Below are 56419 nucleotides of genomic sequence, written 5' to 3'. Positions count from 1 at the left end.
TTGCCCGGCTTGCCCGGCTCACTGGGCTTGCCGGGCTTGCTGGGCGTGGGGTCCGGCGACGGAGCGGGGCCCGCGTTGCGCACCGTCAGTGTGGCCGGATCGAGCGCCTGGCCCTTCTGGTACATGCCGTTGAACGCCTTCGCACCCTTCGCCGTGAGCGTCGCCGGGATGTCCTTGAACGTCATCGTGCCACCGGGGCCCTGCCCCGGCGTGACCCCGGAGAGGTCGAGCGCGGCCAGGTCGATGTCGTTCTGCTCGGCACCGTTGAGCGTGACGTCGGCCTGGATGGCACCCGTCCTGCCCTCGGTGTGCACCCTGACGTCGGCGATCTTGATGTCGAACTTGTGCAGCGCCGAGGTGAAGCGGACGTCACCCTTGAAGGCCGCCTTCATGACGTGGCCGGTCATCTCGTACGTGCCCTTGCCACCGGTGAACGTGAACACCCCGTTGCCCGGGGCCTGTTCGGCGCCGCCACCGGCCTTGATCTTCCCGTGCGCCATGCCCGTGACGTACTTGCGGAAGGACTCCTTGAGCCCCCAGTCCAGGGTGCCGTCCTTGAGCGTGAACGCCTTGGGGGCCCGGGGTGCCCCGGCCGCACCCTCGGCAGGGGTGTCCGCCGGGGTGTCGGCGACGGCGGGCAGGGCGAGCGCGGCGGCACCGAGTACCGCGGCGGTCGCGACGGCCGCTGCGCGGGCTATGGGGCGGCGGGTTGCTGCCATGGTCAGTGTGCTCCTCGAAGGGGGACGGGAGAGGGGAATGGGAGGGGGACATGAGAAGGGGGTGGAGAGGTGGGAGGGGGAGAGTGGACTCGGGGGCCGCTCAAGGCGTCTCCGGAGCCGCTCAAGGCTTTTCGCCGGACCCGGTGGACGGAGTCGACCCGGCAGCCGGGTCCGAGCCGGTGGCCGGAGCCGACCCCGTGGACGGAGCCGACCCGGTGGCCGTCCGCCGCCTCCGTGCGAACAGCACCGCCCCCACCGCCGCGACCAGCAGCGCCCCGGCCGCCGCAAGGGTGAGGGGCAGGGCTTTCGACGAGCCGGAGGAGGCGGTGCCCTCGGCGCCGTCCGAAGCCGCCGCCCGGCGGGGCCCGGCCCCGGCGAGGGTCTCCTTCGCGCCGGGTGCGGCGGCGGAGCCCAGGTCGGGCAGCGCGGGCAGGTCGGCGTCACCGTCGAGGGCGACGGCCAGGGACACCGGGTCCATCGCGGTGCCCGGTGCGTAGAGCGAGCCGAACGCCTTGGAGCCGTCGGCGGTGAGTCTCGCCGGGGCCTCGGTGACGGCGATCAGGCCGCGCCGCGGCTCGAGGCCCGCCAGCTCCGCGGCGGTGAAGGTGACGAGCGGCGCCTTCTTCTTCGTGAAGTCCTTGCTGCGGACGTCGGCGTAGAGCGTGCCCTTGCCGTCCCGTACGTCGACGGCGACCCGGCGAAGGCCGATGTCCAGGCCGTGCTCGCCGGTGAAGCGGACGGCGCCGGCGAAGTCGGCGGACAGCGTGCGCCGCTTCTCGTCGTACGTGCCCTCGCCCCGCGGGAAGCGGAACAGCGCGCCGCCGTCCTCCGCGCCGGACGTGAGCGTCCACCTGCCCCGCGCGATGGACCCGGAGACGTACTCGCGGAACGTACGGCGCACACCCCAGTCGACGGCGGCGTCCTCGATGCGCCCCGCCGCCTTCCCCGCCTCCGCCTTCCCGCCCTTGCCGCCGTCCTTGCCCTTGCCGCCGTCCTTGCCCTGGTCGCTCCTGCCCCCGCCGCTCCTGCTGTCCTTCGTGGCGGCGGACGGTGCCGCCAGGTCGGTGGACAGGCTCAGCGGGTCGAGCTGCGTGCCCGCGGGGTAGTACCCGGCGAAGGCCTTGGCGCCCTGGGCGGTGAGTGTCGCGGGGACGGTGGTGAGGGCGATCGGCCCGGTGCCGCCCTTCATGTCGATGCCGGAGACGTTCAGCGAGGCGAGCGGGACCCGGGCGGTCGAGGTGACCTTCCCGGTGCCCTTGTCCTTGCTGACCATGTCGGCGAAGAGCGTGCCGGAGCCGCCGGTGACCTTCACGGTGGGACGGCTGATCGTCAGGTCGAGGGCGTACGCACCGCCCTTCCTGTGCCCGGTGAAGTGCACGCCCCCGCTGAACGCGGCGGTGAAGGAGCCGGTGTCCGGGTCGTAGGAGCCCTTGGCCGAGTGGAAGCGGAACTGGCTGCCGCCGACCGTCGCCGCGCCGCCCCGCAGATCCCAACTGCCCTTGGCGATGGGCCCGGTGACATAGCTCTGGAAGGACGACTTGATGCCCCAGTCGAGCCTGCCGCCGCGCACCGTGCGTTCCTCCGCGTGCGCCGCGGCGGCCGGAAGGAGGGCTCCGGCGAGCCCGGCGACGACGACGGCCGCGCCGGTGCGGACGCGGGCACGACGGCGCGCCGCCGACCGTCTCGGCGACAGCTGTCCCGACGACGACATGGAACCCCTCCGGGTCTAGATTCCTAAGGTAAGGCTAACCTAATCTACGATCATTCCTACGGGGAACCCCACGACAGGACGGTGACTCAGGTGCGCAAGCCGCGCTCACTCCGGACGGTTGGCGCGGTGGCGGCCGCGCTCGCGCTCACCCTCGCCGGTTGCGGAACGTCCGACGACGGCGGACCGGCGCGGGGCGGGCCGCGGGCGAAGGCCGCCGCCGACCGCGTGGAGCCCCTCGCGGCCGTGCCCGAGCCGACGTTGCCCGTGACCGTGCGGTCCGCCGACGGCGAGCGGGTCACCGTCGACGACACCAGCAGGATCGTGCCGCTGACCGGCAGCCTGAACGAGATCGTCTTCACCCTCGGGCTCGGTGAGCGCGTCGTCGCACGTGACATCACCGCGACCTTCCAACAGGCCGAGAAGCTCCCGGTGGTGACGCGGGCCCACGACGTGTCCGCGGAGAGCGTGCTGTCCCTGAAGCCGACGGTCGTCCTCGCGGACACCACGACGGGCCCCGCGGAGGCGATCGACCAGATCCGTGCGGCGGGCGTCCCCCTGATCGTCCTCGAACCGGCCAAGAGCCTCGCCGACGTGGGTCCGCGCATCGGGGCGGTGGCGGCGGCGCTCGGCGTGCCGAAGGCGGGCGCCGAGCTCACCTCCCGTACGCGGCAACGGATCTCGAAGGTACGGGAGTCCGTGCCCGCACGGTCGGGGAAGCCGCGCGTCGCGTTCCTCTACCTGCGCGGGTCGGCCTCCGTGTATCTGCTCGGCGGGCGCGAGTCCGGCGCGGGTTCGCTGCTCGAAGCGGCGGGCGCGGTCGACGCGGGCAAGGCGTCGGGCCTGCGGAAGGACTTCACGGCCATCACGAGCGAGGCCCTGGCCAAGGCCGCGCCGGACGCGGTCCTCGTGATGTCGAAGGGCCTGGACTCGGTGGGCGGCGTCGACGGCTTGGTGAAGATCCCCGGCGTGGCCGAGACACCGGCGGGCCTCGACCGCCGCGTCGTGTCCATCGAGGACGGCGTCCTGCTCAACTACGGCCCCCGCACCGACCGGGTGCTCAAGTCCCTGGTGGACCAGCTCTACAAGGACGCCGAGTGAGCGCGACCACCGAACGGGCGGAGCAGCCGGGCACGGCCGGGGAAGCGGGCGTGACCGGAGAAGCAGGTACGGCCGGGGAAGCGGGCGCGGCGGGAGAAGCAGGCGTGGCCGGAGAGGCGCGCGGGGTGCGGCGGGGTGCGCCGTACCTCCTCGCCGTCGCCCTGGCCGCCGTCCTTCTCGTCCTGGCCCTGCTCTCCGCGGGGATCGGTGCGTACGACATCCCTCTCGGGGACGTGCTCGCCTCCGTGCGGCACCGGGCCGGGCTCGGTGGTCACGCGCTCGACCGCGTCGGTGAGAGCGTGCTGTGGAACGTGCGGCTGCCGCGCGTGACGCTCGCGCTGCTCGTGGGCGCGTCGCTCGGCTGCGCGGGCGCGCTGATGCAGGGCGTGTTCGGCAACCCGCTGGCCGAGCCCGGCGTCATCGGGATCTCCGCGGGCGCGGCGGTCGGCGCGGTCGCCTCGATCGCCTTCGGCCTCGGCTTCCTCGGCAACTGGACGGTGACCGTCTGCGCCTTCGTCGCCGGGCTCGCGACGGTGCTCCTCGTGTACGTCCTGTCGCGCGAGGGCGGTCGCACGGAGGTGGTCACGCTGATCCTCACGGGCATCGCGGTGAACGCCTTCGCGGGCGCGCTGATCGGCCTTTTCCTGTTCTTCGCGGACAACGCGCAGGTCACCCAGATCACGTTCTGGCAGCTCGGTTCGCTCGCGCAGGCGACCTGGCCGAAGGTGCTCGCGGTCCTGCCGTGCGCGGTCGCGGGCCTGCTCGTCGCGCCGCTGTACGCGCGCGATCTCGACCTGCTCGCCCTCGGGGAGCGGCCCGCACGCCATCTGGGCGTGGACGTGGAGCGGCTGCGGACGGTGCTCGTCCTCGTGGTGGCGCTGCTCACGGCGGCGGCGGTGGCCGTGGCCGGGATCATCACGTTCGTGGGGCTCCTGGTGCCGCATCTGCTGCGGATGGCCGCAGGCCCCGGGCACCGGTTCCTGGTGCCGGGCAGCGCGCTCGCCGGGGCCGTCGTCCTCGTCGGCGCGGACCTGGCCGCGCGTACCGTCGCCGTGCCCGCGGAGCTGCCGCTCGGCGTGCTCACCGCGCTCTTCGGGAGCCCGTTCTTCTTCTGGCTGCTGCGCAGGACCCGCCGCAAGCAAGGGGGTTGGGCATGAGCACCGCGTGGGGCCGACGGATCTTCGCGAGCCGCGACCGGGCGCTGCCGGGGCCAGCGGCGCCCGGAGAGGTGCTGGCGGAGTCGGCGGACCTGCGGGTGCGGCTCGGTGGGCGTGAGGTGCTCAAGGGGGTGGCCGTGCGGGCCCGCGCGGGCGAGGTCCTCGCCCTGGTCGGGCCCAACGGGGCGGGGAAGTCCACCCTGTTGGCCGCCCTGGCCGGTGACCTGCCCGCCGACTCCGGCACGGTCCGTGTCCGCGGCCGTCCCGCCGCCGACTGGCCCGCGCGCGATCTCGCCCTGCGCCGCGCGGTGCTGCCGCAGTCGGCCACGCTGTCGTTCCCGTTCCCGGTCGAGGACGTCGTCAGGATGGGCCGCGCGCCCTGGGCCGGCACGCACCGCGCCGACGACGACGACCGGATCGTGTCCGCGGCCATGCGGGCCACCGAGGTCGAGGCGTTCGCGGCGCGGCCGTTCTCGGCGCTCAGCGGCGGCGAGCGGGCCCGTGTCGCGCTGGCCCGGGTGCTCGCACAGCGCGCCGCGGTGCTGCTCCTCGACGAGCCGACGGCGGCGCTCGACCTGCGCCACCAGGAGCTGGTCCTGCGCGTGTGCCGGGAGCGGGCCGCCGCCGGTGACGCGGTGGTGGTCGTCCTGCACGACCTGGGTCTCGCGGCGGCGTACGCGGACCGTGCCGTGGTCCTGGACGGCGGCACGGTGGCGGCCGACGGCGCCCCCGGCGACGTGTTCGACGAGCGGCTCCTCTCGGACGTCTACCGCCAGCCCATCGAGGTCCTCGCGCACCCGCGGACCGGGACGCTCCTGGTGACGCCCCGGCGGGCGGGGCCCGACGGCCCGACGAAAGGGGACACGGCGGGCGGTTGAGGACGTTGGGCGCACTGCCGCATCCCGGCGTCGGGGCGCCCGCGACCCCCGGTAGGGTTCGGGCCCGGGAAGGGGTAGGTGAAGGTATCCGATGAGCAGGGTTCGCAGGCCCGGCAGGACGGTCTCGTACGCGGCGGCGGTGGCGGTCCTCTCGCTGACGGCGAGCGGGTGCGTGACGGTGCACGGCGAGCGGGAGGTCGTGCGCACCGCGACAGGGCCGGAGGCCGCCCGCGCGCTGAAGGACTTCCTCACCGCCTACAACAAGGCGGACAAGGCGTACGACCCGGCTCTCGACGCCGCCCGCGTCACCGGTCCGCTCGGCGCCATCAACCAGGCGGGCCTCGAGGCACGGCACGCGCAGAACCCGGACGGCAACTCCCGGCACGTACCGCTGGAGCTGACGGACGTGTCGTACGCCGTCCCGAAGAAGGCGGGCTGGCCGCGCTGGTTCGTCGTCGACGCGCTCGCCAACCGCAGGCCCGACGACTACCGCTGGCTGATCGTCTTCACCCGCGCCGACGCGGACGCGCGGTGGGAGGCGACCTATCTGAACCTGGTGCACCCCGACCGGCTGCCCGAGCTGAAGAGGGACGCGGACGGCCACGTGGAGCCCGTCGCGGTGGACAGCGGCGGCTTCGCGGTGGCCCCGCGGCGGCTCAGTGGCACGTACGCGGACTATCTGCGGTCCGGTGGCGACACCTTCGCGCCGGGGCCGCACACCTCGCACTGGAAGGCGGCCCGCGACCGCAGCAAGAAGCGTCCGGGCCTCGCCGTGCAGTACCTGGACCAGCCGCGCAACGAGGGCTCGTTTGCCCCCGTGGGCCTGCGTACGAAGGACGGCGGCGCGCTGGTGTTCTTCACCACGCACCACTACGAGAAGCAGACCGCGTCCAAGGGCCTGAACGTCACCGTGCAGCCCGACGTCAAGCCACTCATGCGCGGCGAGGCCAAACAGTCCATCACCCTGGAACGCGTCTCGAACCAGGTAGCCCTCACTCCCCAGGGCTCCGGCAAGGTGTCGGTCCTGAGCCGCATGCAGGGCTTGGTGGGGGCGAAGGGCGAGTAGGCGCTGGGGCGCCGGTTTGCAGCCCGTCCGAGGCTGACGAGGAGCTCACGGGATCCCGGCCCACCCGACGGCTGACGACGAGGCGCGATATTTCAGCCCGTCCGGCGTTTGAGGACGAGGCGCGGAGCGCCGACAAGGGGGAAAGGGGCGAAGCCCCAGAAGAAAAGCCCCCTGGAAGCCGACCCCCGGCGGGGGTCAGCCACGCTGAGGCCAAGCGGTGCTGACCGCAGCATCATCGCGGGGCTCCCCCGCATACCGCGCGCACTCATCGGTGAGGGTCTCCAGCAGAGTGAGCGGATCGGGCAACGGGAACTCGGGCCCACGGACCCAGTGGACCCCGAGGTCACCGGGCAGCCGGGCGGGCGGCACGAGAACGTACGACCCCCGGCAGTGCCACCGCAGACCGGGATGCTCGTCCATCGTCTCGGGATGGCAGTCGAGCTCGCACGGCCACCACTCGTCCTCGTCCTCGGGGGTACCGCGCGTAGCCGTGAAGAACAGCATCCGGCCCTGGTCGTGGGCGCCCTCGGACTCCGCGACGGGCCCCACGTCCACACCGGCGTCGAGCAGCCGCCGCAGCGCGGCGCGCCCGGCGTCCAGGGGCACGTCGAGGACGTCGTGGACCATGCCGGTCGCGGTGATGAAGTTGGCCTGCGGCTGATGGCGCGCCCAGCGCTCGATCTGCCCGCGGTCGGTGGTGGACTGCGTCTGCCAGGCGAAGGACACGGGGTGCCGGGCGGGCGTGGGACAGCCGATGCGGTCGCACGAACACCGGTATCCGGCGGGATGCGCGGCGGGGGCGATCGGCAGCCCGGCGGCGGCGACGGCGAGCAGCAGACCCTCGCGGCCCTCGGCGGCAGCCGCGCCGCCGCTCTCCGCGGTGCGCCCGCGGCGACGAAGCCACTGGGAGATCCTGCTCTGCGCGCCGGAAGACCGGCCGAACTCCTCGCCCATCTATCCCCTCACCTCGCCATTGTGCGGAACAGCATGACCCATGGTCGCACCATCCTGCTCCTCGGGTGGCCGTAGTCCCCATCCGGGGTGGCCGGGACGATGCGAGGCGGCGGGGGACATAGCGCGTCATGTCACGCTCCGCGGTGTATCTCCCACCTACGGTGTCGGTCATGGTGACGACCGCACCACCTACACGACGGGCCCGGTGCGCGGCCTGACCCGCAAGGAGTGGCAGGGGGTGGAGTCCGCCGGCAGTGGCGCTCTCGGAGCCGGCTGCGCACCGACCGCCCGGAGCACTGGGCGTCCTCCCTCGACGTCCTCGACGTGGACCACAAGGCACGTGACGCGGATCTCCCGCGGGCGGTCGACTCCGGCGTCCCGCGGGTAGGGGCGCGCACCGTGACCACGCCGCGCCAGCGGGACCGGGTGCTGCGGCTCGGCTGCAACGGCGTGATCACGGACGCGCCGGGACTGCTGTCGCGTACGCCGGTGCGGCCGGTGCAGAGCCGGTGAGCGGGCCCGTCAGCGGGGCGTGATGCCGTACAGGGAGTACTCGACGAGGGTGTCGGCGTACGCGTGGCTGAGCGGGCCCGTGCGCTGCATCCAGCGCTGGGCGAGCGGGCCCGTCCACAGTTCGAGGGCGATGCGCGGGTCGATGTGGGCGGCCACCTCACCGCGCTCCTGGCTCGCGCGCAGCCGCTGCACATAGAGCTGGAGCTGCGGTTCGAGCAGCTTCTCGAGGAATTCGGCGCCGAGCTCGGCGTTGACGACGCCCTCGGCGGCGAGGGCGCGGGCCGGGGCGTCGAACTTGGGGTCGGTCATCTCGTCGACGGTGGCGCGCAGCACGTACTTGAGGTCGGCTTCGAGGTCGCCGGTGTCCGGGATCCCGGTGGCGGGCTCGTCGAGTCCCGCCTGCTCGCTGAGCTCGGCGTTGGCCTGCTCGGCGAGGTCGAGGAAGGCGTCGAGCAGGACGGCGCTCTTGGAGGGCCACCAGCGGTAGATGGTCTGCTTGCCGACTCCGGCGCGGGCGGCGATCGCCTCGATGGTCATCTTGCCGTAGCCGACCTCGCCGACCAGGGCCAGTGCGGCGTCGTAGATGGCGCGGCGCGAACGCTCGCTGCGGCGCGTGGAGTCAGGGGCGGTTTTCTGAGCCATGCGGTCGAATGTAGCAGCGAAACGAGACGCAGCGTCTCACCAATCGCCGTTCCCGGCCCGGGGAGCCGCAAATCGCTGGACAAGACGCTCCGTCTCGCCTACTGTCGAGAATGATTCGAGACGAGACGTCTCGCCTAGAACTTCTCCAGGAGGTACGACATGTCCCGAGGTGGATCAGGAATGCTCGGCGTCGGCGGTACGCGCAGCAATCTCTCCCGCAAGGCCCTGCGCGGCGGGCGCGGCTCGGACCGCTTCGGCGGCGGCCTCAGCCCGCAGGAGCAGAAGCGGGAGCTGCTGCGCAAACTCCAGGAAAGCCGGGAGGGCCGGGAAGGCCGGGAGAACCGGGAGGGCAGGGAGAACCGGGAGGGCAGGGGAAGCGGGGAAGACCAAGAAAGTGGGGAGGCTCGGGCGTCCGACAGCGCCTCGTGACGCCGGAACGTCCGTTTCATGGGTAAATATTGCCCCACGGCTCAGTCGGGACGGTTCAGATCACTGCGCGAAGGCTCCTCAGACCGCACCATGGGCAGCAAAGCCCCTGCGGTCCGTGAGGAGCCTTCGTTGCATCGAGTCGCCCGGCGCGCCACACCCCGGCGCTACCTGATGTGCCCACCGGCACACTTCAAGGTCACGTACTCCATCAATCCGTGGATGGACCCCGCCAAACCCGTCGACGTCCCGCTCGCCGTCGCCCAGTGGGAGGAACTGCGCGACCGGTACCGCTCGCTCGGCCACACCGTCGAGGTGCTCCGGCCGCACCCGGACCTGCCGGACATGGTCTACGCGGCCAACGGCGCCACCGTCGTCGACGGCCGGGTCCTCGGCGCGAGCTTCGTCCACCCCGAGCGCAAACCGGAAGCCGCGGCGCACCTGGAGTGGTTCCGCGCCAACGGTTTCACCGAGGTCCACGAACCCACCCACATCAACGAGGGCGAGGGCGACTTCGCCGTCACCTCCGGCTACGTCCTCGCGGGCCGCGGCTTTCGCGCGAGCCCGCTCTCCCACGGCGAGGCCCAGGAGGTCTTCGGCCGCCCGGTGATCGGCCTCGACCTCGTCGACCCCCGCTACTACCACCTGGACACGGCGCTCGCGGTGCTCGACGACACGACCGACGACGTCATGTACTACCCGGCCGCGTTCTCGCCGGGCAGCCAGGCGGTGCTGCGACGCCTGTTCCCCGACGCGCTGATCGCCGAGGAGCCGGACGCCGTCGCCCTCGGTCTGAACGCGGTCTCCGACGGGCTGCACGTACTGCTGCCGCAGGAGGCCGTCGGTCTCTTCGCACCGCTGCGCGAGCGGGGCTACGAGCCGATCGGCATGGACCTGGGCGAGCTGCTCAAGGGTGGCGGCAGTGTGAAGTGCTGTACGCAGGAGCTGCGCCCCGCGTAGCGCGGCGGCCCCGGCGGTGCGGGTGGCCGACGACCACTCGCACCCCAGTCCAGACCTGCCGGTCGGCGGTGAGATACCGGAAGGACGTGAGCCGCTCGGTGCCCGCGGCCCAACGTTCGGCGCTCACCGTGGAGCCGTGCAGAGCTGTCCCGTACAACGGGACGCGGTAGCGCGGGTCCACGCGCCGCCGGGCCGAAGCCCGCCCGCAGGGGGCGGTTCGGCCCGCGTCCAGTGTCGCGGTCAGCGCCAGCGGTTGTTACTTGTGTGGTCCCCGGCGAGCCAGCGGGCGAGGTCGGCGTGTGCTGTGGCGCGCTGCTCGGCGTCGATCCTGTCCACATCGGGGTGGTCGACGGCGAACTCCAAGATCAGCCCGTTGGGGTCCGTGACGTACAGCGAGACACAGAAGCCGTGGTCGATCACGTGGGCGTTCGCCTCCGCGTGGTCGGCCGTATCGACGCGCTTGAGTATGGCCTCCTGCACCTCGGCCCCGACCTTGAAGGCGATGTGGCGCAGGGGGGTCGCATGGACGCTGGTCCTGAACTCCTCCTGGTCCTTGGCGTCGGCGAACTGGAAGAAGGCGAGGGCGCTGCCGTCGGCCAGGCCGTAGAGGGTGTGACTGTAGGCGCGCTCGGCCCCGGACATCACCTCGCGCTCGGTCCACGTGGCCACCAGGGGCAGACCGATCACCTCCTCGTAGAAGCGCCGGTTGGCTTCCTGGTCGTCGGTGGTCCAGGCGTGGTGGTGGAGGCGGAGGGGCAGGGTGTGGGGCATGTCGGGTCATCTCCCTCATGCGGGGGTGGGGTGTCGGTCCGGGCGCCCGGAGGGTCGCCGAGGGCCATGACCAGCATGCCGCCGAAGTAGGTTGAAGGTTAAATCACTTTGGGCCATGTTCGCGGCCCGAAGGCGCCGACCGCTCCGCCCCCTGGTCGGCGCGGGCGACGAATGGCGGCGGCTGCCAGGTCGAGTGGCCACGGGGGCCGCGCGTACACCCGGCCGACCGTCCGCCCGACGCGGGCGGAATCTCGGCGCGCGGGGGCTCCGACCTGGCTTCATGCGGCGCTCGCAACCCCCTTCGCCCGGTCCGGGTACGAGGCGACTACCCCCGGCCCGGGGTGCGGAGGATGGCGAAAAAAGGTTGAACGATAAACCTATGCGGAGTGGGCCGTCCTGCCCGGTGGCCTCCGAGGCGGTTGATCCCGCACTCGACCGCGTGGCGTTCGCGGCAGTCGGTCAGCGGGTGTGCACCGCGCTGACGGCACGAGCCGACACGGACGGAAATCGTCAGGCAGGCCCTAGCTCTCCGCCGGAGGCCACGCGTCGCCCCACGCAGTGCCCCGTGCCTCCCGGTACAACCCCCCGTGCCGCTTGGTCACCGTCTCCCGGCGCAGCCCCCCCTCGGCCTCGCACAGGTCGAGCAGGACCTGCCCCTTGCGGATCTGGGGCCTGCGGACGACGCGTCGGGCCGCGGGGAGGGCCGGGACGGCGGTGTCGCGGACGGCGGCGACGTAGGAGAACTTCTCGTCCTCGTAGGCGAGGGAGCCGCCCTTGACCTGGCGGTGCAGGGAGGAACGGGCGACGCGGACGGAGAAGTGGCACCAGTCCTCGCCGGTGACGATCGGGCAGGCGGAGCTGTGGGGGCAGGGCGCGGCGACCCGGTACCCGGCGTCGACGAGGCGGTCGCGCGCGGCGATGACGCGGGCGTACCCGTCGGGCGTGCCGGGCTCGATGACGACGACGGCGTCGGTGGCGGCGCGGGCGGCGGCGTCGACGACCGCGGCCCGGTCGTCGGCGGTCAGCTCGCCGAGTACGTACGACACGGTGACGAGGGCGGTGGCGGGCACGTCGAGGGCGGCGCTGATGCGGGCGCGCTGCCATCGGGCGCCGGCGAGGTCGGGGTGGGCGGCGGCGATCTCCCGGCCGAGGGCGAGGGCGGGTTCGGCCCAGTCGAGGACGGTGACGGGCCGCCCGCCGGGCCAGACCGCGTCGACGGCCCAGGTGGCGGCGCCGGTGCCGCCGCCGATGTCGGTGTGTCCCGCCGGGCTCCAGTCGGCGGGGGCCGCGGCGGCCAGGGCGGCCAGGGCGGAGCGGGCGGCCTCGAAGGTGGCGGGCATGCGGTACGCGGCGTACGCGGTGACGTCCGCGCGGTCCCGCAGGACGGGGGCGCCGGTGGGGGTGGTGCCCCGGTAGTTCGTGATGAGCCGGTCCACGGCCTGGGCCGCCGCCTTGGGCGGCAGGTCCTCCAGGAGGCCCGCGAGGGCGGTGCGGAGGGTCTCTGCGGGGGAAGCCAGTGCGTGCACCCCGTGAGTTTAGTGGCCCGTCCGGGGGCCCGTCGGCCGTGGGGCGGCCGCGCGGGCCAGAGCCGTGGCGGCGCGGACGCGGGGGCCGTTGTCCGGGGGCCTGCGGCGGGGGTGGACGGTGTTGGCGAGGAGCACCAGGAAGGTGTCCGTGGCCGGGTCGACGACCAGGGAGGTGCCGGTGAAGCCGGTGTGTCCCGCCGCGCCGCGCCCCGCCAGCTCACCCATGAACCACGGCTGGTCCACGGCGAAGCCGAGGCCGGGCGCGGCCAGCATCAGCTCCACGTGGTCGGGGCCGAGGATCCTGGCCGTGCCGTAGGAGCCGCCCGACAGCAGGGTCCGGCACAGGACGGCCAGGTCGTGGGCGGTGGAGAAGAGACCGGCGTGCCCGGCGACTCCCCCGAGCGCCCACGCGTTCTCGTCGTGCACCTCACCGCGCAGCATCCCGCGGTCCGCCTTCGCCCAGGGCCCGCGCTGGTCCTCGGTGGCGGCGGCGTCGGGGCGGGGGCCGAAGCCGGTGGCGGTCATGCCGAGGGGCCGGGTGATGCCGTCCGCGATCAGATGGTCGAGGCCGCGGCGGGTGACGCGTTCCAGGATCTGCTGGAGGAGCAGCATGTTGAGGTCCGAGTACAGGTACGTGCCGATCTCGGCGGACGGCTCCTCGGTGCGCAGGGCCCGCAGCCGCGCCGCCGGGTCCGGGAGCCCGTACAGCGGCAGCTCGGGACGCAGCCCCGAGGTGTGCGTGAGCAGGTCGCGCACGGTGAGGCCGTGCGCGGCGGCGCCCGTGCACTCGGGGACGTACCGCCCGACCGGCGCGTCGAGGGCGAGCGTGCCCCGCTCCAGCTGCTGCACGACGGCGACGGTCGTGCACAGCTTGGTGAGGGAGGCGAGGTCGAAGGGCGTGTCTAGGGTCATGGGGACGCGGCGCGCGGGGGGCAGCTCGACGCCCGCGTCGGCCTCCTCGTCGTACGCGGAGTACCGCACCGCCCAGCCCACCGCCTCCGCCGCGGCGATCACCTGGCCGCGCCCCGCGAGGACGACGGCACCGGCACACCAGGGGCGGGGGCCGTCGGGCAGCGCCCGTACATCGCGTACGAGACGGTCGAGCGCGCCGGGGTCGAGCCCCGCGTCGGCCGCGGAGCCGGGGCGCAGGGCCCGGGAGCCGGGGGCGGGGCTCAGCGGTCCGACCTCCGCGGTCCGGGCTCGCACGGCGCGCCCTCTTCCCGGCCGGGCTCCCGCTGCTCCGGCAGCACCGCGGCCCCGGTCTCCCCGAGGGCCCCGGTCCCGGCCTCCGCCGCCATCGGTGCCGTCCCGGCGGCCGGGGTCCCGGCGGGCTTGACGGGCTCGGCGTGCTGCCAGGGGCGGCACAGGCCCACGAAGCAGGCCACGGCCGCCAGCGCGCAGGTCAGCTGGACGACGGCCATCGGTACGGCCGTGTGCTCGCCCGCGATGCCGACGAGCGGCGAGGCGACGGCGCCGATGAGGAAGGAGGACGTACCGAGCAGCGCGGAGGCGGATCCCGCGGCGTGCCGGGTGCGCATCAGGGCGAGGGCGTTGGTGTTGGGCAGGGCGAGGCCCATCGCCGACATCAGCACGAACAGGCCGACGGCGATCGGTGCGAGCCCGATGTCGTCGCCGAAGACGCCGCCGGTCATCAGGAGCAGCGCGGTCGCTGCGAGCGTGATGACGGCGAGCCCGAAGCCGAGCGCCTTGTCGAGGCTGACACGGCCCACCAGGAGCTTGCCGTTGATCTGGCCGACGATGATCAGGCCGACCGAGTTCACGCCGAAGAGCAGGCTGAACGTCTGCGGCGACGCGCCGTAGATCTCCTGGATCACGAACGGTGAGGCCGAGATGTACGCGAACAGCGCGGCGAACGCGAAGCCGCCCGCGACCATGTAGCCCGTGAAGACCCGGTCCGTGAGGAGGCCGCGCATGGTGCGCAGGGCCTCCGCGGTGCCGCCGTCGTGCCGGTCGGCCGGCGCCAGGGTCTCCGGCAGGCGGCGCCACACGAGGGCGGTCAGGGCGATGCCGACGACCGTCAGGACGACGAAGATGCCGCGCCAGTCGGTCAGGCGCAGGACCTGGCCGCCGATCAGCGGCGCGACGACCGGGGCGACGCCGGAGATCAGCATCAGCGTGGAGAAGAACCGGGCCATCTCCACGCCGTCGTACAGGTCACGGACGACCGCCCGGGCGATGACGATGGCCGCGGCGCCCGCGAGGCCCTGGAGCAGGCGGAAGGCGATGAGCAGTTCGGCGGTGGGGGCGAGGGCGCAGATCGCGGTCGCGAGGATGTAGACGAGCAGTCCGGCGAGGAGGGGGCGGCGGCGGCCCCACTTGTCGCTCATGGGGCCGACGACGAGCTGCCCGAGGGCCATGCCCATGAGGCAGGCGGTGAGGGTGAGCTGGATGGTGGCGGCCGGGGCGTGCAGGGCGTCGGTGACCTCCGGCAGGGCCGGGAGGTACATGTCCATGGAGAGCGGCGGCATGGCGGTGAGGCCGCCCAGTATGAGGGTGACCAGGGCTCCGGTCGCCACGGTGAGGGCGGCGGGGCGCCCGGCCTCCGCCGCCCCCGGTATCTGGTGCTCTGCCGTTGTCTGCCTTCGCTCAGGCATCGCGCCCTCCCGGTCGATCGGATCCGCCGCCCAATGATCTCAGCTCCGGGTAGGTGGTAGATACCGGTTTCGTCCCGGGTCCCTACGCGGGCCGCAGCCCCGGGTCGCCCGCCTCCGTCACGAAGGACGCCGCTGTCCTGATGGGGGCGCCCGGCTTGGTGACCGCCGAGACCGTCTTGAAGTCCGCTCGCGCCGCGTCGCGGCCGAGGGCGACCGTCACGTAGCCGCGGCGGCCGTTGTAGAACTTCAGGTGCGGGTTGGCCTTGGTGTACGTGTCCCAGTTGGCCGGCTTGTCCGCGCCGTCCTTGCCGCTGGCGATGGACGTGGCGACGATCTCCGTACCGACGGTCCTCGACGACGGGTCGTCGAAGTCGGCCTTGATGTCGAAGGCGTAGCCGACGTGCACGTCGCCGGTGAGGACCATGAGGTTGTCGATGTCCGCGGACCGCGCGCCGGCCAGGACCCGCTTCCGGGAGGCGCGGTAGCCGTCCCAGGCGTCCATGGAGAGCTTGGCCTGCGCGGTGAGGTCGAGCTTGCGCTGGGAGAAGGTGACCTGCTGCGGCACGACGTTCCACAGGGCGCGCGAGCGCCGCCAGCCGTCGATGAGCCAGCGCTCCTGCGTGGCGCCGGTGATGGTGCGCCTCGGGTCGTCCGTCTCGGGTCCCGGGGCGTGCGCCTTGTCGCCGTACGCCTGGTCGGAGCGGTACTGCCGGGTGTCGAGGATGTCGAACTGGGCGAGGCGGCCCCACTTCAGGCGGCGGTAGAGCCGCGCGTCGGGGCCGTCGGGCAGCTGCGGGCGGCGCAGCGGCTGGTTCTCCCAGTACGCGCGGTAGGCGGCGGCGCGGCGGAGCAGGAACTCGGCGGGCGGGTTGCCGTTCTCGTCGATGTCGTCGGCGTAGTTGTTCTCGGCCTCGTGGTCGTCCCAGGTGACGACGAAGGGGTGCGCGGCGTGGGCGGCGCGCAGGTCGGGGTCGGACTTGTAGAGGGCGTACCGCAGGCGGTAGTCCCCGAGGGTCTGCGTCTCCTTGTTGAAGTGGGCGGGCAGCGTGCGGTCCGTGTAGTTGCGGGCGCCGCCGACCGCGTTCACCGCGTACTCGTAGAGGTAGTCGCCGAGGTGGAAGACGACGTCGACGTCGTCCTGCGCCAGGTGCTTGTACGCGGTGAAGTAGCCGTCGTGGTACGCCTGGCAGGAGACGGCGGCGAGGGTGAGGGCGCTGGTGCGGCTGCCCGTGGCGGGCGCGGTGCGGGTGCGGCCCGTCCCGCTGGTCCACCGGCCCGTACGGAAGCGGAAGTAGTAGGTGCGGCCCGCTTCGAGGTGGTCGACCTCCACGTGCACGGTGTGGTTGAACTCGGGGTGCGCGGTGACCGTGCCGCGTCGGTCGACGCGCCGGAAGCGGGCGTCCCTGGCGAGCTCCCACTGGACGGTGACGCGCTCCCGGGGGAGGCCGCCGCCCGGCTCGAAGGGGGCGGGGGCGAGCCGGGTCCAGAGCAGGACCGAGGAGGGCAGCGGGTCGCCCGAGGCGACGCCGAGCGTGAAGGGGTCGTCCGCTATGCGGCGGGCGTCCAGCTCGGCGGCACCCGCGACGCCGGCGGTGGGCAGGTTGGTGGCGAAGGCGAGCGAGGCGGCGGCGCCGGTGACGGTGAGGAAACGACGACGCCCCAAGTGGCGGGCCGCGGCCCGGAGTTCGGGTGCGTGCTGCTGACCTTCGGATGCCATGAGGCCCTCCCCAGACGATTGCTGTCAGGGGCATGTAACTGGCCGTGGACGACGCCTCACTGTCGCGTACACAACAGCCGGATGGCGGGTGGATGATGTCCGCGTGGATACCCCTCCCGTACGCTGCGGGGCCATGAACGCTGAGCGAACCACTCCCTCGAAGACCGCCGTGGTGACCGGGGCCGGTTCCGGCATCGGCCGCGCGGTCGCGGTCGAGCTGCTCGCCGCGGGCTGGTCGGTGGCCCTCGCGGGCCGTCGCACGGAGACGCTGAAGGAGACGGCCGCCCTCGCGTCCGCCGCGGCGGCGGTGCGGGACGACGCCGTCGTGTGCGTCCGCACGGACGTGTCACAACCCGACGACGTGGCCGCCCTCTTCGCCGCCGTACGCGAGAGCTTCGGCCGTCTCGACCTGCTCTTCAACAACGCGGGGACGTTCGGCCCCGGCGGCGTCCCCTTCGAGGAACTGCCCTACGACGCCTGGCGGCACGTCGTCGACACCAATCTGCACGGCGCCTTCCTGTGCGCGCAGGAGGCCTTCCGGCAGATGAAGGAGCAGGAGCCGCGGGGCGGGCGCATCATCAACAACGGCTCCGTCTCCGCGCACGCCCCGCGCCCGCACTCCGCCGCGTACACGGCCACGAAGCACGCGCTGACGGGGCTGACCAAGTCCCTGTCCCTGGACGGACGGCCCCACCGCATCGCCGTGGGGCAGATCGACATCGGCAACGCCGCCACCGACATGACCGAGCGGATGCGCTCGGGGACCCTCCAGGCCAACGGGGAACTCGCCGTCGAGCCGGTGATGGACGTGGCCGACGTGGCCCGCACCGTGCGGCACATGGCGGAGCTGCCGCTGGAGGCGAACGTGCAGTTCGCGACGGTCCTCGCGACGACCATGCCGTACGTCGGACGGGGCTGAGCGACCGCGCGCCGGCCCGGGAGGACCCGGCGGTGCGTAGGCAGGGTGCGGCCGATGCAGTACGACGGGGAGGGTTGAGTTCCCGTCATGTGGCCGGTCAGATACGGGAGTGGGGCCCGTGCTCGTACAAGGCCGGACTATGCTCGCTGCTCTCCACGGATACTTCACACACGGAGCACACTTTGCGCATACGTTCGACTGCTACGGCCGTCCTCGCCGCCACCGCTGTCGCGGCCCCGCTGCTCGTCGCCACCCCGGCGGCCGCGGCACCGCACCAGGGCGGTCTGCACCTCGGCTACATCCAGTACGACAGCCCGGGCCGGGACTCCAGCTCGCGCACCTCGGTGAACGGCGAGTGGGTGAACATCCACAACAGCAGCCGGAGCGCCATCCAGCTGAAGGGCTACAAGCTCAAGGACAACGCCGGCTACACGTACACCTTCGGCAGTTACAGGATCGGCGCCGGCAAGACGGTGAAGGTCCGCACCGGCAAGGGCACCAACGCCTCCGGCGTGCGGTACTGGGGCCGTGGCTGGCACGTGTGGAACAACACCAGCGACAAGGCCCGGCTGATCAGGCCGAGCGGCTCGCAGCTCGACTCGTGCTCGTGGACGACCCGCGACAACGGGTACAAGAACTGCCACTGAGGCACCAGGTCGTGAGCGCCGCCGCGGTACCGGGAATGCGTCCGGTGCCGCGGCGGTTGTCGTGCGGCATGAGCCACAGCGACCGCCCCGCGCACCACCCGGACGTGCTGCGCTACACCGCCTTCGCCACCGACCCCGCGGGCGGCAACCCCGCCGGGATCGTCCTGGACGCCACCGGCCTCGACGACGCGGACATGCTCGCCGTCGCGGCCGACGTCGGCTACAGCGAGTCGGCGTTCCTGACCCCGGGCCCCGCCGCCCCCGGCCAGGACGGGCGCGCCTTCACCGTGCGGTACTTCAGCCCGCGGGCCGAGGTCCCCTTCTGCGGGCACGCCACCGTCGCCACGGCCGTCGCCCTCGCGGAACGCGCGGGCCCGGGCGACTTCGTGTTCGACACGCGCGCGGGGACCGTGCCGGTGAGCGTCGTGGATTCCGGGGGCGGCGTCCTGCGGGCGACCCTGACCAGCGTGGAGCCCCGGGTGGAGGACGCCGCGCCCGCCGACGTCGCGGAGGCGCTCGGCGCGCTCGGCTGGCGCGCGGACGAACTCGACCCGGGCCTGCCGCCCCGGATCGCCTTCGCGGGCGCCCGGCACCTGGTCCTCGCGGCGGCGACCCGCGCCCGCCTCGCCGACCTCGCCTACGACTTCGACCGGCTGCGGACGCTGATGCTCGGGCTCGACCTGACGACCGTCCAGCTGGTCTGGCGCGAGAGCGAGAGCGTGTTCCACGTCCGCGACCCGTTCCCGGTCGGCGGCGTCGTCGAGGACCCGGCGACGGGCGCGGCGGCGGCCGCCTTCGGCGCGTACGCCCGCGAGCTCGGCCTCGTCCCGGCCACCGCCGAGCTGACCCTGCACCAGGGCGCCGACATGGGACGCCCCGGGGTCCTCACGGTGACGCTGCGGGAGGGCGACGCGCGGGTGCGGGTGGCGGGGGCCGCCGTACGCATCCCCGGTTGACCGGAAGCCGTCAGGCCTGCCCCGTCTCGAAGCGTGAGATCTTCCCGCCGTCCACGGTGAACCGCCACTTCGTGCGCATCTCGCCCCAGGTGTCGTTGCGGTAACTCACCACGAGCGTCCGGCCGCCGTCGCACTCCGACTCGATGTCCATATGGCCGTTGGAGGAGAAGATCTCGCGCTCGGCCCAGTCCTCGACGCCGCGGTCGGAGCCGTCGTCGGACATGGTCGCGTCCGGTGTGAGCGCGGCCTGGAAGGCGTCCCTGTCGTGCGAGTTCACCGCGCTGACGAAGGCACGGACCGCGGGGTCGGCGAGCCGGTTTGTCTGCATGCTCATGGGCTCACGCTCGCACCGGGCCCGCCGCCCCGCCACCCGGGGGCCGAGGCCCTGCTCCGGCCGCCTGACATGGCAGGCTGCGCCCCATGGCCGACCCGACCCCCACCCCCTCTGCCCCCGCCCCTGCCGTCCCCGCTCCCGCTGACCCGGCTCCCGCTGACCCGGCTCCCGCCGCCCCCATGGACCTCTGGGACTCCGTCTCGCGTCTGCACGGCTGGCTCGCGGCCCACGACCGGCATCCGCCCGAGGAGGCCCTGCTGCTGCGGATGCTGAAGCTGTCGGAGGAGGTCGGCGAGGTCGCCCAGGCCGTCATCGGCGCGACCGGGCAGAACCCCCGCAAGGGCACCACGCACAGCTGGGACGACGTCCAGTCGGAGCTCTGCGACGTCGTGATCACGGCCCTGGTGGCCCTGCGGACCCTCACCCCCGAGCCGGAACGGGCCCTCGACGCCCGGCTGCGCACCGTCGTCGCACGCTCGACGGCGGACCCCGCGGTCGCGGTGCGGCGGGAGACCAGGAGTCCCCGGGCTCGCGGTGCGGCGGAAATCCAGGAGCCCCCGGGCACCTGACCGGCTAGCGTCACCCGCCATGACGTCATCACCGCCCGCACCGACCGTCGCGCCCCCGGCCCCGGACGGCGGCCCGCCCCGCCTCGGCCGTCTCACCTTCCACGGCCCGCTGTCCGAGGCCCGGGCCGCCCGCATCGTCGAGCGGGTCACCGAACCGCTGCGCCGCGTCCCGGGTGGAGGCACCGTGCTCGATCTCGGTTGCGGGTGGGGGGAGTTGCTCCTGCGGGTCCTCCAGGCGGCTCCCGGGGCCACCGGCTTGGGCGTCGACCTCACCTCCGACGACCTGGAGCGGGGGCGCGCGTCCGCGCGGGCGCGGGGGCTCGACGGCCGGGTCGCGTTCGCCGCCGAGTCGGCCACGGACACCGCCCGCGGGCCCGCCGACGTCGTCCTGTGCCTCGGCTCCTCCCATGCCCTGCTCCCGGACGGCGCCCCGGCCCCGCACTCCGCCGACGCGCTGCGCGCCCTGCGCGGCCTCGTCGCCCCTGGCGGGCGCGTCGTCCTGGGCGAGGGGTTCTGGCAGCGCACGCCCACCCCGGCCGAGCTGGCCGCGATGTGGCCGGACGCCGGCGTCCACGAGCACCTGTGCCTGGCCGACCTGGTGGACGCGGCGGTCGCGGCCGGGTTCCGCCCGCTGTGGGTGGAGACGGCGAGCGCCGAGGAGTGGGAGGAGTTCGAGTCCGCCTACCTGGCCGACACCGAGGAGTGGCTGACCGCGCACCCGCGGCACCCCCGGGCGGCGGAGCGCCGCGAGCGGGCCGACGCGCACCGCACGGCATGGCTGCGCGGCTACCGCGAGGCCCTCGGCCACGCGTATCTCACGCTGATCCCGGTACCGGACGCCTGAGGACCGCCGGGGCGCGGGGCGGGCCACCCGTCGCCGCGGCCCGCTCCCCACCCCGCCTATCCTCGACGCCCATGACCACCTTGCGAGAGATCCACGGCACCCCCGTCCTCCTGTGCGCGGCCGACGGTGAGCCGATCGCCCGCGAGCAGGACGCCCTCGACCTCATCGGCGACGCCGGGTACCAGGGCGCCCGATGGGTCGCGGTCCCCGCGGAGCGGTTCGACGAGGCGTTCTTCGCGTTGCGCACGCGCGTCGCCGGGGACATCGTCCAGAAGTTCGTGAACTACCGCATGGGGCTCGTGGTGCTCGGTGACATCTCCCGGCACACCGCGCGGAGCCCCGCGCTGCGGGACTTCGTCCGTGAGTGCAACCGCGGCGGCCAGACCTGGTTCCTCGCCGACGAGTCGGAGCTCGCCGCGCGGCTGCGGGAGCGCCCGCAGCGCTGAACCGGGCGCCCGCTCAGTGCCCGAACCACGCCTCGGCGAGCGCGTCGAGGCGAGGTTCGCGGGGCGCGGGCAGCTCGCGCAGGTACCACGGCAGGTTGCTGTACACGTGCAGCAGTGTGTACGCGAGCAGCAGGCGCGGCTCGAAGGTGCGGCCGTACGCCGCCGTGAACCGGGTGAGGAGCTTCGGCTCCCCGCGCGTGACGAACAGGCCGACGCCCACGAAGTCGTAGGCCGGGTCGCCGATCATGGCGGGCTCGAAGTCGAAGAGTCCGGTGAGCCGGTGGCCGTCGGCGGGGTCGACGAGCAGGTGCTGGCGCATGAACTCCGTGTGCAGGAGCGCCGCCCGGGGCGTCCGGGGCAGCGGGGCCGCGGCCAGGAAGTCCGGGATCTGCTCGAGCCAGCCCTCGGCGAGCCCGTGCCCGCGCTGCCGGTCGACGGCGCTCGCCCGCTGCCGCTCGGTGAACTCCCGCCAGTCGCCGGGCCCGAGGGCGTCGGCGAGCGGCTCGTGGTCGAGGGCGTGCAGGGCGGCGAGCGCCTCGCCCGCCCGTGCGACGACCCGCTCCCGGTCGGTCGCCGGGATGCCGGGCCAGGCGAGGTGCAGGCCCTGGCCGGGCAGCTGGGACATCAGGACGTAGCGCCAGCCGTTCACGTACGCGCCGCTGTCGTGCAACTGGGGGGTGGGGACGGGCAGTCGGCCGTGTACGTGGTCGAGCACGCGCGCCTCGGCCACGGCGTCGGCCGCCGCGGCGCCGGGGAAGAGCTTGAGCACGTGCCGCTCGCCGACCGCGTACACGGGCTGGGAGCCCTCGCCGTACCGGGTGAGCGGGGCCCCCGCGAGGCCGAGCCTCGCGCACAGGTCCTCGGCGGCGGGCCGTACGACGGCTTCGTCGGGGACGACGGCGTCCCATTCCTCGTCGGTGTCCACGGGGGGCAGCATGATCGGCACGGTAGGGGGCGGGGGTGGGTGCGGCAACGCGTTTTCGGCGAGGGCGCCGCGGACCACCGTCCGGACCGCGGCGCCCGCCCCGCCGTACGCGAGGAACCCGCGTACGCCTCGCCGTCCGCCGTACGCGACAGATCGCCGTACGCGACGGCCCGTCAGAACACGAACGGCCCCGGTGTCTGCGCCGACGTCGCGGTGCAGGTCACCGTGATGCCGAAGACCACGATCCGCAGCGAGCTCGCCGCCAGGCGGTCGCCGGAGGCGACGGTGCCGTTCAGCGGGCCGGTGGAGACGGGGCTGCCCGCGGGTATCGCGGGGTTGGAGTTGCCGGTGAACGTCGTGGTGCCGGAGCCGTTCCTGGTGAGCGTGAGGGTGGACCTGACCGCACCGGCGCCGACGTCGAGCGGCGCGGTGATCGCCGACGTCGACACCGCGATGGTGGCCGCGGTGCCGTTCTGGGTGGCCTTGAGCGCCGCGGTGCCCGAGCCGAACGAACCGCAGTCGAACGCGATGGACGCCTCCTGCGGCTCCACCGCGCCCGCGGCCGGGGCCAGGACCAGGGCGCTCAGGGCCAGGGCGCCGGTGCCGACGGCGGCGGTCAGGGCGAATCTTCCGTGCCTCATGGGGGCCTGCCTTCGCTGGGGGGAGTGTGGGGTGGTGCCCACCTTGACTGACGGTCAGTCAGCAGTGCGGGACGGCGCCATTGAGGCACAGGGCCCTTGGGACGACAAGGCACACCCTCATGATTTTTGACATGTCATGGCCAAAATAAGCCATGAATGAGGGCCCTCCGGTGGCGCGCCAGTGGAGTGAACCCCGCCCCCTCGACCGACGTGAACGACCCACGTCCCGAATGGATCCCACCGGTGAACGGCTACCATCGCGAATGTCGGACGATATGACCGCTCGGCGGCGCAGGGCTGCCCCGACCTGACCTGGAGGGCTCCGCGTGCCCCAACCGCGCCTGGGTGTGGCCATCGTGACCATGGGCAACCGCCCGAAGGACGTCGACGCCCTGCTCGAAGCCGTGGCCAAGCAGGACGTCGTACCGACGCGCCTGGTCGTCGTCGGCAACGGCACCCAGCTGCCGGACTTCCCCGCCTACCCCGGCGAGGTCACCGCGATCGAGCTCGACGAGAACCTGGGCTGCCCCGGCGGGCGCAACGTGGCCCTGCGCCGCCTGCGCGAGTTCGGCGACGTGGACGTGGCCATCGAGCTGGACGACGACGGCCTGCTCGTCGACCCCGACGTCTTCCGCACGGTCCAGCGCCTGTTCTCCGCGGACCCGCGGCTCGGCATCGTCGGCTTCCGCATCGCGGACGAACACGGTGAGACCCAGCGCCGCCACGTGCCGCGGCTGCGCGCCAAGGACCCCATGCGCGGCGGCCTCGTCACGTCCTTCCTCGGCGGCGCGCACGCCTTCTCGATGGAGATGCTCGCCGAGACCGGTGACTGGCCCGCGGACTTCTTCTTCACGCACGAGGAGACGGACCTGGCCTGGCGCGCGCTCGACGCGGGCTGGAAGGTCCTGTACGAGCCGTCGCTCCTGCTCCAGCACCCGAAGACGTCCCCCGCCCGGCACGCCGTCTACCACCGGATGACGGCCCGCAACCGCGTCTGGCTGGCCCGCCGCCGCCTGCCCCTGCTCCTGATCCCCCTCTATCTCGCGGTCTGGACCCTCCTCACCCTGGCCCGCACCCGGTCGGCCGGCGGCCTGCGCGCCTGGGCGGGCGGCTTCGTCGAGGGCATCCGCACCCCCGGCGGCGAGCGGCGGCCGATGCGGTGGGCGACCGTGTGGCGGATGACGAAGCTGGGGCGGCCCCCGCTGATCTGACGGAGCCCGGCCTTGGTCAGGGCAGGAACGCCCAGACGAACGCCGCGAGCATCGGTAGCAGCAGAAGGTCCGTCCACTCGACGCGCGGGCGCCGCCGCACGGGGGCCGTCGCCGTGCCCGTGGCCCGCCGCACCGCGGTCCGCAGCTCCCGCCGCGCCCGCTCCGCCCGCTGCCCGTCGAACACCGAACGCGTCATCGCCCACGGCAGCACCGTGCCGACGCCCTCGACCCCCAGGGCGCCGCCCTTCCCCGCACGCCCGAGCAGCCGGACGTCGGCGAGGTCCGCCTCGTACCGGAGGAACGGGTTGTGGACCGTGAGCCGCTGCTCGTCCCACTCCACGTACGGCGTCAGACCGGTACGGACCAGGACCCAGGTCACCCCGCACGGCAGGGCGAGGGCGAGGACCACGTCCCAGACGTCGCGCGGCCCTCCCCCGCCGTCGTGGAGGAACTGGACGGCGACCGCGGCCATGACGGCGACGATCGCCCACGAGGCCCGGCGGACGGGCCTGTTGTAGTAGCGCATGTGCTGGTGTGCCTCATTCCCGACTGCCCGGCGGGGGCGCCGCGCGCACGGCGCGGCGCCCCCTGAACGGGCGGACCGATCTCCACCGGTACCGATCTCCACCAGTACCGATCTCCACCGGTACCGATCTCTACCGATACCGCGTCAGCAGTACCGCATCTTCCAGCTCATCCCGCAGGTCAGCGTGCCCGTCCACGCGTTGCCCGCGTAGTTCCACGCCGTCCTGCGGTACGAGAACCGCTTGGCGTGCCTGCCCCGGCCCGCCGCGCGCTTGCCGCCCCGGGCGAAGCCCTTGCTCGACTTCCACCAGGAGCCCGCGGCGAAGCGGCCCGCGCCGACGCCGACCGCGGTCCAGGCCGCGGACTTGGCCGTCGACCGCCAGTACTTCTTCGTCCGCCACTTCCCACCGCGGCCGTCCGCCGCCGATGTCACGGCGAACACCGCGACGCCGGCGACCGCGCAGGTACCGGCGGAGGCGACGATGCACGCCGCCGTCGCGCCGTACCCGGCGTACGTCCGCCAGTTCTTGCGGACGTGGCGGCCCGCCCGCTTCAGACCGCGCTTGATCTTCTTCCACCACTTGCCGTCGAGGTCGAAGCGGTTGACGGGGTCGCCGCCCACGTACTCGTAGGCGTTGTTGCCGCCGCCGTACACGGGGTCGACGGACAGGAAGCGGCCCGTCGCCGGGTTGTACAGGCGCACGCCCATCAGCGTCAGACCGGTGAGGGTCTCCGCGGAGCGCTGCTTGCCGCCCAGCCAGCTGTAGCGGGTGGCCGCCTGCCCGGCGCGCGGGTTGCCGTACTCGTCGGAGTCGAGCGCGACCGGTGCCTTGCCCTTGTCGAGCGGCAGTTGCAGCGCCACGTCACCGTGCACGGTGGTGAGCTGGAGCACCGTGTTGCCGCTCTTGTCCGTGGTGGCGGCCAGGTCGCCGGACGCGGAGTCCACCATCCGGGTCAGGGCGCCGGACGCGGTGTCCTCCACGATCCAGCGGGGGTTGTCGCCGTCGCTGTCGTAGTGGTTGACCTTGGACTGCTCCTTGGTCCAGGTGCTGCCGGAGCCCGACTCGACCGTCCAGGAGCGGAACCGCAGGGCGGCGTCCAGGTTCCAGGTCTGCCGCTTGCCGTCGGCGCTCTGGCGGTGCACCAGGTCGTTGGCGTAGTAGCCGAGCGTGCCGTTGCCGGGGGCCGCGGTGGTGCGGCCGAAGGCGTCGTAGGCGTAGCCGGCGTCGGTGACGCGGTCGGCGCTGTCGTAGGTGTGCTTGGCGGTGGTGCCTCCCGTGGCGGGGCAGTCGGCGCCGGGCGTGCCGGCGGCGGTGGTCAGCGAGGTGCGGTTGGCGCGCTTGTCGAAGGCGTAGGCGCGCCGGGTGCACACCGTCTCCGCGGTGTCCTCGACGGTCGTCAGGCGCCCGGTGGCGTCGTAGCGGTAGCGCTGGTCGGACCAGCCCGCGTGCCCGGTGACCTGGCCGTGGACCGACTCGGTCACGCTGTCGGAGTGGACGGTGGTGCCGTCGCTGTCCCGGGTGTACGTACGGTCCGTGGTCGTGCCGGTGGTGTCCTCGGTCTGCGTGAGGGTGTAGCCGCCCGGCAGCTTCTCGCTGGCCACCGAGCCGTCGGCGTCGTACGTGGCCTGGAACGTGCCCGCGACGGAGTCGGTGGTCCTCGTGGCGAGGCCCCGGGGTTCGGCCGCGGTGTCGTAGGTGTAGGTGACCGTGGACGGGACCGTGTCGGACACCTTCACCGGGCGGTTCAGGAGGTCGTACTCGGTGGTGGTGGTGCCGCCGTCGGCGTCGGTGTAGGCGATCTGGCGGCCCAGCTTGTCGTACGTCTTGCTGATGGCGCCGCCGGTGGGCGACGTCGTCCGCACGGCCTGGCCGGTCGCCGGGTCGTACGCGGTGGTGGACTCCGGGACCTTCTCACCGGTGCCGCCGGTCACGGCGACCCCGGTCTGGCGGCCCGCGTCGTCGTAGGACGTGGTGGTGGTGCGGGTCACGCCGTTCGCGGTCTCGGTGACCTTCGCGGGGCTGCCCCACCAGTCGTACTCGGTGGTGGTCGTGGGCAGTTCCTTCGGCTGGGTGCCGCCGCCGGTGATGTCGCCGCCGGGCGCGACGGAGCAGACCAGGTCGGCCCACTCCGGGCGGCCCGCGCAGCGCCCGCTGCCGGTCGCCGACCAGTACGTGGTCACCCGGGTGCCCGCGTCCGTGCCGTTCGCGTCCGGCAGGAGCTGCTTGACCACGCGGCCCTGGGCGTCGTACTCGGTGCTCGTGGTGAGTGCGAGACCGCCCGGGTCCTGGATGGTCCTCGCGGGCTGCCCCTTGGCCCAGTCGTACACCGTCTGCGTCACCCGGCTCTCGGCGAGCACACCCGGGTGCGCACGCGCCTGGGCGCCCGTCGTGACCTTGGTGACCTGGTCCTTGACCTTCGCGGTGCCGTCCGATGGCCGCCCCGCGTCGTACTCGTTGACCGTCCTGGCGCGCGCGGCCACCGACGTGCCCGCCGGGACCAGGGTGGTGCTGCCCGACGTGAGGTCGGCCGTCAGCTCGACGCGCCGCAGCGGGCCGAGCTCCTCCAGCTTGCGGGTGCCGTCGTCGTTGTACAGGGAGCGGGTGGCGAGCAGGTCGGCGCGCTCCGCCGACGTCAGTCCGCCGAGGCCCAGGTCCGCCTGCGTCGCCCGGTCCTCGGCGCTCATGCCAAGGGCTACCGCGCGGTTGGCGGCGCTCAGCTCGCGCACCGTGTTGCCGAACCGGTCGGACTCGGTGGTGGCCAGGTGCCCACCGGGCGTGGCCGTGTTGACCTCGCGGCCGGACACGCCCAGGTAGTGGACGTCCGCCCGCCGGTAGTCGGCGGCGCCGAGCCGGTCGCCGGAGTGCGAGGACGGCACGGCGTCCGCGGGCAGGACCGCCGTCGCGTCCGTCGGGGCGTCGAGCTGCCCCCACGCCTGCACGTCGGCCGCGCCCGCCTTGTACGGGGCCCTGGCGCCGGTCAGCGGCACGTCGTAGACGACGCTCGTGCCCGCGGTGCCCTCCTGCGTGCCGGTGGTGCCCGGCTTCAGACCGGGGCGGGACGTCTTCAGGAGCATCCCGTCACCGGCGGTGGCGGCGCTGCCCGCCTTGCCGTACGTGAACGTCCACGGCAGTTCGCCGGGCGGGGTGTATCCGGTGACGCGGCCCGCGCCGTCGTAGTCGTACGCGGACTTCAGGGCCGGGGTGATCGCCGGGTTCCAGGCCTCGCGCAGGCGCCCTTCGGTGTCGTACGCGTAGCGCTGCACGGTCTTGGCGGTCGCCGCTCCGGCGCCCGGGGCGGTGGCCCACAGGCGCAGCTCCCGCACCTGGTGGGCGAAGTCGCCGAGGGTGTCGCCGGTGGCGGTGGTGCGGTCCGCGTACACGAACTCCAGGACGCGGCAGCCCTTGGTGGCCGGCGTCGCGGTGCACGCGGCGGCGGACGCGGCCGACGTCGGCGCGACCACGCGCCGCGGCCGGGCCAGCTTCGTGCCGTCGACGGTCACCGACTCGGACACGACGGTCGTCGTCGAGTTGCCGAGCCCGTCCAGGAGCGTGCTGGAGACCTGCCAGGTGGTGGCGGCGGAGTCGGTGCGTGTGAACTCGGTGACGGTGCCCTCGGTGTCGGTGAGGGTGAACGCGCCGGTGACGGAGCCCTTGAGGGTCAGGTCCTCGGAGCCGGTCTCGGGGATCCAGGCGTTCTTCGCCGCGTTCGCGGTGAAGTGGGTCTCCTCGCCCTCCGCGTCGACGACGGCCACGGCCGTCGCGGAGATCTTGCGCAGGTGCGAGAAGTCGGAGTCGGTCAGCTCGGCGGCGGTGCCCGCCACCCACTGCCTGCCGAAGATCGGCGCCTGGCCTTCTTGTCCCGCGCCCTTGTCCGGGGTGCGGGAGGAGGCCGTGCGCGTCACGGACAGGTCGAACACGGAGGCGTCCGTCGCGGACAGCGTGTGGTCGCCGGTGAGGAGGTTCACCGAGCCGGGGCCCGTCTCGGCGCTCGCGGCGTCGGTGGCGTCGCGGTCCACGACGACGGCCAGCGGCGCGGTGCTGCCCGTGGCGTCCTTCGGGCCGGTGAAGTCGGCCTTGATCTGGATGCTGCCGTCGGGGTCGACGGTGTCGGCGGCGTTCCACACCAGCTTGTCGCTGCGGCCACCGGTGAGCGCGACGGGCCAGCCGCCGAGGGCGCTGCCGCCCGCCTGGACGTCCTTGGCGGGGATCCGCACCCAGGCGTCGGCCTCTGCGCGGCGCCACGAGAACGACACCTTGTCGAACTTCTCCCCGTCGGCCTCCGCGAGCAGCGGCAGGCGGCGCGCGGTGCGCTCACCGTCGGACGGCTGCACGAAACCGCCGGGACCGGCGTGGAAGGTGTACTCGACGGCCTCGGACTTGTTGTCGGCCTTGTCGACGGCACGGACCTGAAGGGTGTGCGTGCCGTCCTTGGGCGGCGTCACGGAGATGTCCTTCGCCGCGCCCGCACCACCCGTGGGCTCCTTCGTCCACGTCACCCCGTCCAGGGACCACTCCAGCCAGTGGTGATCGCCGCCGGGCGGGGTGACGGTGAACGTGCCGGGCCTGCCCGCGCCCTTCACCCAGGCGCCCTTCGGGTAGTCCGTGGACGTGACCTTCGTGGGCGCGGACGGCGCTGAGGTGTCGACCGTGAAGGTCTTCCACGCCGACCAGCCGTTGTTGTAGTGCGTGTTGTCGTACGGAGACGTACGGAACCTGTACGTCTTCCCGTGCGCGAGCACACCCGCAGGCACGGTCACCGACGCGACCTGCCCCGACGGCACGAACTTCGACACCAGTACGTTGCCGACCTGCTTGTCGGTGGCGGAGTCGAAGATCTGGAAGGTGCCGTTGACCTTGTCGCCGTCGGCGTCCACGAAGGTGTCGCGCAGCGTCGGCGTCAGGGTGTTGACCGTGTACGCGCCGCCGTAGGAGAAGTACGGTGGGCCCGCCTCCTGCTTGGTGCCGGTGCGCGGCCGGTAGTTGTAGGTGACGCTGAGCTTCGGCGGCCGGGACGCGGCGTTCGCGGAGTTGACCCGCTTCCACTGCGCGACCGTGTTCTCGCCGGCGGCCCGCAGCCCCATGTGCCCGCGGGTGGCCTTCGCCGAGGCCCACTCCTGGACGAGGGTGGTCACATCGGCGTTGATCCAGCCGTCGGGGGCGCCGGTGCACGCCGCGTTGCCGCGCGTCTCGGTCGACGTGGCCTTCTTCGCCGTCATGGCGGGCTGCGCGGTCCAGCGCGAGGACGTGGACGCGGCCCCGGCCGACCACACCTCCCACGGCTGCGCCTTGCAGTCCTTCTCGTTGGCGGAGTGGAAGTTCCACAGCGACAGCTCGGCGTCCAGGACGAGCGCGTCCTGCACGGGCCGGGTGTCCCAGGAGACGAACGAACGCGCCGTGCGCGGGGTGCCGTTGGCGTTCTTCGTGCCCGGGTTGCCGAAGTCCAGCTCGGTGTCGGTGGACCAGTCCCGGGTCTCGCCCTGCTGCACGTAGGTGTCGAAGACGTTGCCGAGGGCCGAGGTGGACGGGTCGACGGTGACCGGGTACTTCGTCCGCGGGTCGGCGAGGAACTCCGCGTCCGGCGTGACGACCAGGTCCACACCGCCCTTGGCCTCGACGGCCTTCATCCTCACCGGGGCACGGCGGGTGTGCTCGCCGGAGACCGGGTCGACGGTCGCGTCCCACATGACGGGCGCGGGCATGACGGCGGTCTTCTTGTTCTCGCGGTCGGTGAAGGACAGGCTGCCGTCCTTGTGCTCCTCGACCTCGAGGCCCTCGGCGCGCAGCGGCAGCGTGTAGCTGTAGTCCTTCCGGGCGGGCTCCCGCCGCAGGCGCACGAACTGCTCGAAGCCGGTACGCGTCGCCTCGACGACCACGTCGCCGCCGAGCACCGCGTTCTCGTACGTGGCCCGGGTGCCGTCCAGCTTCGGCGCGGGCAGGGAGCCCTGCCACCGCAGGGTGATGCGCTGGTCGCCCTCGCCGAGGGTGACCAGGTCCCGGGCCGCGTCGTCCTTACGGGCGGCCCGGCCTGCGCCCTGCTCGCCCTCGCCGAGCTCCAGGCCGTGCGGGTGGGCCCTGGGCGCCACCGACCCGTCGTCGTCCTCGACCAGGTCGAGGTCGACGTCACGCCACTGGCCGGTGTCCTCGTCCTCGAACCGGGTGGGGCCCGCGGTGAGTTCCGTGGTGAGGCTGCCGTCGGGGTTGACCCAGGTCGTCGACGTCTCCGTACGTTCGGAGAGTGCCTCGACGCGCTTGCCGCCGAGCCGCGTGGCGACGCGCGCGGAAGGGATGTCGGCGGCGGCCGTCACGGCCTCGGGCTCCGCCTTGCCCGTGGCAACGGGAGCGGACGGCGCCGCGGTGGCCTCCTCGGCGCCGTACAGACACGAGAGGGCCATGAGCAGCGCGAGCCCGGTGGCCAGCGCCTTGGGGGCCGGGCCTTCGCCGAGGCGGCTGGGGCCGCCGGGACGTCGTGGTCTTCGGTACCCGGTGTCCTCGGGTATCGGCACGTGTTCGTTGGGGTGCACGGTGGGTCCCTTGCTGTGGGCGGTTGTTGTGGTGACTGTGTGTGAGCTGCGGGTGTGGGGGGGTGTGGGGTCTGGTGGTGCCCGTGCCGGGCACGGGCAGTCCTCGCGTGCGGGGCGTGGGGCGGGTGGGCAGCACGAGATGGCCGGACGGCGGTGGTGCGTGCGTACGTGCGTGCCGTCGGCGGTGGTCCCTCGGGGGGGCTAGGGCTCGATCAGGCCCGCCCTGATGGCGTACCGGGTCAGGGCGAGCCGGTCGCGCAGGCCCAGCTTGTGGAGCAGGTTCGCGCGGTGGCGCTCCACGGTCTTGGCGCTGATGGTGAGCAGGTCACCGATCTCCTTGGAGGTGTGGCCCTCGGCGACGAGCTTGAGCACCTGCTCCTCGCGGTCGGTGATCGCCTTGCGGGGCAGCGCCCTGCCCTGCCGCGCGAGGTCCAGGTACCGGCGGATCAGGGTGTTCTCCGCACCCGGGTAGAGGAACGGCTCGTTGCGCATCGCGGACCTGCACGCGGCGACGAGGTCGCGGTCGGCGACGGACTTGAGCACGTACCCGCACGCCCCGGCCCTGAGGGCCTCGAAGAAGTACTGCTCGTTGTCGTACATCGTCAGGATCAGGATGCGCGGCGGATCCGGGAGCCGGGACAGCTCGCGGGCCGCCTGGATCCCGGTGAGCCGCGGCATGGCGACGTCCAGGACGGCCAGGTCCACGCCCTCGCTCCGGGCCAGCTCCACGGCCTGCGCGCCGTCGCCCGCCTCCGCGACGACGGTGAGATGGGGCTCGCCGTCGAGGATGAGGCGGACCCCTCGGCGTACGAGGGCGTGGTCGTCGGCGAGGAGGATCCTCACGGGGGCGGTCACGCGCGGGCTCCTCGGGGGGTGGGGGCGGTGTCGGCGGCGCGGGCCTCGTCCAGCGCGGGGGCGGCTCGCTCGGCGCGGGCGGTTGGGTCGGCGCGGACGGTTGGGTCGGCGCGGACCGCTCGCTCGGCGCGGACCGCTCGCTCGGCGCGGACCGCTCGCTCGGCGCGGACCGCTCGCTCGGCGCGGACGGCTCGCTCGGCGCGGACGGCTCGCTCGGCGCGGGCGGACGGGGGTGCCTGCGCGGGCACGCGCAGGCGTACTTCCGTGCCGCTGCCCGCCGGGCCCGCCGCCACCGTGAGGTGGGCGCCCGCCAGCAGGGCGCGCTCGCGCATGCCGCGCACCCCTGCGCCCTCGGTGGCGCCCCGCATGCCGCGGCCCGCGTCGCGGACGACGAGTTCCACCGCGTCCCGGGCGCACCGCAGTTCCAGCTCCGCGCGGCCGGCGCCCGCGTGCCGGGCGGCGTTGGTGAGGGCTTCCTGCGCCACGCGGTAGACGACGAGTTCGGCGTCCTGCCCGAGCCGCGGCGGGTCACCGTCGAACCGGTGCCGGACGGTGAGCCCCGACTCGCTGAACTCCCCGGCGAGGGCCCGCAGACCGCTGACAAGGCCCAGGTCCTCCAGGACTCCGGGGCGCAGGCGCCGGGCGATGCGGCGGATCTCGTCCAGGCTGGCCCGGGTGGTCTCCTGCGCGGCGCTCAGCTCCTCGCGCAGCGGCTCGGGGGCCCGGTCGGCGGCGCGCTTCACCTGGAGCAGCACGGCGGTCAGGGTCTGCCCCACCTCGTCGTGCAGCTCGCGGGCGACCCGGCGGCGCTCGGCCTCCTGGGCGGAGAGGGCGCGGGCACTGCTGGTGGCGCGCTCGCTCTCCAGGCGGTCCAGCATGGCGTTGAAGGTCCCGATGAGCGCGGCCACCTCGCCGTGCCCGGTGACGGCGGGCCGCTTGCCCGGGCGCAGCAGGTCGGCGGCGGTCATGGCCCGGCTCAGCCGCTGCAAGGGGGCGAGTCCGACGCGCAGGAGCACGGCGTTGGCGACGAGCATGGCGGCGACCCCGCCGAGCACGACGAGTGCCTCACCGAAGTGGACGGGGCTCGAGACGGTCACCATGGGGCTGAGGAGCAGCAGCGCGGCGACCACGAGGACGATGGCGTTCATCAGGAAGATCCGCCAGAACAACGACACCGACACCGACACCGACCCCGCCACCGCTTCCTCGCCCGCTTCCGCTTGCCGCCACAACCGCACCCCATCCTCCCGGACCGGACGCAAGCCGACGTACCCCTTCGAACCGGTCCAGCTTGGACGAGGGGACGGCCCGGATCCATCCGTGACGACACCCATTCCGGGAGCGCCGTGCGCGCGGGTTCGCGAGGTGGTCGGGACGGGTCCGGAATCGGTGTACGATCTTCATGTAACTCCGGTGCACGGCACGGGAGTCACGCGTCTGTGGTCCAAGGAAAGACGTCCATCATCCGATGGGAAATGCAGGTGCAAGGCCTGCCGGGCGCTCGATGACACGAGGGGCCCTCACCGATCCGGTGAGGGCCCCTCGGTCTGTGCCGGGGTTCACATGCCTTTGCCCAGCAGGAGATCCGCCCCCACGGGCCCGGGCGCGGGGGTGTCCCCGAGGGACGCCAGATACCGCTCGGCGTCGAGTGCCGCCGCGCAGCCCGTGCCCGCCGCGGTGACGGCCTGGCGGTAGGTGTGGTCGACGACGTCGCCCGCGCCGAAGACGCCGGGGACGTTCGTGGCGGTCGTCGGCGCCCGCACCGCGAGGTAGCCCTGCTCGTCCAGGTCGAGCTGCCCGGCGAAGAGGCCGGTGCGCGGGTCGTGTCCGATGGCGATGAAGAGGCCCGTGACGTCCAGGGGCATGACGTCACCGGTGCGGGTGTCGCAGACGGTGAGGCCCGTGAGCCGGTCGGTGCCGTGGATGCCCGCCACCTCGGTCTCGAAACAGAAGGTGATCTTGAGGTCGGTGAACGCCCTGGTCTGCATGGCCTTGGAGGCCCGCAGGGTGTCGCGCCGGTGGATGACGGTGACGGACCTGGCGTAGCGGGTGAGGAAGGTGGCCTCCTCCAGCGCGGTGTCGCCGCCGCCCACCACGGCGATGTCGTGCCCCCGGAAGAAGAACCCGTCGCACGTGGCGCACCAGGACACGCCCCGGCCGGACATCTCATCCTCGTTCGGCAGGCCGAGCTTGCGGTAGCCGGAGCCGGTGGCGACGATCACGGTACGGGCGCGATGGACGCCGCCGTGGGAGTCGGTGACGGACTTGACGGGACCGGCCAGGTCGACGGCGACGATCTCGTCCTCGACGAGGCGGGCCCCGAACCGCTCGGCCTGGGCCCGCATGCCGTCCATCAGTTCGGTGCCCTGGACGCCTTCGGGGAAGCCGGGGAAGTTCTCGACCTCCGTGGTCGTCATGAGGGCCCCGCCGCTGTAGAGCGTGCCGCAGAACACCAGGGGGCGGAGGTCGGCGCGGGCGGTGTAGAGCGCGGCCGTGTACCCGGCGGGACCGGAACCGATGATGACCGTCTCGTGGAGTGCGTCGTTCACCGACGGCCCCCGCGAGGGGTGCGGGCGGCCGGGTGCGTGGCGGAGGGCGTGTCGCCGCCCGCGTACAGGAGGAGGTTCTTGGTGTCGGCTCCCGCGCCGTGCACCCTGTCCCTGGTCGCGGTCGCGGTGAGGGCCTCGGCCACGTCGCCCGGTGTGGCGCCGGGCTTCTCGGCGAGGTGCGTGGCGGCGGTCCCCGCGACCAGGGCGGACGCGGCGGAGGTGCCGGTGAGGCGGGTGCGTGCGATGTCGCCCGCGGCGCCGGCGGCGGGCACCGCGTCGCCCGGCGCGAACAGGTGGACGCAAGGCCCGGTGTTGGACGCGGCGGTCCTGGCGTCCTTCCTGTCGGTGGCGGCGACGGTGATGCCCGTGGTCTGCCTCGCCGGAGTCACCGAGCAGGCGTCGTCGCCCTCCGTACCGGCGGTGCCGGCGGCCGTGGTGTAGGCGATGCCCTTCTGTGTCATCTCGTACAACTGCGCGTCGAGGAAGGTGGTGGGCGGTCCGGAGAAGCCGAGGTTGACGACGGCGGGCTTCTTGGCGTGTGCCGTGATCCAGTCGACGGCGGACGCCAGGTGCTCCAGGCGGCCGGTGCCCCGGCAGTCGAAGGCCAGGACGGACTCCACGAGCGCCTCCCTGGCGACGCCGCCGCGCCGGCCGGCCGCGATCGAGGCGGAGGCCGTGCCGTGTCCGTTGCAGTCCCGTGCTCCGCCCGGTGTGCGGTTGACGGCGTCGTAGGCGCCGCGCGCCCGGCCGCCGAACTCGCTGTGGCCCACGCGTACGCCGGTGTCCACCAGGTACACGCGGACGCCGCGGGCCGGATTGCGGGCTCTGTACGAGCCGTCGAGCGGCAGGTCGCGCTGGTCGACGCGGTCGAGGGCCCACGAGGTCGTCGGCGCCGCACCCGTCGGCGTCCTCACGGTGTGTCCCGCGACCCGGAAGTCACGGTCGGCGGTGACCGAGCTGACCCGGGTGTCCCGGTAGTACTTCGTCACCTCCTGCGGGGTGAGGGTCACCGAGAAGCCCTGGAGCGCCGCCCAGTAGATCCGGCGGAGGTCCCCGCCGTTCTGGGCGGTCATGTCCTTGGCCGTGGTGGTGACCGCTTCCTCCGTGGCGGGAGTCCCGGTGACACGGATCAGATAGACGTCTTGCTGTTCCCGGGCGGTCGTGCCGGGGGTGCCGGCGGCGTGCGCGGGTCCGAGCAGGGGCAGGACGAGGGCCGTGGCACCGACTGTCCCGGTGACGAACCGGAGCAGGGTCTTCGCTGTCATCGTTTGCCTTTCGGGGGAGGCGGGCGGCCTTTCGGGGGGCGGGCGGTCTTTCCGGGGGGAGGCCGGCGGCCTTTCGGGGGGCGGCCTTTCGGGGGGCGGCCTTGGGGGAAGGCGGGCGGTGCACGCGCCGGCGCGCGGGGTCGCCGGCGCGTGCGGGTGTGGGGGGTTCTAGAGAGCGTTCAGCCAGGCCCGCAGCGGCGCGGGGCCGTCGAAGCCCTCGTGCCTGCTGCCCGCCTCCTCACCCTTCTGGATGTTCACCAGGGTGGGGATGAACCGGATGTTGTACTTCTGGGAGATGGGCCGGTTCCTGTCGACGTTGACGCGTGCGAGCACCCACTTGTCCCCGTCCTGCTGGTGGAACTTCTCCAGGTGGGGCTTCATCTGCTTGCACGGGCCGCACCAGTCCGCGTAGAAGTCCAGGACCACGGGGCGCTGCTCGGACATCTTCAGGACCTCGGGGAAGTTCTGCGAGGTCACGTCGATCACCGTGGCGGCGGCACCGACCGGTGCGTTCGCCGTACGTGTCGACAACGGCGCCGAGTCGGCGGCGGCGGGCAGGGCCACGGCGCCGAGGAGCGCTGCCGCGAGCCCTACGGAGACGGCTGTTCTGCGGAACATTGCATGTCCTTCCGGTCGGCGGGGGCGCGACGGCGCGCCCCCGCGTGGGGGGTGTCCGGCATCCGGCCGGTCGGGGGTCGGGTCACGGACTGCCGGACTCCGTCGGCAGTCCGCCCCCGACCCAGTCCTCTATGCCTTCGCGGTACTTGCGGACGTCGGTGTAACCCAGCTCGACGAGCCGGGCACCCACCAACTCGCTGTTGCGGCAGGGCACGTTGGCGCAGTACACGACGATCGGCACCGCGGGGTCGGGCAGGAGGCCCCCGGCGAGTTCGTCGGTGGACCGGGCCGCGTCCTCGTAGGGGAACCCGGGGATGTTGAGGGCTCCCGGGAGGTGCTCGCGCGCGTAGTAGTCGGCGGGCATCGTGTCGACGACGGTGACGTTCCCCGCCTCCATCTCCTCGCGCAGTTCGTCGCGTTTCACGAGCGGCAGCACGTCAGCCTCCGGATTTGGTCAGGTCGGTTTCCGCGAGGGGGACTACGTCCACGCTGGACGCCCTGCGCGCCATGAGGGCCTTGCCGGCCGCGATGTAGAGGAGCAGGGCGGCGAGCACCGAGTTGATCGCGGGGATCCCGGCGTCCAGGTACTTGCCGACGGCGGAGCCGAAGGCCCAGCACACCAGTGAGAGCGGCATCCAGTCGGCGGTCTGCGCGGGCATGGTGTTGTCGGCCCGCGCGCGGTCGAGTTCGGGGCGGAACTGCCGGACCACGTAGTACTCGGCGATGATGATCCCGGCCACGGGCGGTGCGAGGACGCCGATGGTCTCCAGGAAGTCGGTGAAGTTGTCGACGATGCCGATCGCGGAGAGCGCGGTGCCCGCAGCGCCGATCACCCAGGTGACGGCGCGGCGGCCGACCCGGCGGCCGATGAGCACGTCGACGGAGTTCACCAGGCCGAGGGACGACGAGTACAGGTTCCAGTCGTTGATCTTGAGGATCGCGGTGGCGAGGACGAGTGTGCCGAGGAGCCCCGACGAGGAGGTGATGATGCCGACGATGTCGACCGACTTCGCGGCCTGCGCGAGCAGGACCGCCGTCAGGCCGATCAGGTACTCGCCGAGCGTCACGCTGATCAGCGTCTGTTTGACGACGTCGGCGGGGCGCCGGTTGAAGCGGGTCATGTCGGGCGTCATGATCGCGCCGAGGATGAAGGCGCCGGAGACCAGCGTGGTGCCCTCCGCCAGGGACATGGCAGGGCCGGGCGGCGGCGCGGCCATCAGGTCGGCCAGGGAGTGCCCGGCCAGGGTGTCGATGATGGAGTAGCCCGCGAGGAACAGGAAGGACGGGACCGTCAGATAGGCCGTCCACGCCATCATGGTGAAGCCGAAGACGGTGATGACGGTGATGACCGCGCCACCGATCAGCGCCCACACCCATTCCGGTGTGCCGCCCGCGAGGTCGTGCATGCCGCGCGCGAACACTCCGTTCTGCACCCCGAACCAACCCGCGAGGCTCAGCGCGATGAGCAGGCCGACCAGGGCCGAGCCCTTGCGGCCGAACCCGGACCAGCGGGCCAGCACCGAAACGGAGACGCCCTCCCGGACTCCGGCGATGCCGAGCAGGATCGTGATGACCTCCAGCATCACGGAGCCGACCGTGATGGCGATGACGGCGTCCCTGAAGGACATCCCGAAGCCGAGGACGGCGCCGACGAGGAACTGCTGGAAGGAGGAGACCTGTCCGAAACGCTGCACGGCGACGGAGAGCCAGGAACAGCGGGCGTGTTCGGGCACCCGGACCAACGCGTAGTCGTCGAGCACGTCGCCGTTCTGCTCCGCGCCGCGCACCGGGTGCTGGCCGGTGTCGCCCAGCGGGTGCCGGCCCGTGTCGCACGCCGGGTGCCGGCCCGTACCGCCCACCGGGTGCTGGCCCGTGCCGCTTACCGGGTCCCGGTCCGCGCCGCCCACCGGGTCCCGGTCCGTGCCGCTCACCGGCTCGCCACCTTCGTCTCCCCGAGCACCGGCGGCTCCGCCCGGCCCCTGCGCGGCTCCACGTGCCCCTGCTGCGGCTCCGCCTGCTCCGGCTGTGGCTCGCTGACGACCAGGAACCCCTGCCCCGGTGCCGGCTTCCAGGGCAGGAGCCCGGCGTAGAAGCGCTCCAGGAACGCCACTCGCTGGTGGTAGACGAACATCGACCCACCGCCCCTCCCAGCCCCGGCGGCGGCGATTCCGCCGGAGTCGGTGAAGAGCGGGAGTTCGGCGAGGAAATAGCGCACAGCGAGCCGTAATTGCTCACAAGTGGGCGTCGCGCCCCGCGCCAGCTTCCTGTCGAGCACCCAGTGCGTGGCGTCGAGACACGCGACACGGAAAGCGGCGTCCCTCTCGAAAAGAGCGGTGGCGGCAGCGAGGAGTTCACAGTAGCGCTGGTTTCCGCTCAGTCGTTCCATTCCCAGAACGCGCTGCTGAGGCTCGGGCACGTCCAGCGCGCACAGGGCCGTCATCACTTTGTTGTACGTGTACTGCCCTTGCCGTCGCGCTTTGTGCCGGGCCCGCTCCGGTGCATAACCGAGGGCTTCCATGGTGTACGCGGAAACCGTGTCCGGAATGAAGAAGTGGCAGCTCCCGAAGCGCTCCGAGGCCCAACGCGCGAGTTCGGTCAGCCTGGTGGTGCTGAAATAGCTGTTGAAGGGGCTGACGCCGATGCACGCGTGGTCGGCGACGGCGAGGACCTCGCCGCACCCCTCGGTGAGTGGTTCTTCGTCGAACATTTCTGGCACCTCGCCAACGGGCCTCTCCAACGAGGGCCTCTCCAACGACAGGGACGACCACCACCCGCCACAGTCATGAACCTGACAGTTCGGGGCAGCCAGCAAGATGGTCGCGCGCACCTCACGGCCCGGGTAGTGCCGACGGGGTTATGCCGTGCGGGCATACCCGGCCGCGCCGCATTGCGCCGCTGCGGATTATCGAACTTGCCGCATTCCCCGACCCGCCGCCGTGCGGCATTCCCGGCCTGCCACATCCCGCCGCATCACGCCGCATTGGGACGCATCACGCTGCATTGGGGCCGCATTGGGTTGCATTGCGCCGCGCCCCGCCGCCGTGCCGCAGCGCGCACCTTCCCGTATCCGCCGCTTGCCGAATTACGTCACATCACCTCGGCCCGGGCGCGAACGCGCGGCGTGCGCAGGATAGTACGTACCAATTCCCCGAGACACGCGAAACCGGCGATGTAATCCCCGCCCACCTCTGGCGCTACTGACCATGGCAACCGTATATTCGGGTCGCGGAGTCGCACCGGAGCCCACTGATTCCTCCTCACCCCCACTCCCCCACCCACACCCCCTCGCTCCACTTGTCATGAGCGTCACTTGTCATGAGCTGTTGCTTGCCATGAGCCGCCACTTGTCATGAACCTTGAAATCCACGACTTACGCATCCTTCGGGCCATCGCCGAGACGGGAAGCCTGGCCGCTGCCGCGCGACAGCTCGGCACCGGCCAGAGCAACGTCAGCCGTCACCTCCAGCGCATCGAACGAACCGTAGGAACGACCCTCTTCAGACGGCACCACGGCGGCACCACGCCGACGACCGCGGGCAGCATCCTGCTCTGCGGCGCGCAGGCGCTGCTTTCGCAGTTCGACGGGCTCCTGTCGGCGGTGGCGGCGCACACGCGCGACGAGGCCTCCGCGGCGGGCCGGGTGCGCGTCGGCTCGATCCGCAACGCGATCCTGGCGACCGTCGCCGGTGCGATCCACTCGCTGCTGCCCGACGCCGCGCTGTGCGTGCGCACCGACGACTCCAGCGGCGTCCTGCTGGAGGCGCTCCGCGCGCGGGACCTGGACGTGGCGGTGCTGCGCCGCCTCCCGCTGCTCGACCCGCCGCTGCCCGATGACGTCGAGAGCGCCGTCATCGCCTCCGAACGCCTCTGCGCCGGCGTCGGCGCCGACCACAGGCTCGCCGCCGGCACCTCCGTGGGGACGCCCGACCTCGCGTCGGAGACATGCGTCCTGACGGGTCCCCGCACCAGCGCCCTGCGGCGACACTTCCTGGCCGTCGCCGCGCACTGCGGTATCGCACCGGAACTGGCCCTGGCCCCCGACGAATCCGTCGCCACGGCTCTGGCCTGCGCGTCCGGCGCCGTCCACGTCACCTACCCGCCGCCCGCGCCGACGCCCGCTCTCGTGTACCGCTCGCTGCGCGAGGAGGTGGCCCGCTCCCAGCTCGTCCTCGCCTGGACGCGGTCGAGCAGCCTCGCCGGGTACGCCCTTGCGCTCGCGGAAGCGGTCCGCGACGCGCAGCCGTCCGCCACGCCACCCGCCGACGGTGGAGAGCCGCCGCCCCCTCGGCGCCACCGTCCACCACCATGACCAGGACCACCGAGAAAGCGCGGTTGACCCCCATGGACCTGACGATCCGCCACTTACGCGGCCTCTGTGCCATCGCCGACCACGGAAGCCTCAACCGGGCGGCCCTGTCCCTCGGCCTGCCGCAGCCCGCCCTCAGCCGCCAGCTCCGCCGCGTCGAGCAGCTCATGGGCGGCAGCCTCTTCGTGCGGGGCGTGCACGGGGCCCGGCCCACGCCGCTCGGCGCCGTCGTCCTGGCCCACGCCGAGACGATCCTCGGCCAGCTCGACGACCTGGGCGCGCAGCTCCGCGCCCACCAGGTCCACCGGCGCGGCGCGCTGCGGGTCGGCTGGGCCACGAGCACGCTGTACGAGCCGCTGCTGCGCTGCCTGCGCGCACTGACCTGCGGCGCCGAACGCCCCCGTATCGTGACGGTCGCCTCCTCGCGCGAACTCTACGAACTCCTGCACATCGGCGAGATCGACATCGGCCTCGACGACCGCACGGCCACCGATGGCTGCGCCGCCGACGGGAGCGTGGCGGAGATCGCGTGCGCGCAGACCCCGATGCTCGCGGCACTGGCGGCCGACCACCACCTCACCGCCACACCCCTGTTGACGATGCGTCACCTCGCCGAGGAGGAGTGGATCTCCTGCTCGGGCCCGGACGGCTGCGTGGACTGGCTGCGCGGAATCTGCTCGGCCTTCGACTTCGCGCCCCGCATAGGCCACGACATCGCGGTGACAGGACCCCGCTCCGCGATCATCCGCGACCAGCGCTCCGTAGCCCTGTGGCAGGCCATGCGAGCCACTGGCCCCGGGGTCGCCCTACGCGCGATAGCCGACCTGGACCTGCGCTCCCACCAGTACCTGGTCTACCGCGTCGGCAGCCCGTACGCCTCCCACGCCCCCGCGCTGGCTCAGCAGTTGGCTCGGGAGCATCGGGCGCTGCTGGCGCGGTGCGCTTGTCTTCCGGCTCGGCTGGAGGGAGGCTCGCCGGCATGAACTCCGTTGCCGACACCGCGAGGAGAGCCGTGCCGGTGCACGGCCCAACCGCCTCCGGCCGGTTCGGTCCACGCCTGTGACCCGGTGGCGACATCCACGAGGATCACACCCGTGCCGGTGGTCATGAGTTCGGCGGACGGTGCGGCGAGTCGGCGGGCGAGCATGTAGCTGATCGGTCGGGGCGAAGCGACCGGTGGCGGTGCCGCAGTCCTGGACGGTGAGGCGGACGAGCCCGAAGGTGAGCATCCATCCGCTGCTGGTGGTGGTGCTGGTTCCGCCGACGCGTACAGGCATCAGCTCGTCATCGTCCCGGCCGCGGGAGTCGATGGCCCACGGGCGGACCAGGGGATGAAGCGGGCGGTGTGGTACTTCGTCGCGCGCTCCCCGCTGCGGGTGCGGCACGGCCTCCCGACCGGGGCTTCGCTCTTCGGACCAGTACCGTCGGCAGTTCCATCGCCGGGTCAGGCAGCACCCCGCACGCTCCTCCTGAACGATGTCGCGGCGCCGGCGGACGAGTCCGCCCGGGTCACTGTTGGGCGTGGCTCGGGCACGGAGGACGGTAGCCGATGCCGGGGAAGTAGCGCCGCCACTGGTTCGGGCTGATGCGAGGTGAGGCCAGGGCACAGATCCGCTGTGCGGTTGGCTCGGGCCGGGTGGGCCACAGGCGGGCGGTGCGGTCCTCGCCCGCGGTCAGTACGGTTACGCCGTCGGAGGTGAACACCGCGGCGTGCACGCGGTCGTCGTGCCCCAGCAGCGTCGCGTACGGTTCGGCCCGCCCGGCGGCAAGCCGCCACAGCCGTGCGGTCCCGTCCTGGCCCGCCGTGGCCAGCATCCCTCCGTCCGGCGCGAACGCCACTGCCTGTACTGCTCCCACATGACCGCGCAGCACGTGCTGTTGACGCGGGCGGAAGGGATCACGAATGTCCCACAGGCGGATCGTGCCATCGAGCCCCGCCGTCGCCAGGCTCCGCCCGTCGGGGTGGAACGCCAGCGCCTGGATGTTGTCCGTGTGACCTGTCGCATCACCGAGCCTGCGGGGCCGGGTGGGATCGGCGACGTCCCACAGATGCACGGAGTCCAGGATGGAGAGCGCCACGACGTCCTTGCGCGGATGGAAGGCCAGGGCGAGCGAGCCCGCGTCCTCCTCCAGGGTCCCGGCCGCGCGGGGGCGACGTGGGTCGCGGGTGTCCCACAGCCGCGTTCTGGGGGTGCCGCCGCCGGCGGTGGCGAGGAGGTCGCCTGTCTTGTCGTAGGCGAGGGTGCGGATCTCCATGCCCGCCTCGAGCGTTGCTGTGGTGACGGGGCGTCGTTGCCGGGTGATGTCCCATAGGCGGACGGTGCCGTCGATGCTGCCGGTGGCAGCGGTATGTCCCCTGCGGTGGAACGCCACGGCCTTGACCTGTCCTTGGTGTCCGGTCAGTACGGCCAGCGGGCGGGGGTGGTACGCACGGGTGCCGGTCTGCCACAGCCGAGCGGTGAAGTCCTCGCTGCCGACGAGGGCGAGTGGTCCCTGGGCTTCTGCCGCCACGGTGGACAGGGCTCCGCCGTGGCCGGCGAGGACGGGGCCGGGGACGCTGGTCAGAGCTGCTGTGTGGTCCATGCTCGCAGAGGCGAGGGTGCGGCTGTCCGGGCTGAAGGCGAGGGTCAGGACGGCGTTGGTGTGCAGGGTGATCTTCTCCATGGCCTGGGGGTGGCGCCGGTCGGTGACGTCCCACAGGCGTATGGCGAAGTCCCAGCCGGTCGTGGCCAGCGCCCTGCCGTCGGGACTGAAGGCCACGGCGAGCACGGGCGCGGTGTGTCCGCGAAGGGTGCGCAGGGCACGGGGTCTCGCGGGCTCGGTGACGTCCCACAACTGCACGTGATGGTCCGCGCCGACCGCTGCCAGCGTGCGTCCGTCGGCGCTCAGCGCGGCCCCGGAGACGGCGCCGTCGCGCCCTGGCAGGCGTGCCGCCAGCCGGGGGCGCCGCGGATCGGCCGTCGTCCACACTGCGGTCGTGCCGTCGTCGGAGCCGGTCACCAGCACACGTCCGTCCGGGCTCAGCGCCATCGCGCCAACCGATCCCCCGCCGGGGGCAAGACGCGCCACGCGCCGTGGTGAGCGCGGCCGGGAGAGGTCCCACAGGCAGACCTTGCCGTCGGCACCGGCCGTGGCCAGAGTCCTTCCGTCGTGGGTGAGCGCGGTCCGCCACACCGCCTGGCGGTGCGCGGCGAAGCCGGCGAGCAGGGTCGGGCGCCGATCGGTGGAGGTGTCGAAGATCCGTACGGATCCGTCGTAGGCCGCGCTGGCGAGCAGACGTCCGTCATTGCTGTAGGTCAACGATTCGACGTCCTCGGGCTGTGCGCCGGGGGCGGTGGCGACGACGCGCGGGCGGTGCGGGCGGCTGACGTCCCAGATCCGGATGCGGCGGTCGTCGCCGCCGGTGGCCATCCGCTTGCCGTCGCTGGTGAAGGCGAGCGTGTTCACCTCCTGGCGCAGCCGGGTCGCGAACGGTGCGGAGAAGGCGCTCAGCAGGGAGGTGCGGGAGGCCGCGGAAGGGTGCAGCCGGTAGGCGGCGAGACTCAGCTGTGCCGCCAGTGCGGGATCCACGCGCCGCAGGTCGGCGGCCTGGGCGGCGACCTTCTCGGCCAGGGCTCTGTTGCGCTGGTCTGTGGCCTCACGTTCGGCGTCGGCGGCGAGCAGCGCGGCGATCACGGCGAGGGCGAGCAACGCGGCCATGGCGGCGACGGCTTGCCACGCCCGACGGCTGCGCCGCCGGTCGGCGCGGGAGGCGGCCGTGAGGAAGGCATGCTCGTGGGCGTTGAGACCGCCGGGATGGCGCTCGGACCAGCTGCGGGCGGTGGCCAGCCGTGCGCCCCGGTAGAGCAGTTCGCGGTCACGGTCGGAGTCCTCCCAGTCCAGGGCCGCCTCTGTCAGCCGGCGGTGGGTGAGGAGGTCCTCGCGGTCCTCGGCCAGCCAGCCGCGCAGCCGCGGCCAGGCGGCGATGACGGCCTCGTGGGCGACCTCCACGCTGTCCGGAGTGTGCTGGCCCAGGGTGATCAGGCGGGCGGCGGCCAGTTCGTTGAGGAGCGCGCTGATCTCGTCGGCTTCTGCGAGGCCGGACAGTTCGGCACGGCTGATGCGCCGTCGCGTGTCGTCCGTGCCGTCACCGAGTGCCGTCAGCCGTACGAAGAGCCGACGCATGGTCCGCTGCCGCGCCGGCTCTGCCGCGGCGTACAGCGCCTCGGCCGTCTGGGCCACCGCGTCGCGCAGCCCGCCGCTGGACTGGTAGTCCTTCAGGCGCAGTCGCTGTCCTTGATGGCGCATCCAGGTCTGGCGCAGCACATGCGAGAGCAGCGGTAGCGCGCCGGGGTGCCCGGTGGCCTCGCTCACCAGGGTGCTCAGCAGCTCGGGGTCGAGTTCCACACCGAGCTGCCGTGCGGGGCCAGCGATGATCCGGCGGAGTTCGCTCTCGTCCGGCGGCCCGATCGGCAACTGGCGGCTGGAGCGCAGCACGGCGGCCAGCGCCGGGTGTGCGGAGCAGTGGGCGTAGAAGTCGGAGCGTACGGCGATCAGTATGCGCAGTTGCTGGTGAGGGGCGCGGGCGAGGTCGGCGATTCGGGTCAGGAAGGCGTCCCGCTCGGCTGTGTTTTGACAGAGGGTGAAAACCTCCTCGAACTGGTCGATGGTCAGCAGCATGCCGCCTTGGGGAGCGTCGGCTGCGTTTCGCGCCTCTGCATGCGAGGGTGCGGTGGCCGCCAGCTCGGGAGGAGGTGCACTGGGCCGGTCCTGATACGTGCCGGTGGCCGGGAGAAGTCGGGCCATGGCTCGTTCCAGCTCCGCCAGCGGCCGGGTGCCGGGCGTGATCCGGCAAGTGCGCCAGTGCGAGGGGAGCAGGGGCAGCACACCGGCGTTCAGCAGGGACGACTTGCCGGCGCCCGAAGCGCCGAAGACAGCGGTGAGGTTGCTGGCGCCGGACTCCTGGACTGCGGCGCTCACCTGCTCGGTGAGTTCGTCACGGCCCCGGAAGTACCGGGCGTCCTGCTGCTGGTAAGCGGCGAGCCCCGGGTAGGGGCAGTCGGTGTCGGCCGTGTCCACCGCCTCGTTGGCAAGCTCCCGTACGGCCGTCCGCCAACGGGCCTCCCACGTCGTGGGATCGCCGCCGCACACCCGTACGTAGGCGAGCGTCACCTCAAGCGTCGGCAGCCGGTCGCCTTTGGCCGCTTCGGCCAGTGTGCTGGCAGCGAAATGGGCCTTCTTGGCCAGCGTTCGATAGGGCGGTGAGCCTGCCCGCTCGCGGAGTTCCCGCAGTTCCCAGGCCAGCTTGGCCACCGGTCCCGTGGCCGGGTCGACGGGACGTTGCGGACGCCCTACGCCAGCACTGCGAACTCGTGATACCTGCGGCTGGAGGGTCGCGGAAGGCTGCCTGCCGTCCTCAGTCGATTCGTGTCGAGGTTTGTTCACCGAAGCCCCTCGTGCCGCAGCCTGATGCGCGCCGCTGGGGTGGCTGGGGCGCACACGGATGTGATGAGGCCTTCCCACGGGCACGTCAGTGCAGCCTTGATACAGCAAGGCTGGCGGGCCAAGAGGCCCTTGCGGCGTTCATTGGCGCAAAGCGCTGCCCTGCGCCGGGTAGCGGTAGCCGGGTTCACGCCGGCTCGGGCCCTTGTTGGTCGTTGCAGGCCGGCGCGGGCTCGCGGCGAGGCCGCGGTCGGGCCTGTGCCGCACCGTCCGTGCCCCGGCCCGCAGTTGTCCGATTGTCCGGGCCTCACCACCAGGCCTTTCGAACAACTCGAGCGTTCCTGAGTCTGGTGTTCGCCGTCAGCATCACCGAGTCACGCACCTCGCGAAGCTCACCCGTACGGCGAACAAACACCCACAGGGAGTCGCTATGTCGACACTTGACCGCAGCTCTCGCAATGAGCATGGAACCGACCACCCCGAGCCCCGGAAGGCGCGGCGGATGGCCTTACTGGGCGCCACTGGAGACGGCAATTTTGGCTGACGGGCACCGAGCGGTCCCGGGCCGAGGAGGAGGTGAGGTGATCGTGACAAGGCAGAGGGTGAAGCAGGGGGTGCTCCTCGCGGTGGCCGTCGGATGTGTGGCCGCGGGTGCCGGGGTCGTCGTGGCGGAGCAGCGACCGCCGCAGACCGGCCGGGACGCCGGCTCCGTGGTACGGGACCTGACGGCTCAGGAGAAGAGCCGGCTGTACCGGGCGGAACAGCTCCTGTTGCGTGACTGCATGCGCGAACGGGGTTTCGTGTACCGCCCCGTTCCGCAGGATCCCGTTCCGCAGGCCCGGGAGTTCCCCTACGTGCTGGACGATGTCGCCTGGGCGCGGAAACACGGTTACGGCAGTGACATCCAGCGCGAGCTGACCCGGGTCCGCGAGGAGGACGTCAATCAGCGGTACTTCCGCTCCCTGCCGGCGGACCGCAGGGCTCAGGCGTTGCGGGCGGCCCACGGCCGGGACACGAAGGGCGTCACCGCTCACGCCCCGGACGGAATGGTGCTGCAACGCAGCGCCGAAGGCTGCCAGTCACATGCCGAGCGGGTCCTCTACGGTGATCTGGCCGCCTGGTTCCAGGCCAGGGTGACCCTGGATTCACTTCCCGGGATACGGCACGGACAGGTCATGGATGATCCGGCCTTCGCACGCGCCGTCGAGCCGTGGGCACGCTGCATGCGCGCGAACGGCCATCGCTATGCCAGCCCCGCGCAGCTGCGGAAGGACGCGCTGCCGCGCCCGGGCGAACCCGCACTCGCGAAGCGGAAGGAGATCCGCCTCGCCGTCGCCGAGGCCCGTTGTGCCGCCGACAGCGGACTGGCCCGCACGGCACACGCACTGGACCGGACGCACACGGTCCGGATCCACCACCAGTACCGCTCCGCGCTGGACACCGCACGACGGCTTCAGCGGGGAGCCCTGCCCCGTGCCGACGAGGTCATCGACGACACGCGCTGACACGTCGGGACACGGCGGCCGAAGACGCACCATCCGCACAAAGAACAGAAAGAACAGAGAGCGGCCATTCATCACCGGCCGGTCACCTCATGACGACGGGCCGGTCACCTCACTACGAAAGGTATTGCCATGCGCATGTCACGTACGCTGGTCCTGGGGGCAACCCTCGCCGCCCTGGGCACCGGGCTCCTCCCGGCCGCCGCCCAGGCAGCCCCCGACACCGGCCGGACCACATCCGCCTCAGCCACCCCCGCCGCCCCCACGGGCGCCCAGGCCGACGGCAAACTCCACCTGTTCCGCGACACCCACTTCAGGAACTTCTGCGCCGCCTACGTCGGCAACTCCACGAACTGGGGTGCCTGTCGCAACCAGATCTCCTCCCTGAAGAACCTCGGCTATCCCGGCGCCCTGGACGACGTCTGGCTGTACTACGGCCCGAACTACTCGGGAGCGCGACGCGGCGTCTACAACGGTGGTGAGATCCCCGACCTCACGCCCTACCCGTTCGACGCGGGAACGGGCACCGGCGCCGGCCAGTCGATCAACGACAACGTCGCCTCCCACAAGTGGACGAACCTGTAACCAGCGATGGTGACGAGCTCTGCGGGCCGCACACGAGGAGCGGCCCGCAGAGTTTCACCCGTCCTTCTTCCACCTCCATTTACGCTTCCGCGGCCAGGTGTTCCTTGCCAAGGTCGAGCCAGAGCATTCGTGGAGCCTGGAAGGCCTCGGCACGAGTCGTTTGGCGGTAGGTATCCACTAGGGGTCTACGGGCGCGAGTGTTTTGAGCTTCGCGACGAGATCACGGACCGCATCGACTCTCAGGTTGCCGAGGTTCAGAGCTGTGCCCCGGCATGGCGCGTGCTGGCACGGTTCAACGATGTTCATGTCGTCCAGCTCTGTGATTCCCAGGGATTCGAGGATGGCCACCAGTTCGCGCCCCGCTTCGGACAGCTCGCTGCGCTCTTCCGTGTCGAAGTAGTCGGGTGTAGGCAACGTAGGGCCGATCATTTCCCATCCCTTGAACCGGTGGGAGTCAGCGAGGGCTGTACTCCCTTGCAGTACGGGCAGCGGATCATGCCGCACCAGCCGCACTCAGGTTTGGCCGCGGTCTGTCCCGTCGCCGCCGGATGCGTCTTCACGAGATAACCCTTTCGATACCGTCCACGTTCACGTCTACGCGCTGACCGTGTACGAAGTACCGTACCGGGCTCCCCTCTTCGAGCACCAAGAGGGCTTCACGAATTCTGCGGTACTGGTTTCGCATGGCGTAGACCGGAAGTTCTGATCGCTGTGCCCATCGATAGCCTTTCAGCTCGCCGGGGGCAGTCAGCCTAGGGGCTTCCATGTCGGCCGTCCCGCAGTAGAAGACGAAATTGATGCCTTCTCGCACGTCGTTTTCTACGTTCTCCGGAACGACATCGATGATGAGGAGGCGCCTGGGAACAACTTTGAGTCCGGTCTCTTCCTCGACCTCCCGCGCTACAGCGGCATGCGGTAACTCATTTTCCTCTGCTCCCCCGCCGGGGAGGATCATGCCGTCTTTGTAGTGCGGATCCACCAAGAGAACATGTCCCGCATGACTGAGGATGATCGCGACGGCGCCGATCCTTCGGCGCGGCGGTGCTGACAGACTCACGTCTTTGTCCATCTGAATCCTTTGGGTGCTGGCTTGGAAGGGCGGTGACGGGCTTCCGGCTGCCACCGACGGTCAGCCGGAAGCCCGCCGCTGGCGCAGCCTGATCCATGTGCGGGTTCGTGGAACGGCTACTCCCATCCGTGCGGGGGAAGTGGGGGGCAACCCCGGCACGGGGGCTATGCGGGGCGGGACGGGGCGGGCGTAGGTGCGCCGCAGGCAGCGCACCTGCCGCCGCAGATATCACTGCCGCGGAGGAGAGTTCCCCGGTCTCGTCGTTCCGGCGCCATCACGGGAGCCGGCGGAAGCACGGCGGGGTGGGCGGGCTGAGGTACGTCCGGCGTTCGACGAGCGTTGGCCTGGAGGGCTGCGGGGATGCACCGGAGTAACGGCAGTCTCACCGGTCCCACTCCTCCAGGACGGCGGAGAGGTCCGAGGAAGGCCGCTCGAGCGAGACCGCGCGAGACAGGTCCTTGGTGTCGGCGTCCCACTCCTGGCCGCCATGCAGCGGGCGGAGTTGGACTATCCCCCATGCGGTGTCCATGACCTCACCGACTCGCTTGGTTTTCGAGTCGTACACCGTCTCGTGCAGCTCGGGCATCACAGCAAGCCCCACAGCGAGTCAGCGACGGTGTCCAGGTCCGCGTGTGCTGTGTCGACGAACCCGCCAGGCGGGCGCCACGTCACCAACTCTTGAGGGCCTAGCGCTCGTATGTCCCGGACGGGCGCCATCGCACCGTCAGTCCGCTCCACGCTCTGACCATCACCGTTGACACACGCTCCCGACTGCATGTTCTCGACCGCCTTAAGGGGAGAGGTTTTCTGTCACTCAGTCAAGGGGCCTCGGCGCCTGTGGGACAGGTGGTTTCGGAGGCAGCTCATCGCATGCCCCCGGTGATTTTTACCTGTGGGCTGTCACTGGCTGGTGACAGCTCGCTACCGTCGGACTGTGTACGCAAACGCCGCACTAGAGGCGCGCATGAGAAAACTCGACATCGGGCAGGCCGAGTTGGCGAGGCTCGTCAACGCCGAGCTGGAGAAGCTGACGGGATCCTTGGGTCGAGTCACCGACGCAGACGTGCGGCGTTGGTTGCGGGCCGATACGAAGTGGCCGCAGGACCGGATCAGGCTTTGCATCGAGAGGGTTCTGCAAGCGACGGCACCAGACCTAGGCTTCGTTGTGAGAGGCAAGCAGAGATCGGGGCGACCGGAGGACGACGTGCACCGCCGTAAGTTTCTGGCCACCGCGGGAGGCACATCTCTGGCCATAGCTGCGCCTTCCGGCAAGCGGCTCGGCCTCAGTGACGTCGACCGGTTCCACGATGAGTACGTTCGGATCCTGGAAGAGGACTGGCGTGTCGGAGGTCTCCAAGGCGTTGAGACGCACGCAACGGAACTAGCTCTCCGTATCCGTTCGTCCCTGTGTCGTGGCGCCACATCGGGCGGTGTCCGCAAGCGGCTGCATCGCCTCGCCTCGGATGTGACCTGCTCAGCCGCGTTCGCTGCCATCGACGCAAGATCCCACAGGCGGGCTCGCACGCATCTTGAGAAAGCCGTGACATTCGCCGGTCTATCCGGAGACAGCGAAACGCAATATCAAGTCTGGAATCACTTAGCCATGACTGCATGTCAGCGCGAAGACTTCGCAGAAGGAGCCGCCGCAGCAGACGTGATGAAATCCCTAGCTATTGCACGGCGAGATCCGCTGTACGCTTCATTGGGCCACATGCGAAATGCTCGATCCTTGGCAAGGATGAATCAAAGCAGTACCTGCATCCGCGCTCTCAGCGCCGCCGAGACCTCCTTCAGTCGCGCCACGGAAACGGACCGGCCAGAGTGGATCACCTTCTACGACCAGAGCGAAGTCTGCGGCCTCGGCGCTAGCATCTGGTTCGCTCTGGGCCAATACGATCGCGCGGAGGCTCTATTCCATAAAACCTTGAGTTCGATCCGCCCGGAGATGATTCGAAACCGCGCCCTCTACACCACTCACCTGGCACTCTCGCAGGCACGTCAGGGAGAGTTGGAGTTGGCGTGCTGCACGGGACTCAAGGCCTACGACATGCTACCTCAGGGATCTGGGTCCAAGCGCGCCACTGACATGCTCGGGAAGGTCCGCCGCGCCCTTCAGGAATCGGGATCGAAGGCGCCTGAGGTTACCGACTGGGTCGAGAGGTCTCGTCAATGGACCTGAAGCATTACGGCTACGAAGACGTGAAGGACATCAGGGCTCTGCTCCTCGACATTCACGACGACGTGTACGCAGAAGAGCACGACGACTTTCACTCTCGCGATCGGTTCGCGCAATTCGTAGACGCATGGTCCGCGAAAGAGACTTGGGCATGCGTGGTCGGCTTCGAGAAGGGGGAGCCTGTCGGGTATGCGTACGGTGCCGCCTTCAACCCTGGCGGGTGGTGGCGCGGCGTTCAAGACCCTGTGTGGTTGACGCCCGAGACCAGAGTTTTCGCTGTCTCCGAGTTGATGGTGGACCCACGATGGAGGAAGACCGGCGCATCAGTAGCACTCCATGACGCTCTTCTCGGTACTCAGTACGCCCACTATGCGACGTTGTTCGTCGACACTGCACACCCCGGCGTCATCGCCCTGTACGAAGGGTGGGGTTACAGTAGGGTCAGCGAGTCGAAACCGTTCGACGATGCTCCGCTATATGCCGTCATGGCCAAACAGCTCTCCCGGCCTCATGGAGACGCCGCAACAGCGAGGCCGGAAGGCCGACGCTGAGCCTTTTCCCACCTCAGTTTGTGCCGGGATCGCAGGGCTCGCACTCGCGTACTGGCTGTCCCGGAATGCGCCAAGGCGCTTCGACTTGGTAGTCGGTGCCGACGGGATGCACTCCACCGTACGGCGCCTGGTGTTCGGCCACGAGCGGCAGTTCGCGGGCGACCTGGGCCTGTACGGCGCAACCGTCCCACAGGCACCCGCCCCAGGGCTTGACCTGATCCAGTGACGTCAAGGGCTGTCGCATGAGTCTCCTCGTCTCTCAGGTGATCCGACAGTGGCAACCGCCGCCGGGGCTTCCGGACGGCGAGAGGGGCTCAGCCGGGGCAACTGGTGTGAACGTCCCCTTCGGGTGCGAGGACCGTCCCGCGCGCTGCCGACGGCCGACAGATGGATGCGCGCAGAGGGCGCGTCCCTGTGGCCGGGGTCGTAACAGCCGGCCGTCCCGGTCATTGGTCGCCGACCTTGGTCGCGACCTCAGCCCAGACCCGCTTGCCCCAGGGAAGGAGATCGGCTCCCCAGCGGTCGGAGAGGGCGTCGATCAGGAGGAGGCCACGGCCGCCGATGGCGTCCGGACCAACGATGCGCAGCTCGGGCATGCGGCGGGACTTGTCGACCACGGCTACGCGGAGCCGGTCGGGGCGCGGCTGCTCGGCGATCACCCGGACGCTGTGAGAGTGACCGTGGCGGACTGCATTGGTGACGATTTCGGAGATCAGGAGCGTGCCGGTCTCTGCGGCGCCCTGGTCCATGCCCCACTCCGCGCAGGCCTTCCGGACTATCTGACGCGCCACCGGAACAGCGGCGGCCTCGCTCACCAGCGTGACGCTTTGGCGCGGGTATTGGCCTGGTCCGACTCGCTCGTTGGTCATGGTCATCGTCACGCCTTGGTCTGGGCGGCTGGGGAAGGCCCCGCCCGCGTGCCTCGGAGCAGAAACCTACGGGCGAGGCCGCGCCGAGGTGCGTACACGGGTGCGCTTTCCGGCATCTGGCAGTCAGTCAACCCGTGGAGAAGGGGACGGGGAGACTCCAGAAGGTGACTCCATTGCGAAGTCGCGCCAGCGGCGTTGGCCCTAGCATCGGTTCCATTCGCTACCCGGGGGAGTCGCAGATGGACCGTCTGTTACCGGACCCGCGCGAGGTTGTCGCCGGTCTGCTCGGAGATGAACGCCTGTCCCATGCATGCGCCGAGCGGGACATGGGCGCGGTGTTCCGGATGCTCAACGCGCGGGGTGTCAGTACGCGGCGCATCGCTGCCGCCGTCGACATCACGCAGGGGCGGCTGTACGACTACATGAACGGCAAGAGCTGGGTGGAGAAGCTGACCCTGTTCGAGCAGATCGCCGACGCCTTCCACATCCCCGGCCGTCTGCTGGGGCTGGCTCGACGCTCGTGGGAGCCCGCGCCGGCGACCGCCGAGCACGAGCGGACGGACCGGCCGCCGCCGGACGGTGACGACCTGGTGGCGATGGATCATTTCCGCAGCGCTGACCGGCAGACCGGAGGCGGCAGGCTGTACGGGGCTGTCGTCCGGCATCTGTCGGACCGGGTGGCGCCCCGGCTGGTCGACATCGGCAGCGGTCCGCAGGTGTTCGCCGCCGCAGCCGCGCTGACCGAGATGGCGGGCTGGATGGCCCACGACTCGGGGCATGACGACCGCGCGGCCCGGCACTTCGCCCGCGCTCTCCCTTTGGCCCGCGCCTCTGGTGACCTCCCGTTGGCCGCGCACGTCGCTGCGAGCAGCAGCCACCTCGCCCTTGAGACCGGGGATGCGGCCGGGGCTGTCGGCTGGGCGCGGACCGGGCTCGACCTGGCCGCACAGGGGCCTCGCGTGCCCGCGTTGACGGCGCGGCTGCACACCATGCAGGCGCGTGCGCTGGCGGTCGCGGCTCAGCGCACCCCGGCCGCCCACGCACTGGAGGTCGCGCACCGTGAGCTGGAGGCTTCACCCGCTGCTGATCATCCGTGGCTGAGCCCGTTCGACGCCGCCGCGCTGGCCAGCGAGTCAGCTCTGATCCTGCGTGACCTGGAGCAGTACGACGAGGCTCTGGCACACGCCGAACGAGCTGTTGCGCTGCGCGAGGCGGGGCGGGCGCGGTCCTTGGCTCTCAGCCGAATCACCCTGGTGGACATCCACGTGCGCCAGGGAAACCTGGACGCCGCGGTGAGCGTGGGCCACGACCTGCTCAGGACGAGCCCGACTCTCGGTTCGGTCCGGGTGGTGCAGCAGCTCGACGGGCTACGCCGGCTGTTGCAGCCGCACCGGGGTCGCCAACCAGTCCGGGAGTACCTGGCGCGGTTCGATGACGCACGCCGCGCCAGAATGCTCCTGCTGGCCGACCTGATTCCGCCACCCCCGGGAGGCACGACCGCATGAGGCCCACAGCACCCGATCCCGCCGATGCCGACGCGTGGAACGCGTATCTCGCGGAGGGCAACGCCAAGCAGGCCCGCAAGCGCGTGGCGGCCGATGTACTGCTGCGGGACCCGTCCGGCCATGTGCTCCTGGTGAACCCCACCTACAAACCGGGATGGGACCTGCCCGGCGGGATGGCGGAGGCCAACGAGCCACCGGAGGACACGGTACGCCGCGAACTGGTGGAGGAACTCGGCCTACGCGTCACGCCGCTCGGGCTGCTGGTGGTGGACTGGGTGGCCCCGCACGGCCCCTGGGACGATCAGCTCGCCTTCGTCTTCGACGGCGGCGTCCTGGACGAGGACCAGGCCGACCGGCTGCGGCCACGGGACGACGAGCTGTCCGAAGCCGCCTTCGTGACAGCCGCCGAAGCCACCGGCCGCCTCCGGGACCGCACCCGGAGCCGGTTCGAGCACGCTCTGGTAGCACTGGACGCGGGACGGGCGTTGTACCTCCGCGACGGCGCGCCCCTCATGTGATCAACAGGACCGCACCCGTCATGCCCGCAGAAGTCCGGCAAGAACGCGCTCCGCCCGGAGTTGAAGGCGTGCCACGCTTTCATCGACGCGGGCGTCACTCTCGTGGTCCCCTCGCTCGACCGCTACGGCCGCAGCCTTCAGGAACTCATCAACATGGTCGCCGAGTTGCGTAGTCGCGGGATCGGCTTCACCTCGCTGCACGAGAACCTGGACACCACCACCCCCGGCGGTCGGCTCGTGTTCCACGTCTTCGCCGCCCTGCCCGAGTTCATCCGCGAGCTGATCATCACCGGCACCAACGAGGGCTTGGCGGCCGCCCGAGCCCGAGGCCGCGTTGGCGGACGCCCCAGCGTCGCTACCGAGGAAGTCATCCGCGCTGCCCGCGACATGCTCCCCAACCCCGAGCACTCCATCACCAGCATCGCCAAGCTGCTCGGCGTCTCCCACGGCACCCTCTACAACCACATCCCCGATCTGAAAGAACTGCGCGCCAGCGGCACGCCTCACCAACTCGCAGCGAGTGCGCGGTAGGCGAGTCGGGGGCTGACTGCACCGACCACAGCAGATGACGGCGACCACCCGCATAGTTGCCGTGCTCCGAGTCGCCACCCAGCTCTACCGAAAGAACGAAGCGCCACTACATCTCCGTCCAATAGGAGTCAGGCAGCGCCCGGACATGGAGAAAGTTCATGTCCACCCCGATCACGTGCTGAGCCGAGTGGACCATGCCAACGATGGTCGACACGGTAATTTCCTCGATCTTCACGTTGCCTCGGCGTGCAGACCAAAACCTGGCAGCCGGTTGGGCCAGTGGCGTCTCAGCAAACCCGAAGGGCAGGGAGTGCGCCAGCTTGTTGCGGAGAGCGAAGAGTGCTCGCAGGACCGGGACGACGAACGGGAAATCGTCGCCCCATCCTTCGCCCTCCATGATCTCTTGGAGCAGTGAGAGCTTCGCGTTGATGCTCATCTGCGAGATCACCTTGCCATGGAGAACAAGAACTTCGGCGATCGACCGTCCAAGCCGTGCTGCGATCACGCTATCCATCATGGCCTCAGCTTGAACTGCCCGGCCGAGGAGATGATGGGCGGCCATGCTCACACTGATGTCGTCTGGCAGCTTCGCTACCGCTGCTCGCAACCTCAAGGCGTCCATGGGTGGAGTCTGGCAGCCATGCCTACCCCCACGCCCGGAATTTTCTCTCAATTCGGATACCAAGCACGGTCGTTAAGAATGGTCGACCTGTCTCGATCGACGGCGCACCAGAGGCATCTGATAGCAGGTGATGCCGAGCACCCTGCCGGCGCGCGTGCTGACCGTCACAGTGCGGGCGAACGCT

At 71.8% G+C, this 56419-nt stretch carries 48 protein-coding genes and 4 pseudogenes (1 of these 52 running past the window's edge); 24 read left to right on the top strand and 28 right to left on the bottom strand.

All coding sequences use genetic code 11. The features are described from left to right. Together ACH4DX_RS03705 and ACH4DX_RS03700 are read right to left on the bottom strand one after the other, a co-directional pair. On the bottom strand, positions 1–719 hold the start of the coding sequence (locus tag ACH4DX_RS03705; protein WP_398153853.1) for an HtaA domain-containing protein. It extends 880 nt beyond the left edge of the window; 719 of the gene's 1599 nt are visible here — the first part of the coding sequence; its start codon is at positions 717–719; the stop codon falls past the left edge of the window. Positions 720–840: 121 nt separating this feature from the next. Beyond that, positions 841–2430 (bottom strand): HtaA domain-containing protein, encoded by a 1590-nt coding sequence (locus ACH4DX_RS03700; RefSeq protein ID WP_398153852.1) that lies wholly within the window; start codon positions 2428–2430, stop codon positions 841–843. 90 nt (positions 2431–2520) lie between these two features. Between ACH4DX_RS03700 and ACH4DX_RS03695 the strand changes: the two genes are divergently transcribed. The 4 genes from ACH4DX_RS03695 (at position 2521) to ACH4DX_RS03680 (ending at position 6629) form a co-directional block, all read left to right on the top strand. Then, positions 2521–3528 carry a hemin ABC transporter substrate-binding protein gene (locus ACH4DX_RS03695; RefSeq protein ID WP_398153851.1) on the top strand — a complete coding sequence of 336 codons (1008 nt, stop codon included), beginning with the start codon at positions 2521–2523 and terminating at the stop codon, positions 3526–3528. Positions 3529–3632: 104 nt separating this feature from the next. Further along, complete coding sequence (locus ACH4DX_RS03690; protein ID WP_398154173.1) at positions 3633–4685, top strand: FecCD family ABC transporter permease; 1053 nt, start codon at positions 3633–3635, stop codon at positions 4683–4685. Further along, on the top strand, positions 4682–5563 hold the full coding sequence (locus ACH4DX_RS03685; protein ID WP_398153850.1) for a heme ABC transporter ATP-binding protein: 882 nt from the start codon (positions 4682–4684) through the stop codon (positions 5561–5563). The genes ACH4DX_RS03690 and ACH4DX_RS03685 overlap by 4 nt, the downstream gene beginning before the upstream one ends. 91 nt (positions 5564–5654) lie before the next feature. Beyond that, positions 5655–6629, top strand: a complete 975-nt coding sequence (locus ACH4DX_RS03680) for a hypothetical protein (protein WP_398153849.1) — start codon at positions 5655–5657, stop codon at positions 6627–6629. A 195-nt stretch (positions 6630–6824) separates the two neighbouring features. Here the strand turns inward: ACH4DX_RS03680 and ACH4DX_RS03675 are convergent, their stop codons facing one another. After that, positions 6825–7583 (bottom strand): bifunctional DNA primase/polymerase, encoded by a 759-nt coding sequence (locus ACH4DX_RS03675; protein WP_398117444.1) that lies wholly within the window; start codon positions 7581–7583, stop codon positions 6825–6827. 252 nt (positions 7584–7835) lie between these two features. On the opposite strand from ACH4DX_RS03675, the pseudogene ACH4DX_RS03670 reads away from it, so the two are divergent. Then, positions 7836–8096, top strand: a pseudogene (locus tag ACH4DX_RS03670) (glycerophosphodiester phosphodiesterase); the annotation flags it as partial. Between the two features lie 9 nt (positions 8097–8105). Here ACH4DX_RS03670 and ACH4DX_RS03665 read toward each other — a convergent pair. Further along, positions 8106–8738, bottom strand: a complete 633-nt coding sequence (locus tag ACH4DX_RS03665; protein WP_398117442.1) for a TetR/AcrR family transcriptional regulator — start codon at positions 8736–8738, stop codon at positions 8106–8108. Between the two features lie 159 nt (positions 8739–8897). Between ACH4DX_RS03665 and ACH4DX_RS03660 the strand changes: the two genes are divergently transcribed. Together ACH4DX_RS03660 and ddaH are read left to right on the top strand one after the other, a co-directional pair. Continuing rightward, positions 8898–9167: a DUF6243 family protein gene (locus tag ACH4DX_RS03660; RefSeq protein WP_398153848.1), complete on the top strand. Its 270-nt coding sequence runs from the start codon at positions 8898–8900 to the stop codon at positions 9165–9167. A 90-nt stretch (positions 9168–9257) separates the two neighbouring features. Beyond that, positions 9258–10124 (top strand): dimethylargininase, encoded by an 867-nt coding sequence (gene ddaH / locus ACH4DX_RS03655; protein WP_398153847.1) that lies wholly within the window; start codon positions 9258–9260, stop codon positions 10122–10124. A gap of 240 nt (positions 10125–10364) precedes the next feature. Here ddaH and ACH4DX_RS03650 read toward each other — a convergent pair whose 3' ends face one another. The 5 genes from ACH4DX_RS03650 to ACH4DX_RS03630 form a co-directional block, all read right to left on the bottom strand. Next, positions 10365–10895, bottom strand: a complete 531-nt coding sequence (locus ACH4DX_RS03650; RefSeq protein ID WP_398153846.1) for a VOC family protein — start codon at positions 10893–10895, stop codon at positions 10365–10367. A 521-nt stretch (positions 10896–11416) separates the two neighbouring features. Continuing rightward, positions 11417–12421 (bottom strand): small ribosomal subunit Rsm22 family protein, encoded by a 1005-nt coding sequence (locus ACH4DX_RS03645; protein WP_398153845.1) that lies wholly within the window; start codon positions 12419–12421, stop codon positions 11417–11419. A gap of 9 nt (positions 12422–12430) precedes the next feature. Further along, positions 12431–13570: a serine hydrolase domain-containing protein gene (locus ACH4DX_RS03640; RefSeq protein ID WP_398154172.1), complete on the bottom strand. Its 1140-nt coding sequence runs from the start codon at positions 13568–13570 to the stop codon at positions 12431–12433. A gap of 23 nt (positions 13571–13593) precedes the next feature. Continuing rightward, positions 13594–15036, bottom strand: coding sequence for a multidrug effflux MFS transporter (locus tag ACH4DX_RS03635; protein WP_398153844.1), 1443 nt, complete (start codon positions 15034–15036; stop codon positions 13594–13596). An 82-nt stretch (positions 15037–15118) separates the two neighbouring features. Beyond that, on the bottom strand, positions 15119–16753 hold the full coding sequence (locus ACH4DX_RS03630; protein WP_398153843.1) for an alkaline phosphatase D family protein: 1635 nt from the start codon (positions 16751–16753) through the stop codon (positions 15119–15121). Between the two features lie 133 nt (positions 16754–16886). Here ACH4DX_RS03630 and ACH4DX_RS03625 point away from each other — a divergent pair, with 133 nt between their 5' ends. From ACH4DX_RS03625 to ACH4DX_RS03615, 3 genes are all read left to right on the top strand, one after another. Next, positions 16887–17672: an SDR family oxidoreductase gene (locus ACH4DX_RS03625; RefSeq protein WP_398153842.1), complete on the top strand. Its 786-nt coding sequence runs from the start codon at positions 16887–16889 to the stop codon at positions 17670–17672. Between the two features lie 182 nt (positions 17673–17854). Further along, a complete protein-coding gene (locus ACH4DX_RS03620; protein ID WP_398117429.1) occupies positions 17855–18319 on the top strand; it encodes a lamin tail domain-containing protein in 465 nt (154 codons plus the stop codon). A gap of 68 nt (positions 18320–18387) precedes the next feature. Beyond that, entirely contained in the window at positions 18388–19275 is an 888-nt protein-coding gene (locus tag ACH4DX_RS03615) for a PhzF family phenazine biosynthesis isomerase (protein WP_398153841.1), read from the top strand. 10 nt (positions 19276–19285) lie between these two features. Here the strand turns inward: ACH4DX_RS03615 and ACH4DX_RS03610 are convergent, their stop codons facing one another. Beyond that, the gene (locus tag ACH4DX_RS03610) at positions 19286–19609 is read right to left on the bottom strand and encodes a nuclear transport factor 2 family protein (protein WP_398117425.1); all 324 of its coding nucleotides are present in this window, start codon (positions 19607–19609) and stop codon (positions 19286–19288) included. 86 nt (positions 19610–19695) lie between these two features. On the opposite strand from ACH4DX_RS03610, the gene ACH4DX_RS03605 reads away from it, so the two are divergent. The 3 genes from ACH4DX_RS03605 (at position 19696) to ACH4DX_RS03595 (ending at position 21468) form a co-directional block, all read left to right on the top strand. Continuing rightward, a complete protein-coding gene (locus ACH4DX_RS03605) occupies positions 19696–20178 on the top strand; it encodes a MazG-like family protein (protein ID WP_398153840.1) in 483 nt (160 codons plus the stop codon). Between the two features lie 19 nt (positions 20179–20197). Then, positions 20198–21022 carry an SAM-dependent methyltransferase gene (locus tag ACH4DX_RS03600; protein WP_398153839.1) on the top strand — a complete coding sequence of 275 codons (825 nt, stop codon included), beginning with the start codon at positions 20198–20200 and terminating at the stop codon, positions 21020–21022. A 71-nt stretch (positions 21023–21093) separates the two neighbouring features. Continuing rightward, positions 21094–21468: a DUF4180 domain-containing protein gene (locus tag ACH4DX_RS03595; protein WP_398117419.1), complete on the top strand. Its 375-nt coding sequence runs from the start codon at positions 21094–21096 to the stop codon at positions 21466–21468. Positions 21469–21481: 13 nt separating this feature from the next. On the opposite strand, the gene ACH4DX_RS03590 is transcribed toward ACH4DX_RS03595, so the two are convergent. Both ACH4DX_RS03590 and ACH4DX_RS03585 read right to left on the bottom strand, forming a co-directional pair. Continuing rightward, positions 21482–22405, bottom strand: a complete 924-nt coding sequence (locus tag ACH4DX_RS03590; protein ID WP_398153838.1) for a phosphotransferase family protein — start codon at positions 22403–22405, stop codon at positions 21482–21484. Positions 22406–22566: 161 nt separating this feature from the next. Next, positions 22567–23034, bottom strand: coding sequence for a hypothetical protein (locus ACH4DX_RS03585; protein WP_398153837.1), 468 nt, complete (start codon positions 23032–23034; stop codon positions 22567–22569). Positions 23035–23360: 326 nt separating this feature from the next. On the opposite strand from ACH4DX_RS03585, the gene ACH4DX_RS03580 reads away from it, so the two are divergent. Beyond that, entirely contained in the window at positions 23361–24245 is an 885-nt protein-coding gene (locus ACH4DX_RS03580) for a glycosyltransferase family 2 protein (RefSeq protein WP_398153836.1), read from the top strand. A gap of 16 nt (positions 24246–24261) precedes the next feature. Here the strand turns inward: ACH4DX_RS03580 and ACH4DX_RS03575 are convergent, their stop codons facing one another. The 10 genes and pseudogenes from ACH4DX_RS03575 to ACH4DX_RS03530 form a co-directional block, all read right to left on the bottom strand. Then, positions 24262–24771, bottom strand: a complete 510-nt coding sequence (locus ACH4DX_RS03575) for a hypothetical protein (protein WP_398153835.1) — start codon at positions 24769–24771, stop codon at positions 24262–24264. Between the two features lie 144 nt (positions 24772–24915). Further along, complete coding sequence (locus ACH4DX_RS03570) at positions 24916–31164, bottom strand: DNRLRE domain-containing protein (protein ID WP_398154171.1); 6249 nt, start codon at positions 31162–31164, stop codon at positions 24916–24918. 330 nt (positions 31165–31494) lie between these two features. Further along, a complete protein-coding gene (locus ACH4DX_RS03565; RefSeq protein ID WP_398117409.1) occupies positions 31495–32148 on the bottom strand; it encodes a response regulator in 654 nt (217 codons plus the stop codon). Positions 32149–32390: 242 nt separating this feature from the next. After that, positions 32391–33323: pseudogene (locus ACH4DX_RS03560) on the bottom strand (HAMP domain-containing sensor histidine kinase); the annotation flags it as partial. Between the two features lie 384 nt (positions 33324–33707). Continuing rightward, the gene (gene trxB / locus ACH4DX_RS03555) at positions 33708–34697 is read right to left on the bottom strand and encodes a thioredoxin-disulfide reductase (protein ID WP_398153834.1); all 990 of its coding nucleotides are present in this window, start codon (positions 34695–34697) and stop codon (positions 33708–33710) included. After that, complete coding sequence (locus ACH4DX_RS03550; protein ID WP_398153833.1) at positions 34694–35962, bottom strand: S8 family peptidase; 1269 nt, start codon at positions 35960–35962, stop codon at positions 34694–34696. The genes trxB and ACH4DX_RS03550 overlap by 4 nt, the downstream gene beginning before the upstream one ends. Before the next feature lie 168 nt (positions 35963–36130). Next, positions 36131–36580, bottom strand: coding sequence for a thioredoxin family protein (locus tag ACH4DX_RS03545; protein ID WP_398153832.1), 450 nt, complete (start codon positions 36578–36580; stop codon positions 36131–36133). 82 nt (positions 36581–36662) lie between these two features. Then, positions 36663–37016 (bottom strand): rhodanese-like domain-containing protein, encoded by a 354-nt coding sequence (locus tag ACH4DX_RS03540; protein WP_398117401.1) that lies wholly within the window; start codon positions 37014–37016, stop codon positions 36663–36665. A 1-nt stretch (position 37017) separates the two neighbouring features. After that, the gene (locus tag ACH4DX_RS03535) at positions 37018–38511 is read right to left on the bottom strand and encodes a purine-cytosine permease family protein (RefSeq protein WP_398153831.1); all 1494 of its coding nucleotides are present in this window, start codon (positions 38509–38511) and stop codon (positions 37018–37020) included. Further along, complete coding sequence (locus ACH4DX_RS03530) at positions 38508–39287, bottom strand: tRNA-dependent cyclodipeptide synthase (protein ID WP_398153830.1); 780 nt, start codon at positions 39285–39287, stop codon at positions 38508–38510. The genes ACH4DX_RS03535 and ACH4DX_RS03530 overlap by 4 nt, the downstream gene beginning before the upstream one ends. A gap of 642 nt (positions 39288–39929) precedes the next feature. Here ACH4DX_RS03530 and ACH4DX_RS03525 point away from each other — a divergent pair. Both ACH4DX_RS03525 and ACH4DX_RS03520 read left to right on the top strand, forming a co-directional pair. After that, on the top strand, positions 39930–40889 hold the full coding sequence (locus ACH4DX_RS03525) for a LysR family transcriptional regulator (protein ID WP_398153829.1): 960 nt from the start codon (positions 39930–39932) through the stop codon (positions 40887–40889). Continuing rightward, the gene (locus ACH4DX_RS03520; protein ID WP_398153828.1) at positions 40886–41869 is read left to right on the top strand and encodes a LysR family transcriptional regulator; all 984 of its coding nucleotides are present in this window, start codon (positions 40886–40888) and stop codon (positions 41867–41869) included. Before ACH4DX_RS03525 ends, ACH4DX_RS03520 begins: the two co-directional genes overlap by 4 nt. 526 nt (positions 41870–42395) lie before the next feature. Here the strand turns inward: ACH4DX_RS03520 and ACH4DX_RS03515 are convergent. Continuing rightward, positions 42396–46178: a hypothetical protein gene (locus tag ACH4DX_RS03515; protein WP_398153827.1), complete on the bottom strand. Its 3783-nt coding sequence runs from the start codon at positions 46176–46178 to the stop codon at positions 42396–42398. A 716-nt stretch (positions 46179–46894) separates the two neighbouring features. Here ACH4DX_RS03515 and ACH4DX_RS03510 point away from each other — a divergent pair. Together ACH4DX_RS03510 and ACH4DX_RS03505 are read left to right on the top strand one after the other, a co-directional pair. Next, positions 46895–47812 carry a hypothetical protein gene (locus ACH4DX_RS03510; RefSeq protein WP_398153826.1) on the top strand — a complete coding sequence of 306 codons (918 nt, stop codon included), beginning with the start codon at positions 46895–46897 and terminating at the stop codon, positions 47810–47812. A gap of 129 nt (positions 47813–47941) precedes the next feature. After that, positions 47942–48394 carry a hypothetical protein gene (locus ACH4DX_RS03505; RefSeq protein ID WP_398153825.1) on the top strand — a complete coding sequence of 151 codons (453 nt, stop codon included), beginning with the start codon at positions 47942–47944 and terminating at the stop codon, positions 48392–48394. 177 nt (positions 48395–48571) lie between these two features. On the opposite strand, the gene ACH4DX_RS03500 is transcribed toward ACH4DX_RS03505, so the two are convergent. From ACH4DX_RS03500 to ACH4DX_RS03490, 3 genes are all read right to left on the bottom strand, one after another. Beyond that, positions 48572–48823, bottom strand: a complete 252-nt coding sequence (locus ACH4DX_RS03500; RefSeq protein ID WP_398153824.1) for a hypothetical protein — start codon at positions 48821–48823, stop codon at positions 48572–48574. Positions 48824–48950: 127 nt separating this feature from the next. Next, entirely contained in the window at positions 48951–49463 is a 513-nt protein-coding gene (locus tag ACH4DX_RS03495) for an NUDIX domain-containing protein (protein WP_398153823.1), read from the bottom strand. A 382-nt stretch (positions 49464–49845) separates the two neighbouring features. After that, positions 49846–50049, bottom strand: a complete 204-nt coding sequence (locus ACH4DX_RS03490) for a hypothetical protein (RefSeq protein ID WP_398153822.1) — start codon at positions 50047–50049, stop codon at positions 49846–49848. A gap of 348 nt (positions 50050–50397) precedes the next feature. Between ACH4DX_RS03490 and ACH4DX_RS03485 the strand changes: the two genes are divergently transcribed. The 3 genes and pseudogenes from ACH4DX_RS03485 to ACH4DX_RS03475 all read left to right on the top strand — a co-directional run. Then, positions 50398–51642, top strand: coding sequence for an XRE family transcriptional regulator (locus ACH4DX_RS03485; RefSeq protein WP_398153821.1), 1245 nt, complete (start codon positions 50398–50400; stop codon positions 51640–51642). After that, positions 51633–52190 carry a GNAT family N-acetyltransferase gene (locus ACH4DX_RS03480; protein ID WP_398153820.1) on the top strand — a complete coding sequence of 186 codons (558 nt, stop codon included), beginning with the start codon at positions 51633–51635 and terminating at the stop codon, positions 52188–52190. Before ACH4DX_RS03485 ends, ACH4DX_RS03480 begins: the two co-directional genes overlap by 10 nt. Before the next feature lie 61 nt (positions 52191–52251). Continuing rightward, positions 52252–52389, top strand: a pseudogene (locus tag ACH4DX_RS03475) (monooxygenase); the annotation flags it as partial. Positions 52390–52636: 247 nt separating this feature from the next. Here ACH4DX_RS03475 and ACH4DX_RS03470 read toward each other — a convergent pair. Further along, a complete protein-coding gene (locus ACH4DX_RS03470; protein ID WP_398153819.1) occupies positions 52637–53065 on the bottom strand; it encodes an ATP-binding protein in 429 nt (142 codons plus the stop codon). Positions 53066–53298: 233 nt separating this feature from the next. On the opposite strand from ACH4DX_RS03470, the gene ACH4DX_RS03465 reads away from it, so the two are divergent. From ACH4DX_RS03465 to ACH4DX_RS03455, 3 genes and pseudogenes are all read left to right on the top strand, one after another. Continuing rightward, entirely contained in the window at positions 53299–54564 is a 1266-nt protein-coding gene (locus ACH4DX_RS03465) for an XRE family transcriptional regulator (RefSeq protein WP_398153818.1), read from the top strand. Then, positions 54561–55082: an NUDIX domain-containing protein gene (locus ACH4DX_RS03460; RefSeq protein ID WP_398153817.1), complete on the top strand. Its 522-nt coding sequence runs from the start codon at positions 54561–54563 to the stop codon at positions 55080–55082. Before ACH4DX_RS03465 ends, ACH4DX_RS03460 begins: the two co-directional genes overlap by 4 nt. A gap of 42 nt (positions 55083–55124) precedes the next feature. Then, positions 55125–55613: pseudogene (locus tag ACH4DX_RS03455) on the top strand (recombinase family protein); the annotation flags it as partial. Positions 55614–55719: 106 nt separating this feature from the next. On the opposite strand, the gene ACH4DX_RS03450 reads toward ACH4DX_RS03455, so the two are convergent. After that, a complete protein-coding gene (locus tag ACH4DX_RS03450) occupies positions 55720–56235 on the bottom strand; it encodes a hypothetical protein (RefSeq protein ID WP_398153816.1) in 516 nt (171 codons plus the stop codon). Between the last annotated feature and the right edge of the window lie 184 nt (positions 56236–56419).

The sequence above is a fragment of the Streptomyces sp. NPDC017940 genome (assembly GCF_044328435.1).
Classification (GTDB): Bacteria; Actinomycetota; Actinomycetes; order Streptomycetales; family Streptomycetaceae; genus Streptomyces.
This window is presented reverse-complemented; position numbering and strand designations above follow the sequence as displayed.

Bases quoted from the DNA above. Each gene is read 5' to 3' on its own strand.
- ACH4DX_RS03520 (WP_398153828.1), top strand. From the start codon at position 40,886: ATGACCAGGACCACCGAGAAAGCGCGGTTGACCCCCATGGACCTGACG.
- ACH4DX_RS03590 (WP_398153838.1), bottom strand. From the start codon at position 22,405: ATGCTGCCCCCCGTGGACACCGACGAGGAATGGGACGCCGTCGTCCCC.
- ACH4DX_RS03490 (WP_398153822.1), bottom strand. From the start codon at position 50,049: ATGCCCGAGCTGCACGAGACGGTGTACGACTCGAAAACCAAGCGAGTC.
- ACH4DX_RS03530 (WP_398153830.1), bottom strand. From the start codon at position 39,287: ATGTTCGACGAAGAACCACTCACCGAGGGGTGCGGCGAGGTCCTCGCC.
- ACH4DX_RS03600 (WP_398153839.1), top strand. From the start codon at position 20,198: ATGACGTCATCACCGCCCGCACCGACCGTCGCGCCCCCGGCCCCGGAC.
- ACH4DX_RS03650 (WP_398153846.1), bottom strand. From the start codon at position 10,895: ATGCCCCACACCCTGCCCCTCCGCCTCCACCACCACGCCTGGACCACC.
- ACH4DX_RS03625 (WP_398153842.1), top strand. From the start codon at position 16,887: ATGAACGCTGAGCGAACCACTCCCTCGAAGACCGCCGTGGTGACCGGG.
- ACH4DX_RS03685 (WP_398153850.1), top strand. From the start codon at position 4,682: ATGAGCACCGCGTGGGGCCGACGGATCTTCGCGAGCCGCGACCGGGCG.
- ACH4DX_RS03660 (WP_398153848.1), top strand. From the start codon at position 8,898: ATGTCCCGAGGTGGATCAGGAATGCTCGGCGTCGGCGGTACGCGCAGC.
- ACH4DX_RS03615 (WP_398153841.1), top strand. From the start codon at position 18,388: ATGAGCCACAGCGACCGCCCCGCGCACCACCCGGACGTGCTGCGCTAC.
- ACH4DX_RS03465 (WP_398153818.1), top strand. From the start codon at position 53,299: ATGGACCGTCTGTTACCGGACCCGCGCGAGGTTGTCGCCGGTCTGCTC.
- ACH4DX_RS03525 (WP_398153829.1), top strand. From the start codon at position 39,930: ATGAACCTTGAAATCCACGACTTACGCATCCTTCGGGCCATCGCCGAG.
- ACH4DX_RS03585 (WP_398153837.1), bottom strand. From the start codon at position 23,034: ATGAGGCACGGAAGATTCGCCCTGACCGCCGCCGTCGGCACCGGCGCC.
- ACH4DX_RS03610 (WP_398117425.1), bottom strand. From the start codon at position 19,609: ATGAGCATGCAGACAAACCGGCTCGCCGACCCCGCGGTCCGTGCCTTC.
- ACH4DX_RS03630 (WP_398153843.1), bottom strand. From the start codon at position 16,753: ATGGCATCCGAAGGTCAGCAGCACGCACCCGAACTCCGGGCCGCGGCC.
- ACH4DX_RS03495 (WP_398153823.1), bottom strand. From the start codon at position 49,463: ATGGACAAAGACGTGAGTCTGTCAGCACCGCCGCGCCGAAGGATCGGC.
- ACH4DX_RS03480 (WP_398153820.1), top strand. From the start codon at position 51,633: ATGGACCTGAAGCATTACGGCTACGAAGACGTGAAGGACATCAGGGCT.
- ACH4DX_RS03605 (WP_398153840.1), top strand. From the start codon at position 19,696: ATGGCCGACCCGACCCCCACCCCCTCTGCCCCCGCCCCTGCCGTCCCC.
- ACH4DX_RS03450 (WP_398153816.1), bottom strand. From the start codon at position 56,235: ATGGACGCCTTGAGGTTGCGAGCAGCGGTAGCGAAGCTGCCAGACGAC.
- ACH4DX_RS03470 (WP_398153819.1), bottom strand. From the start codon at position 53,065: ATGACCATGACCAACGAGCGAGTCGGACCAGGCCAATACCCGCGCCAA.
- ddaH (WP_398153847.1), top strand. From the start codon at position 9,258: ATGGGCAGCAAAGCCCCTGCGGTCCGTGAGGAGCCTTCGTTGCATCGA.
- ACH4DX_RS03505 (WP_398153825.1), top strand. From the start codon at position 47,942: ATGCGCATGTCACGTACGCTGGTCCTGGGGGCAACCCTCGCCGCCCTG.
- ACH4DX_RS03545 (WP_398153832.1), bottom strand. From the start codon at position 36,580: ATGTTCCGCAGAACAGCCGTCTCCGTAGGGCTCGCGGCAGCGCTCCTC.
- ACH4DX_RS03500 (WP_398153824.1), bottom strand. From the start codon at position 48,823: ATGATCGGCCCTACGTTGCCTACACCCGACTACTTCGACACGGAAGAG.
- ACH4DX_RS03635 (WP_398153844.1), bottom strand. From the start codon at position 15,036: ATGCCTGAGCGAAGGCAGACAACGGCAGAGCACCAGATACCGGGGGCG.
- ACH4DX_RS03665 (WP_398117442.1), bottom strand. From the start codon at position 8,738: ATGGCTCAGAAAACCGCCCCTGACTCCACGCGCCGCAGCGAGCGTTCG.
- ACH4DX_RS03575 (WP_398153835.1), bottom strand. From the start codon at position 24,771: ATGCGCTACTACAACAGGCCCGTCCGCCGGGCCTCGTGGGCGATCGTC.
- ACH4DX_RS03680 (WP_398153849.1), top strand. From the start codon at position 5,655: ATGAGCAGGGTTCGCAGGCCCGGCAGGACGGTCTCGTACGCGGCGGCG.
- ACH4DX_RS03550 (WP_398153833.1), bottom strand. From the start codon at position 35,962: ATGACAGCGAAGACCCTGCTCCGGTTCGTCACCGGGACAGTCGGTGCC.
- ACH4DX_RS03700 (WP_398153852.1), bottom strand. From the start codon at position 2,430: ATGTCGTCGTCGGGACAGCTGTCGCCGAGACGGTCGGCGGCGCGCCGT.
- ACH4DX_RS03595 (WP_398117419.1), top strand. From the start codon at position 21,094: ATGACCACCTTGCGAGAGATCCACGGCACCCCCGTCCTCCTGTGCGCG.
- ACH4DX_RS03570 (WP_398154171.1), bottom strand. From the start codon at position 31,164: ATGGCCCTCTCGTGTCTGTACGGCGCCGAGGAGGCCACCGCGGCGCCG.
- ACH4DX_RS03460 (WP_398153817.1), top strand. From the start codon at position 54,561: ATGAGGCCCACAGCACCCGATCCCGCCGATGCCGACGCGTGGAACGCG.
- ACH4DX_RS03675 (WP_398117444.1), bottom strand. From the start codon at position 7,583: ATGGGCGAGGAGTTCGGCCGGTCTTCCGGCGCGCAGAGCAGGATCTCC.